The organism is Vibrio sp. 10N.261.55.C5, assembly GCF_041470505.1.
In the GTDB taxonomy this organism is placed as follows: Bacteria; Pseudomonadota; Gammaproteobacteria; order Enterobacterales; family Vibrionaceae; genus Vibrio; species Vibrio crassostreae_C.
Window position 1 is genome coordinate 1 of sequence record NZ_JBFRMS010000056.1, and the last position, 46,726, is coordinate 46,726.

40 protein-coding genes and 1 pseudogene are annotated in these 46,726 nt (G+C 44.3%); 31 read left to right on the top strand and 10 right to left on the bottom strand.

Annotated elements, in window-relative coordinates:
* Positions 1-632: 632 nt before the first annotated feature.
* On the bottom strand, positions 633-1,811 hold the full coding sequence (queG, locus tag AB4263_RS19855) for a tRNA epoxyqueuosine(34) reductase QueG (RefSeq protein ID WP_372098762.1): 1,179 nt from the start codon (positions 1,809-1,811) through the stop codon (positions 633-635).
* A gap of 240 nt (positions 1,812-2,051) precedes the next feature.
* On the opposite strand from queG, the gene tsaE reads away from it, so the two are divergent.
* The 8 genes from tsaE (at position 2,052) to hflC (ending at position 11,590) form a co-directional block, all read left to right on the top strand.
* Entirely contained in the window at positions 2,052-2,516 is a 465-nt protein-coding gene (gene tsaE / locus AB4263_RS19860) for a tRNA (adenosine(37)-N6)-threonylcarbamoyltransferase complex ATPase subunit type 1 TsaE (RefSeq protein ID WP_017059923.1), read from the top strand.
* Positions 2,510-4,225: an N-acetylmuramoyl-L-alanine amidase gene (locus AB4263_RS19865; RefSeq protein WP_017067933.1), complete on the top strand. Its 1,716-nt coding sequence runs from the start codon at positions 2,510-2,512 to the stop codon at positions 4,223-4,225. The genes tsaE and AB4263_RS19865 overlap by 7 nt, the downstream gene beginning before the upstream one ends.
* Positions 4,226-4,327: 102 nt before the next feature.
* Complete coding sequence (gene mutL / locus AB4263_RS19870) at positions 4,328-6,541, top strand: DNA mismatch repair endonuclease MutL (protein WP_372098763.1); 2,214 nt, start codon at positions 4,328-4,330, stop codon at positions 6,539-6,541.
* A 97-nt stretch (positions 6,542-6,638) separates the two neighbouring features.
* Positions 6,639-7,571, top strand: coding sequence for a tRNA (adenosine(37)-N6)-dimethylallyltransferase MiaA (miaA, locus tag AB4263_RS19875; protein ID WP_017059926.1), 933 nt, complete (start codon positions 6,639-6,641; stop codon positions 7,569-7,571).
* 193 nt (positions 7,572-7,764) lie between these two features.
* On the top strand, positions 7,765-8,028 hold the full coding sequence (gene hfq / locus AB4263_RS19880; RefSeq protein WP_017059927.1) for an RNA chaperone Hfq: 264 nt from the start codon (positions 7,765-7,767) through the stop codon (positions 8,026-8,028).
* A gap of 44 nt (positions 8,029-8,072) precedes the next feature.
* Positions 8,073-9,380 (top strand): ribosome rescue GTPase HflX, encoded by a 1,308-nt coding sequence (hflX, locus tag AB4263_RS19885; RefSeq protein WP_017059928.1) that lies wholly within the window; start codon positions 8,073-8,075, stop codon positions 9,378-9,380.
* 27 nt (positions 9,381-9,407) lie between these two features.
* Positions 9,408-10,610: an FtsH protease activity modulator HflK gene (gene hflK, locus AB4263_RS19890; protein ID WP_017063176.1), complete on the top strand. Its 1,203-nt coding sequence runs from the start codon at positions 9,408-9,410 to the stop codon at positions 10,608-10,610.
* Positions 10,611-10,612: 2 nt separating this feature from the next.
* Complete coding sequence (gene hflC, locus AB4263_RS19895; RefSeq protein WP_017059930.1) at positions 10,613-11,590, top strand: protease modulator HflC; 978 nt, start codon at positions 10,613-10,615, stop codon at positions 11,588-11,590.
* Between the two features lie 172 nt (positions 11,591-11,762).
* Here the strand turns inward: hflC and AB4263_RS19900 are convergent, their stop codons facing one another.
* Positions 11,763-11,951: a DUF2065 domain-containing protein gene (locus tag AB4263_RS19900; RefSeq protein ID WP_010434105.1), complete on the bottom strand. Its 189-nt coding sequence runs from the start codon at positions 11,949-11,951 to the stop codon at positions 11,763-11,765.
* 172 nt (positions 11,952-12,123) lie between these two features.
* On the opposite strand from AB4263_RS19900, the gene AB4263_RS19905 reads away from it, so the two are divergent.
* Both AB4263_RS19905 and motX read left to right on the top strand, forming a co-directional pair.
* Positions 12,124-13,440 carry an adenylosuccinate synthase gene (locus AB4263_RS19905; RefSeq protein ID WP_010434108.1) on the top strand — a complete coding sequence of 439 codons (1,317 nt, stop codon included), beginning with the start codon at positions 12,124-12,126 and terminating at the stop codon, positions 13,438-13,440.
* Positions 13,441-13,738: 298 nt separating this feature from the next.
* Positions 13,739-14,374, top strand: a complete 636-nt coding sequence (gene motX, locus AB4263_RS19910; protein ID WP_017063177.1) for a flagellar protein MotX — start codon at positions 13,739-13,741, stop codon at positions 14,372-14,374.
* A gap of 143 nt (positions 14,375-14,517) precedes the next feature.
* Here motX and AB4263_RS19915 read toward each other — a convergent pair whose 3' ends face one another.
* On the bottom strand, positions 14,518-15,927 hold the full coding sequence (locus AB4263_RS19915) for an amidohydrolase (RefSeq protein WP_017063178.1): 1,410 nt from the start codon (positions 15,925-15,927) through the stop codon (positions 14,518-14,520).
* Between the two features lie 247 nt (positions 15,928-16,174).
* On the opposite strand from AB4263_RS19915, the gene rnr reads away from it, so the two are divergent.
* The 5 genes from rnr (at position 16,175) to rplI (ending at position 21,091) form a co-directional block, all read left to right on the top strand.
* Positions 16,175-18,676 (top strand): ribonuclease R, encoded by a 2,502-nt coding sequence (gene rnr, locus AB4263_RS19920; RefSeq protein ID WP_229648341.1) that lies wholly within the window; start codon positions 16,175-16,177, stop codon positions 18,674-18,676.
* Positions 18,677-18,852: 176 nt separating this feature from the next.
* Positions 18,853-19,593 carry a 23S rRNA (guanosine(2251)-2'-O)-methyltransferase RlmB gene (rlmB, locus tag AB4263_RS19925; RefSeq protein ID WP_017063180.1) on the top strand — a complete coding sequence of 247 codons (741 nt, stop codon included), beginning with the start codon at positions 18,853-18,855 and terminating at the stop codon, positions 19,591-19,593.
* Positions 19,594-19,870: 277 nt separating this feature from the next.
* Positions 19,871-20,260 carry a 30S ribosomal protein S6 gene (gene rpsF / locus AB4263_RS19930; protein ID WP_004741278.1) on the top strand — a complete coding sequence of 130 codons (390 nt, stop codon included), beginning with the start codon at positions 19,871-19,873 and terminating at the stop codon, positions 20,258-20,260.
* Between the two features lie 112 nt (positions 20,261-20,372).
* Complete coding sequence (gene rpsR / locus AB4263_RS19935; RefSeq protein ID WP_000090472.1) at positions 20,373-20,600, top strand: 30S ribosomal protein S18; 228 nt, start codon at positions 20,373-20,375, stop codon at positions 20,598-20,600.
* Between the two features lie 38 nt (positions 20,601-20,638).
* On the top strand, positions 20,639-21,091 hold the full coding sequence (gene rplI / locus AB4263_RS19940; protein WP_010434182.1) for a 50S ribosomal protein L9: 453 nt from the start codon (positions 20,639-20,641) through the stop codon (positions 21,089-21,091).
* Between the two features lie 180 nt (positions 21,092-21,271).
* Here the strand turns inward: rplI and AB4263_RS19945 are convergent, their stop codons facing one another.
* Positions 21,272-22,156 carry a DUF481 domain-containing protein gene (locus AB4263_RS19945; RefSeq protein ID WP_017071573.1) on the bottom strand — a complete coding sequence of 295 codons (885 nt, stop codon included), beginning with the start codon at positions 22,154-22,156 and terminating at the stop codon, positions 21,272-21,274.
* A 176-nt stretch (positions 22,157-22,332) separates the two neighbouring features.
* Here AB4263_RS19945 and AB4263_RS19950 point away from each other — a divergent pair, with 176 nt between their 5' ends.
* From AB4263_RS19950 to AB4263_RS19960, 3 genes are read left to right on the top strand one after another with little or no spacing between them, the layout of a single operon-like run.
* The gene (locus AB4263_RS19950) at positions 22,333-23,724 is read left to right on the top strand and encodes a replicative DNA helicase (RefSeq protein ID WP_016767560.1); all 1,392 of its coding nucleotides are present in this window, start codon (positions 22,333-22,335) and stop codon (positions 23,722-23,724) included.
* A 6-nt stretch (positions 23,725-23,730) separates the two neighbouring features.
* Entirely contained in the window at positions 23,731-24,816 is a 1,086-nt protein-coding gene (gene alr / locus AB4263_RS19955) for an alanine racemase (protein WP_017059936.1), read from the top strand.
* 23 nt (positions 24,817-24,839) lie between these two features.
* Positions 24,840-26,045 carry a BamA/TamA family outer membrane protein gene (locus AB4263_RS19960; RefSeq protein WP_372098764.1) on the top strand — a complete coding sequence of 402 codons (1,206 nt, stop codon included), beginning with the start codon at positions 24,840-24,842 and terminating at the stop codon, positions 26,043-26,045.
* Between the two features lie 118 nt (positions 26,046-26,163).
* On the opposite strand, the gene AB4263_RS19965 is transcribed toward AB4263_RS19960, so the two are convergent.
* Positions 26,164-26,583 (bottom strand): secondary thiamine-phosphate synthase enzyme YjbQ, encoded by a 420-nt coding sequence (locus AB4263_RS19965; protein ID WP_372098765.1) that lies wholly within the window; start codon positions 26,581-26,583, stop codon positions 26,164-26,166.
* A 326-nt stretch (positions 26,584-26,909) separates the two neighbouring features.
* Between AB4263_RS19965 and pgi the strand changes: the two genes are divergently transcribed.
* A complete protein-coding gene (gene pgi, locus AB4263_RS19970; protein ID WP_372098766.1) occupies positions 26,910-28,562 on the top strand; it encodes a glucose-6-phosphate isomerase in 1,653 nt (550 codons plus the stop codon).
* A gap of 138 nt (positions 28,563-28,700) precedes the next feature.
* On the opposite strand, the gene AB4263_RS19975 is transcribed toward pgi, so the two are convergent.
* Both AB4263_RS19975 and zur read right to left on the bottom strand, forming a co-directional pair.
* Positions 28,701-29,162 carry a chemotaxis protein CheX gene (locus AB4263_RS19975; protein ID WP_136979327.1) on the bottom strand — a complete coding sequence of 154 codons (462 nt, stop codon included), beginning with the start codon at positions 29,160-29,162 and terminating at the stop codon, positions 28,701-28,703.
* A gap of 17 nt (positions 29,163-29,179) precedes the next feature.
* On the bottom strand, positions 29,180-29,638 hold the full coding sequence (gene zur / locus AB4263_RS19980) for a zinc uptake transcriptional repressor Zur (protein ID WP_136979325.1): 459 nt from the start codon (positions 29,636-29,638) through the stop codon (positions 29,180-29,182).
* Between the two features lie 541 nt (positions 29,639-30,179).
* Between zur and AB4263_RS19985 the strand changes: the two genes are divergently transcribed.
* From AB4263_RS19985 to AB4263_RS20005, 5 genes are all read left to right on the top strand, one after another.
* Entirely contained in the window at positions 30,180-31,775 is a 1,596-nt protein-coding gene (locus tag AB4263_RS19985) for a hypothetical protein (RefSeq protein WP_136979323.1), read from the top strand.
* A 184-nt stretch (positions 31,776-31,959) separates the two neighbouring features.
* Positions 31,960-33,432, top strand: coding sequence for a glycerophosphodiester phosphodiesterase (locus AB4263_RS19990; protein ID WP_372098767.1), 1,473 nt, complete (start codon positions 31,960-31,962; stop codon positions 33,430-33,432).
* Positions 33,433-33,475: 43 nt separating this feature from the next.
* Positions 33,476-35,839 (top strand): hypothetical protein, encoded by a 2,364-nt coding sequence (locus AB4263_RS19995; protein WP_017059945.1) that lies wholly within the window; start codon positions 33,476-33,478, stop codon positions 35,837-35,839.
* A gap of 85 nt (positions 35,840-35,924) precedes the next feature.
* Entirely contained in the window at positions 35,925-36,056 is a 132-nt protein-coding gene (locus AB4263_RS20000) for a hypothetical protein (protein WP_372098768.1), read from the top strand.
* Positions 36,057-36,215, top strand: coding sequence for a hypothetical protein (locus AB4263_RS20005; protein ID WP_372098769.1), 159 nt, complete (start codon positions 36,057-36,059; stop codon positions 36,213-36,215). It abuts the gene before it with no gap.
* A 23-nt stretch (positions 36,216-36,238) separates the two neighbouring features.
* On the opposite strand, the gene AB4263_RS20010 is transcribed toward AB4263_RS20005, so the two are convergent.
* From AB4263_RS20010 to AB4263_RS20020, 3 genes and pseudogenes are all read right to left on the bottom strand, one after another.
* Positions 36,239-36,721, bottom strand: a complete 483-nt coding sequence (locus tag AB4263_RS20010; RefSeq protein ID WP_371722245.1) for a hypothetical protein — start codon at positions 36,719-36,721, stop codon at positions 36,239-36,241.
* Complete coding sequence (locus AB4263_RS20015; RefSeq protein ID WP_371722244.1) at positions 36,714-37,691, bottom strand: endonuclease/exonuclease/phosphatase; 978 nt, start codon at positions 37,689-37,691, stop codon at positions 36,714-36,716. Before AB4263_RS20015 ends, AB4263_RS20010 begins: the two co-directional genes overlap by 8 nt.
* Positions 37,692-37,727: 36 nt before the next feature.
* Positions 37,728-38,794 (bottom strand): annotated as a pseudogene (locus tag AB4263_RS20020) (tyrosine-type recombinase/integrase).
* Between the two features lie 104 nt (positions 38,795-38,898).
* Between AB4263_RS20020 and dusA the strand changes: the two are divergent.
* The 7 genes from dusA to AB4263_RS20055 all read left to right on the top strand — a co-directional run bounded on the left by dusA (position 38,899) and on the right by AB4263_RS20055 (position 46,040).
* The gene (dusA, locus tag AB4263_RS20025; protein ID WP_019822275.1) at positions 38,899-39,903 is read left to right on the top strand and encodes a tRNA dihydrouridine(20/20a) synthase DusA; all 1,005 of its coding nucleotides are present in this window, start codon (positions 38,899-38,901) and stop codon (positions 39,901-39,903) included.
* Positions 39,904-40,109: 206 nt separating this feature from the next.
* Complete coding sequence (pspG, locus tag AB4263_RS20030) at positions 40,110-40,331, top strand: envelope stress response protein PspG (protein WP_017059950.1); 222 nt, start codon at positions 40,110-40,112, stop codon at positions 40,329-40,331.
* Between the two features lie 135 nt (positions 40,332-40,466).
* Positions 40,467-41,132 carry a TIGR04219 family outer membrane beta-barrel protein gene (locus tag AB4263_RS20035; protein ID WP_017063187.1) on the top strand — a complete coding sequence of 222 codons (666 nt, stop codon included), beginning with the start codon at positions 40,467-40,469 and terminating at the stop codon, positions 41,130-41,132.
* A gap of 192 nt (positions 41,133-41,324) precedes the next feature.
* On the top strand, positions 41,325-41,555 hold the full coding sequence (locus AB4263_RS20040; RefSeq protein ID WP_004735813.1) for a hypothetical protein: 231 nt from the start codon (positions 41,325-41,327) through the stop codon (positions 41,553-41,555).
* Positions 41,556-41,678: 123 nt separating this feature from the next.
* Positions 41,679-43,544, top strand: coding sequence for an assimilatory sulfite reductase (NADPH) flavoprotein subunit (locus tag AB4263_RS20045; protein ID WP_065584778.1), 1,866 nt, complete (start codon positions 41,679-41,681; stop codon positions 43,542-43,544).
* Positions 43,544-45,271, top strand: a complete 1,728-nt coding sequence (cysI, locus tag AB4263_RS20050; RefSeq protein WP_372098770.1) for an assimilatory sulfite reductase (NADPH) hemoprotein subunit — start codon at positions 43,544-43,546, stop codon at positions 45,269-45,271. Before AB4263_RS20045 ends, cysI begins: the two co-directional genes overlap by 1 nt.
* Entirely contained in the window at positions 45,264-46,040 is a 777-nt protein-coding gene (locus AB4263_RS20055) for a phosphoadenylyl-sulfate reductase (RefSeq protein WP_017059954.1), read from the top strand. Before cysI ends, AB4263_RS20055 begins: the two co-directional genes overlap by 8 nt.
* Positions 46,041-46,726 lie beyond the last annotated feature (686 nt).

Genomic DNA, 46,726 nt, shown 5'->3' on the forward strand with positions numbered 1-46,726 from the left:
GAACCCGATGTATCGCTCCAGCTTTCTTCTAAAAAAGCTAATAAGTACTTTAAACCTCTGTGTTTAAAGGCGACCACAAAGGTCACGCTCTTTCTTTAATGCTGCGAAGCATAATCCCCCCAAAAAGCAAATAATCCTCCATCATGGTGGATATTTTTTTGTCTTAAATTTTTCTTAGCAACTGGAATGCTAGTAAACATCAGGTCTCTGAAGTAGATACTTGAGGTTTTTCACATCTATAAACAGACTTATCCACAAAATGTTAGGTGTGGATAACTTGGTTGATAAAGTTATTTCAGTCTTAATTCTTTACATATCCCTAAAAGATCTTTCTTGTTTTCAATATATTAGATGAATTGCAGCGATCGTAACTTGTTGTTTTTTATCAAGTTGGATGCCTATCTTGGATTTAATAAAAGATCGTTAACTTGTTGTTTTTTGATCTTAATCATTTATCGGTACTGTGTTTAACTTTGCTCGGGTGTCGGAAGTTTACGAGAGTTCTGAATTTTTTCCACATTGTTAGAATTGAGAACAAGGTCAAACATTGTTCTAAAATTATGTGCAACGAGTTGTCTTAAATATTGGACTATCGTTGTGGGTGTCGCTGTCAATCGTTGATACCAAAAGGGCTAGGCGTCTCTTGGTAGTCCTTTCTCAACGATGCGTATCAGCCGGTGCTTTTTGGTGGAGATTTTGCTGTTACTTTTTTGCACACAGCTATTTTTCTGCGTAGAGCTATCTTCTTGCACACTGCTAGCGTTGGGTAACTGCTGTAGTTGTTTATTCAAAGCCCACTCAATATGCACATCAAGCATTTCGTTTTTGCCTTGATGAGACTCCAGGGTTTCAATAATGCGTTGTTGAAATGGTGCATTGCCCATCGCAACAAAGATATTGCGTAACCACTGGGTGTGGCCGATACGTCTGATTGCTGAGCCTTCCATTTTCTTTAGGAAGGTTGCTTCGTCCCAACTTGAAAGTGAAACCAGATCGGCTTCTTGGAAATCTTCTCTGCGGTGAAAGTCTGTTTGCTCTGTGAGTTCGGCATGACGATTCCACGGGCAAACTAACTGACAATCATCGCAACCGTAGATACGGTTACCAATGGCATCTCTATACTCTTCAGGGATCACACCATCATATTCAATGGTTAAGTACGAGATACATTTGCGAGCATCCACTACGCCATCAGCAATAATGGCACCCGTTGGGCAAGAAGTGATACATGCGGTGCATTTGCCGCACTCATCAACACTGGGTTCATCCGTGGGAAGAGGGATGTTAACTAACAGCTCCCCTAGAAAGAACCAAGAGCCAGCGTCTTTATCAAGAATTAATGAGTGTTTACCTGTCCAGCCCAACCCTGCTTTTTGAGCGAGTGGTCTTTCCAAAATGGGCGCTGAATCGACGAAAGGGCGTGAGTCTAAACCCTCGACCTCTTTTTCAATTCTTTGTCCTAGCTTTTTCAACTGGTTACGGAACAATTTGTGATAGTCGCGGCCTAAAGAATAGCGGCTGATGTAGCCTTGAGTGGTATCGCTTAGGTTAGAGGCGAACTGAGCTTCTGGTGGTAGGTAGTTCATTCGAGCGCTGATCACTCGAATTGTGCCTGGGTGAAGTTCATCAGGACGTGCACGCATCATCCCATGTCGAGCCATCCAATCCATTTCGCCGTGGTTGCCTGCATCTAGCCATGCTTGAAGAGGGTCTTCGTGTTCACTTAAATCAACATCGCAGATGCCAACTTTTTGAAAGCCCAGCTCTTTTCCCCAGATTTTAATTTTTTCAGCAAGATGGTCTAGATTCATGGCTTATTTCTTATTTTCTCTGTTTTACAATTAGAGATAAGGCTAATTAAAATTAGGTTCGGCAAAAATGGGGGCGGATCTTAACGGATCTTAGTGGTGTTGACCAGAACAGACGCGTTTTGATCAGTATTTTTCATAGAACTTACACTTGAGTGCTTGTCTCCCAAAAGCATCACGGTTTACTATTCTTGTTCTTTTGATTTTTATATAGTCAACGATCGATTTTTAGAGAACGTATTCATGAGCACGAAACAATTTACTTTGAAAGATGAACAAGCAACGATTCAATTAGGAACGGAGCTTTCTAATCTTTGCTCACAGCAGACGACTATTTATCTGCATGGTGATCTTGGCGCAGGTAAAACGACTTTCAGTCGTGGCTTTGTAAAAGCACTTGGCCATCAAGGAAATGTAAAAAGCCCAACGTATACTCTAGTTGAACCTTATCAACTTGCAGATTGGCAGGTGTACCACTTTGACCTTTATCGCCTAGCAGATCCTGAAGAGTTAGAGTTTATGGGAATTCGTGACTATTTTACGCCGGATGCTATCTGTTTGGTTGAGTGGCCTGAGAAAGGTTATGGGATGCTACCAGAAGCCGATTTGGATATTGATATTCGTTACCAAGACGATCACCGTGTTGTTTCTTTAACCGCTAATAGTGAATACGGACAGCGCTTACTTAGTCAGTTGGAGTTATGTTGATTTCTAAACGCCTTATTTCAACAGTGGCCATGATGGCTGCTGTTTTTTCTATACTGTTTTCTTCACTTGTTTCTGCAAACTCACTGAAAAGTTTAAGGGTTTGGCCTTCTCCAGAAGAAACTCGTGTGGTTATCGACTTAAAATCAGAAGCGGACTTTAGCTATTTCACCCTGAGTAGCCCGAGTCGCTTAGTGGTTGATTTAAAAAATACCAGTCTTGCGACTAAGTTACCGGTCGAGGTGAAAGACAGCCCTGTTCTATCTAAGATTCGTAAGAGCTCACCGCCAGACAAAAACACCTATCGCTTGGTTTTTGAGTTAAAGAAGTCGTCTAAAGCAGAATTATTCAAACTGAGCCCGACTCCAGGTGGTCAGTATGGACACCGTTTGGTGATCGACTTACCTCATGGTGCGGCAAGTAAAGCGACATCGACACCGAGTAAGCCAACGGTAAGTAAGAACATTAATCAGGTTAAGCGCCAGAAAGACATTCTAATTGTGATTGATCCTGGCCACGGTGGTGAAGACCCAGGTTCGATTGGTCCTACGCGTAAATACGAAAAAGACGCGACTCTGAGTATTTCTAAGAAGTTAGCAGCTCAACTGAATGCGGTCCCGGGGATCAAAACTCGTATGACTCGTAATGCTGATTACTTTGTGAACCTGAATCGACGTGTTGCGATTGCTCGAGAGAATGAAGCTCACCTGTTGATCTCTATTCACGCCGACGCCTTTACGACGCCTCAACCAAGAGGTGGTTCAGTGTTTGTATTGAACACTCGACGCGCAAATACAGAGATCTCTCGTTGGATTGAGAATAAAGAGAAACAGTCTGAATTGCTTGGTGGTAGCGGTGCAGCGTTCACAAGCAATATTGATGATAAGAACGTAAACCAAACCCTGCTTGATTTGCAGTTTAGCCACTCTCAAAAAGAGGGCTACAAACTGGCAACGGCAATTCTGTCTGAAATGGGTAAGGTTGCGAAACTGCACAATAGCAAGCCGATTAACACCAGCTTAGCAGTATTACGTTCACCACAGATCCCATCAGTACTGGTAGAGACAGGTTTTATTTCGAATCCGACGGAAGAGAAGCTTCTTTTCCAACGTTCGCACCAAGATAAATTGGCACGAGCAGTGACTAAAGCGGTGGTTAAGTATTTGAAGGCTAACCCGCCTGAAGGGATTATCTTGTCTAACGCAACGTCATCAACGGGCAGCGTGAGCCAACATAAAGTCTCTCGTGGTGAGTCTTTGTCTGTGATTGCGAGCAAGTATGGTACGTCGACACAGACGTTGATGAAGTTCAACAATCTGAAATCGAGCAGCCTAGCAATTGGTCAAGTACTTAAGATTCCAGGCAGTGCTTCAACTTCATCATCAAGCAGTGCGGTTAAAACTAAGACCATCACTCACACGGTTAAGTCTGGAGAGTACCTAGGTAAGATCGCCAGCCGCTATAAAGTGTCGGTGGCTGATATTAAACGTGAGAACCGTTTGAAATCAGAGACGGTGAGAGTAGGCCAAAAGTTACGTATTACGGTTGAAGTTAAAGATGTTCCTCTGCGCAAACACAAAGTTGCAAGAGGTGATTACCTTGGCAAGATAGCTTCGAAATACGGCGTGAGCGTCAACAGCATTCGCCAAGCGAATAAGCTAAGATCTGACAGTCTAGCTATCGGCCAAGTGTTGATTATTCCTCACAAGTAGTCTTGGGAATGCTAAACAGCTTCAGGTATATCAATGATAAAAAATAAGAACTAGTGCAAACGTAGCAGCGTTTCCATCAATGGCAGTAAGGTAGCTATAAATATGACGATCAAAATACTGCCAGCTCGGTTAGCTAACCAAATCGCAGCGGGTGAGGTGGTAGAAAGACCCGCTTCTGTTGTAAAAGAGTTGGTTGAGAACAGTTTGGATTCTGGTGCGACACGTATCGATATTGATATCGAGAAAGGTGGCGCCAAGATGATCCGCGTTCGTGACAATGGTAAAGGCATCGTAAAAGATGAGCTTGCCTTGGCACTGAGTCGTCATGCTACCTCCAAAATCCACACTCTTGATGACCTAGAGGCGATCGTCAGCCTCGGTTTCCGTGGTGAAGCGCTGGCGAGTATTAGCTCGGTTGCGCGCTTAACCATGACGTCACGCCCTGCCACTCAAGATCAAGCTTGGGCAGCACACAGTGAAGGCCGTGATATGCAGGTGAAACTGCAGCCTGCGGCGCATCCTATTGGCACTTCGGTTGAGGTGTTGGACCTGTTCTTTAATACGCCAGCACGCCGCAAATTCTTACGCACCGAGAAAACTGAATTCACCCATATTGATGAGTTGCTTAAACGCATCGCATTGAGTCGTTTTGATGTGACGATCAACCTTCGTCATAACGGCAAGATGATTCGTCAGTACCGCGCTGCCAAGACAGAAGTTCAAGCAGAAAAGCGCATCGCTGCGGTATGTGGCAATCCTTTTGTTCGCCATATGCTTAAGATTGAACTTGAGCACCAAGGCTTAAAACTTCATGGCTGGATCACCACACCTGAAGGGGCCAGACAGCAAAGCGACCTGCAATACTGCTATGTGAATGGTCGTATGATGCGTGACAAGCTGATCAACCATGCGATTCGTCAAAGCTACGAAACCAGCCTGCGTCCAGACCAATTCGCGACGTATGTGTTGTTCATTGAACTCGACCCACATCAGGTGGACGTGAATGTCCACCCTGCAAAACATGAAGTGCGTTTTCATCAAGCGCGCCTTGTGCATGACTTTATTTACCAAGCATTGAGCGATGGTTTAGCGCAGAGCAAGCAGATCGATGCTGCACCAATCAATCAGTCGGCTTTTCATCAGTCAGAAGTGATTCATCATCAGCAAGATAGTACGAGCTCTGCAGTTGATGGTGTTGCAAGTTTCGCTGAGCCAGAAAGCGTAATGCCTAGCAGTTCGGATCAAACCCAAGTTTCGGATAGGGTGCGACACGCTATTGAGCAAACGCCTGCCTACCCGAGAAAAGCAGAATCAGAGCACGCTTTTGATAAGCCTCAACACAGCGTTAATGATGGTGGGCGACACTATGTTTCATCAATTAGCCCAAGCTCATCAACCAGCTCAAGTTCATCTGCTGGCCGAAGCTCGGCTACTAGTGACAGCAGTTTTACCGGTTCCTCTCGCCAAGAGTGGATAGAGTCTCGACCTGAACCTAAAAAAGAGAAAGAGCCACACCAACATCATGGTGAACCCGCGCCCTCTAAGCGAGAAGTGAAAGCCTATAAAGAGCTTTTGAAAACGCCTGATTTTGATGATCAAGTTGTACAGCCTTCATCTTCTCAAGAGCATGTGGCACCAGTAGAAACCAGAGACAACTTAGAAAATAAAGAAAATAAAGAAAATAAAGAAGCTAAGCCTGCTCAACAGAATCCTGTTCATTTAAAGCCAAGAGCACCTGTAACGGACTTGGGCAAAGCGGTCTCGATTGTGGAACGTCAGTATCTGGTAATGGGCAATAAGAACGGCAGTGTGCTGGTTTCCTTGGCTAAGGCTGAGTTATTGCGTGTTGTTGGTCAGCTTGATACTCGAGGTGGTGCGTTAAAAAGCCAACCACTATTGGTGCCTTTATCGATTAAGCTGGGTAGTGAACTTGTCGAAGTTGCTAAGGCGCTGAGTCAAACTCTGGCATTACTGGGGATTGAGCTTAAGGCGCGAAACAGCGAGGCGGTAATGGTGATGGGCGTGCCTTCTCCTTTAAGGCAGCAAAACTTACAAATTTTGATCCCAGATCTGTTATCTTACGCGGCTTCAATAAATGCCCAGGGTGCAGTGAAGCAACCTAATGACATGTTGTCAGCTTTGGTTAACTGGATCGGGATTCAAACCGCACAAGTAAAAAGCGACTACACTTTATCTGAAGCGGTTCAACTAGTTGGGGAACTAGAACAACTTTGGCATGGTCTACTTCCATTAGATGATCCAGAGTTTGTTAATCCTATCGACTTTTCAGCGACTATAGCCGCGTTTACGGTTTAATTTTTTCGCGACGACCTTTGTCTTTTTAGCTGAATACGTCGCGACACAAAGCCCTTTGCTAAAAAGCGCTAAAACAGAGAAGCAAATACAAAATATCATGACTGAAAAATTACCTTTAGCGTTGTTTTTAATGGGCCCAACGGCGTCAGGAAAAACAGATTTAGCTATCCGCTTACGTCAGAAATACCCTGTAGAGATCATCAGCGTCGATTCGGCATTGATCTACAAAGACATGGATATTGGTACCGCTAAACCGGATGCGGAAGAGCTTGAGCTCGCGCCTCATCGCTTGATTGATATTTTGGATCCAAGCGAAGCGTATTCTGCGGCAGATTTTCGTCGTGATGCGATCAATGAAATGAATAAGATTGTAGCGGAAGGCAAAATCCCGTTACTTGTTGGTGGCACAATGCTGTACTACAAAGCATTGTTGGAAGGTTTATCGCCATTACCAGCCGCGGATCAAGAGATTCGTAAGCAGATTGAAGCGGAATCTATCGAACAAGGTTGGCAGGCATTGCACGATCAATTAAGAGAGATAGATCCCGTATCCGCTGAAAGAATACACCCAAATGATCCACAAAGGCTTTCAAGGGCATTGGAAGTTTACCGAATTTCGGGTAAAACATTAACAGAGCTAACTCAAACGAAAGGCGATAGCCTGCCATTTCGTGTAAAACAATTTGCAATAGCTCCCAAGGAAAGGACTGAACTCCATCGCCGCATTGAGCTGCGTTTCGAGAAGATGATAGAAGCTGGGTTTGAAGATGAAATGAAGGCGTTGTACGCCAGAGAAGATCTTCACCCTGAACTGCCATCGATCCGATGCGTTGGTTATAGGCAGATGTGGGATTATTTAGACGGTAATTGTGATTTAGACGAAGCGGTTTTCCGTGGTGTCTGTGCAACCCGTCAGTTGGCCAAGCGACAAATCACCTGGTTGCGCAGTTGGGATGATTTAACTTGGTTAGATAGCGAAAACATTGATCAAGCGTTAGAAACTCTTTCAGATGCAATAGCATCTGATTAGTATTGCTGTGTATAATGTGATCGCTTTTGCGTGAATATACTCTGGAAAGGATCCGTTATTGAGGCTTTTAAAAAATCACAGCCTTTCAATAACAACGGAGTTTTTTTATTCATTTAGCTCAGATGCAAAGGCCGCACCTTTTTGTGCACCACTAGCTAAATAATTACAACAAAATACAAATAAGGAAAATAAAATGGCTAAGGGGCAATCGCTACAAGACCCATTCCTAAATGCACTCCGTCGTGAGCGCATTCCAGTCTCTATCTATCTTGTTAACGGCATTAAGCTGCAAGGTCAGATCGAGTCTTTCGATCAATTCGTGATCTTATTGAAGAACACAGTAAACCAAATGGTTTACAAGCATGCGATTTCTACTGTGGTACCTGCTCGCGCAGTTAGTCACCACAGCGGCGAGCAACGCACGCCATCTGATCGTCCAGAGAAGACTGAAGATTAATCGTTCAATTTGTACAGCTTGCGCTGTAATAAGGAGTTGGTTGCTTGTTTGACCGTTATGAATCCGGCGAGCGAGCCGTACTTGTTCATATCAACTTCACGCAAGAGGGAGAATGGGAAGATCTAAGCGAATGTGAAATGCTGGTCTCCTCAGCGGGGGTAGAAACGCTACAAGTGATTACTGGTAGCCGACAATCCCCACTCCCTAAATACTACGTTGGAGAAGGTAAAGCCCTAGAAATCGCACAAGCTGTTCAGCTAACCGGTGCTGAAATTGTGATTTTTAACCACTCCCTCTCTCCTGCCCAAGAGCGCAACCTCGAGCAATTGTGTAAATGTCGTGTGATTGATCGCACGGGTTTGATCTTAGATATTTTTGCACAACGTGCGCGAACTCATGAAGGTAAGCTACAAGTTGAGCTCGCTCAGCTTCGTCATATCTCTACCCGATTGATTCGTGGTTGGACTCACCTTGAAAGGCAGAAAGGTGGTATTGGTCTTCGTGGTCCAGGTGAAACTCAACTGGAAACCGATCGACGTTTGTTGCGTGACCGTATAAAGGCAATACTACGTCGTTTAGCGAAAGTTGCTAAGCAGCGTGAACAAGGACGACGTGCTCGTAATCGAGCTGAAATCCCAACAATTTCTTTGGTTGGTTATACCAACGCAGGGAAATCAACACTTTTCAATCGCATCACAAGTGCTGGTGTTTATGCGGCAGACCAACTGTTTGCAACCCTAGACCCAACACTACGTAAGATTGATTTGGCAGATGTCGGGCCTGCAATTCTCGCAGATACCGTAGGTTTTATCCGTCATCTACCACACGACTTGGTCGCTGCGTTCAAGGCAACATTACAAGAGACGCAGGAAGCTGACATTTTGTTACATGTTGTTGATGCCAGTGATGACCGTTTTCGTGAGAACATTCAGGCTGTTCATGAAGTATTAGAAGAAATCGATGCTCATGAAGTGCCAACCCTTGTAGTCATGAACAAAATTGACTGCATGGAAGACCAAAAACCTCGAATTGAAAGAGACGAAGAGGGCGCACCTCGCGCTGTTTGGGTTTCTGCAATGGAAGGAGAAGGTATTGAGCTACTGTTTGAAGCTTTAACTGAGCGTTTAGCTAGCCAGATGGTTCAATTCCGGTTGTGTATTCCACATCAACATCAGGGTCGCATTCGCAGCTTATTCTTCGAGATGAAATGTATTCAACAGGAAGAGTATGATGAAAATGGTAACTTGTTGATAGATATCCGAATGCAACAAATAGATTGGTCTAAACTTGAAAAAAGAGAAGGGGCGCTCTTAGGTGACTTTATCGTTACCAAAGAGACTGCTACAGTATAACGTCATATCAAATGATGGAGCTTTCTAATGGCGTGGAATGAGCCTGGAAATAACAACAACGGCGATAATAACGGCCGCGATAATGACCCTTGGGGTAATAAAAATAATCGCGGCGGCCGAGATCAAGGACCGCCAGATCTAGACGAAGTGTTTAATAAACTAAGTCAAAAGTTAGGTGGCAAGTTTGGTAAAAAGGGTGGCAACGGTAACGGGCCATCTATTGGTGGTGGCGGTGCAATTGGCTTTGGTGTCATTGCCGTTATTGCTATTGCTATCTGGTTCTTCGCTGGTTTCTACACCGTTGGCGAAGCAGAAAGAGCAGTAGTACTTCGACTGGGTCAGTTCGACCGTATCGAAGAACCTGGTCTTAACTGGCACCCACGCTTCATCGATGAAATCAGTGATGAGCAACTAGTAAACGTTCAAGCGATTCGTTCTCTACGTGCTGCTGGCACGATGCTAACGAAAGATGAAAACGTTGTGACCGTTGAAATGGGTGTTCAATACCGTGTTTCTGACCCATACAAGTACTTGTATCGTGTAACGAATGCAGACGACAGTTTACGCCAAGCAACCGATTCCGCGCTTCGTGCGGTAATTGGTGACTCACTAATGGATAGTATCCTGACAAGTGGTCGTCAGCAGATTCGTCAAAGCACTCAAGAAACGTTGAACCGTATTATTGATAGCTACGATATGGGTATTCTGATTGTTGATGTGAACTTCCAGTCAGCACGTCCACCTGAGCAAGTGAAAGATGCATTTGATGATGCTATCGCGGCTCGTGAGGATGAAGAGCGTTTCGAGCGTGAAGCTGAAGCTTACCGAAATGACATTCTTCCAAAAGCAACAGGTCGTGCTGAGCGTTTGAAGAAAGAAGCGGTGGGTTACTCAGAGCGCACAGTTAATGGTGCTCTAGGTCAAGTTGCTCAATTCGAGAAACTGCTACCTGAATACCAAGCTGCTCCTGAAGTAACACGTAACCGTATGTACCTAGATACAATGGAAAAAGTGTACTCAAGCACATCGAAAGTCCTGATTGATTCTGAATCAAGCGGTAACTTGCTATACCTACCAATTGATAAGCTAGGCGCACAAGGTGGTTCTCAGTCGGGCTCTCGCCCTGCAAAAGCATCATCAACTTACGATCAAATTGAGTTAGAAACTCAAGCGGATCCAAAGCCTAGCACTCAAACTCGTTCAGACAGTTCACGCCAAGGGAGATACTAATAATGCGTAAATTAATGATCCCTGTATTAGTTGTGACGATTGCCCTTCTATTGATGTCAGTGTTTGTGATTCAAGAAGGTGAGCGTGGCATGGTAATTCGTTTTGGTCGAGTTCTCGATGACAACGGCGTATCACGAATCTATGAACCAGGTCTGCACTTTAAACTACCGATGTTTGATCGCGTAAAAGTACTTGATGCTCGTATTCAAACGATGGATGGCCGTTCTGACCGTTTCGTAACATCAGAGAAAAAAGACGTTCTAATTGATACTTACGCAAAATGGCGTATTGCTGATTTTGGACGTTTCTATCTGAGTACCGGTGGCGGTAATATCATGACGGCAGAAGCACTTCTTGAGCGTAAAGTGACAGATGTTCTTCGTTCTGAAATTGGTTCTCGTGAAATTAAGCAGATCGTGTCAGGCCCTCGCAACAAGGACATCCTGCCAGACTCTGCTGATAGCGAAGTCGTCACAACGGTAGCGGCTGCAGAAGCACTAGAAGTTGATGGCGAACGCGATAAGATCATGGAAAACGTTTTGTCTGGAACGGCAGAAAGTGCGATGGCTGATTTAGGTGTTGAAGTTGTTGATTTCCGTATGAAGAAGATTAACCTTCCTGACGAAATCAGTGAATCTATCTACCGCCGTATGCGTGCAGAACGTGAATCGGTTGCTCGTAGACACCGTTCTCAAGGTCGTGAGAAAGCGGAAGTTATCCGTGCTCAAGCTGAGCTAGAAGTGGCAACAGTTCTTGCTGAAGCTGACCGTACAGCTCGAATCACTCGTGGTGATGCGGATGCAGAAGCAGCGAAGATCTACTCTGATGCGTTCAGCAAAGATCCTGAGTTCTACGGCTTCATGCGTTCATTGCAAGCTTATGAGACATCATTTAGCGATAAGAGCGACATTCTAGTACTGGATCCGAAGACTGACTTCTTCCAATACATGAATCAAGCAAGCGGCGCTCCAGCAAAATAAGCTGATGCGTTAGCGAATGCTTAGCTTAATAAGCAAAATACGTTAAAACTTAAAAGGCTCCCATTGTGGGAGCCTTTTTGTTTTCTATGACTTCTTTCAGGAGGAGACATGTTTGTGGATTCACTATTGGGGCGCGAGGGAAGGCGCTTAACAGCGTTCTACTTATAGAAACCTAGCGGTAGGTCATGAAAGCGATAACCGCTCCAGCCACCACAAGACAGCCTCCAATGCGGCGCAGTTGCGTGTCTGGTTGCTCGCTCAGTTGCGCGACCATGTTTCTCCAGCCATTGGGTGCAATCAAGGGGCCGAGCCCTTCCACAATAAGTACGAGCCCAATAGCGAGCCAAATTGATTGAGACATGGTTCTGCCTTTTGTCTGTAAAAAAGCAATGATATCAGTATCTTTACACATCTGCCCCCAGTTATGGCTGGTTTATTTTTGTACAGCGTTAACGTTTATGAACAAAAAGTGACTGCAAGAAGTGTGATTCAGTGCTAGAATCCATTTTTAATTAGCAACAGAAATTGGAAAGATGGGAAATAACGTAGTCGTTCTAGGCACCCAATGGGGTGATGAAGGTAAAGGTAAAATCGTTGACCTTTTAACTGAAGATGCAAAATACGTGGTTCGCTACCAAGGCGGTCACAATGCAGGTCACACACTTGTAATTGACGGTGAAAAAACCGTTCTTCACTTAATTCCATCAGGCATCCTACGTAATAACGTTAAATGTGTTATTGGTAACGGTGTAGTATTATCGCCTGACGCACTTCTAAAAGAAATGAAGCCTCTTGAAGATCGCGGTATTCCAGTACGTGAACGTCTTTTCATCTCTGAAGCTTGTCCTCTAATTCTTCCGTACCACATTGCAATCGACAACGCGCGTGAAATCGCTCGTGGCGCTAAAGCTATCGGTACAACGGGTCGTGGTATCGGTCCTGCTTACGAAGATAAAGTTGCTCGTCGCGGTCTACGCGTTGGCGACCTTTTCGATAAAGAAGCATTTGCTGAGAAGCTAAAAGAAGTGATGGAATTCCACAACTTCCAACTAGAGCACTTCTACAAAGCTGAAACAGTAAGCTACGAAGAAGTTCTTGAGCAAGCGATGAGCTACGCAGATATGTTAACTGCGATGGTTATCGACGTAACTGACGAACTAGACGCAGCACGTAAGCGCGGCGACAAGATCATGTTCGAAGGTGCTCAAGGTACGCTACTAGATATCGACCACGGTACTTACCCATACGTAACGTCTTCTAACACGACTGCTGGTGGTGTTGCTGCAGGTTCTGGTTTCGGTCCTCGTCACATCGGTTACATCCTTGGTATTACTAAGGCTTACTGTACTCGTGTTGGTTCAGGTCCATTCCCTACTGAGCTATACGATGGCCTTGAGAAGCAAGACCCAGTTGGTAAACACCTAGGCGATGTTGGTCACGAGTTTGGCGCAACAACTGGTCGTCTACGTCGTACTGGTTGGTTCGATGCTGTTGCTATGCGTCGTGCAATCCAAATCAACTCTCTATCTGGTATGTGTCTAACTAAACTAGACGTTCTAGATGGCCTAGAAGAACTAAAAATCTGTACTGGTTACAAGATGAAAGATGGTTCTATCTTAGAAGTTTCTCCAATGGCTGCTGAGTCATTCGAAGAAGCGACGCCAATCTACGAAACAATGCCTGGTTGGTCTGAAAACACATTTGGTGCTAAATCTATCGACGCGCTTCCACAAGCTGCTCTAGATTACATCAAGCGTATCGAAGACCTAACTGGCGTTCCAATTGATATCGTATCAACTGGCCCAGATCGTAACGAAACTATCATCAAGGTTCACCCATACGGCGCATAATGCCTGCTGAGTGATTACCAGGCACGAACAGTGCTTTGATAATAAAATAGTTTTCTAAAAGCCGACTTTATTAAGTCGGCTTTTTAATACCTGCAATTTAGCCGTTCACTCTTTGATGGTGATCTTTTAAGCGTCATCAGGCAAAATATTGCCCATTAGCGGCAAGTTTTGTCTAAAGCCGTCGGGGTTATTGCCGATACAGATATCATGGAAAGTGAAGTTCACCCTGTTTTGTGCGTGTAGAAATCCTCTGCATTCCTCAATAGATAACTTTAGCGACAGATAATAGAGTGCAGGTATGAAGCTACGAATTGTGGCAGCTTCATTAATAATGGCGCTGAGCTCACCCTTGAGTCATGCTAATTTGGCTGATGTGGGAGAGCCCGTTCCAATATATACAGAAGCTGAACTGATTAATTTAATCGAAAATAATCAACATCTAGAGCGAGTGAAAGCTGATAAGTGCCAGTTAGTTGAAGATATCGTTGCTCGTGCAACGCGTATTAGCTTGCCTTCTTATGAGTTTTTATACGGTGATATGTTGGCTTGGGGTGTGTGTGTTCCACAAGATGTAGAGCTTGGCCTTTACTATATGGAAAACGCGGCACATCAAGGTTTACCCGCTGCATTAGAGCAGTTAGGTCGTTATTACTCTCGTGGTACTTTGGTACAACAAGATCAAGAGCGTGCGATTCCGTATCTACGTGAAGCGGCCTCTATGGGCAACTTAAGTGCGAGCATTCACTTAGCGGAACTCTTGTTACGTGACTACGGTAGCCCATTGGATTATGAAGATGCTTACCGTTGGTTGTATAACTCGGTAACCGCAGATCAAAGACAACACAGACGTATCACTGTGCTTCGTAGCGGTCTGGAACAGAGAATGCCAGACAATATTATTGCTCGAGCAAAGCGTCGAGACGTGTTCTGGTAAGACAGATTATTGAATGAGCAATGATGATTAATGACTGCACTCGTTAATCATCTAAAAAACTCGTATTAAAAAGGCCTCGCTGAGATTCATCAGCGAGGCCTTTTTTGATCTGAACGGAAAACCGTTTATCTAATTCGGTAGCGTTATTGAACCACCTCACCAGACTCAATCACCGTTTCACGAACAACCTTGGTGAAATCGAGTGCTTCTTGACGAATCTTATCTTCGTCTACCGTTAGCATGTCGCGATCTTGCATGATGATCTTGCCATCAACGATGGAGTGACGAACATTGCCTGAGTTAGCTGAGTACACCAGTGCTGAGTATGGGTTGTAGACTGGAACCATATTTGGCGCCTTAGTATCGATCACTATGATGTCAGCCAGTTTGCCTGCTTCAAGAGAGCCGATCTTATCTTCCATGTGCAGCGCTTTTGCTGCGCCCATGGTCGCCATGTCGATCACTTTGATCGGCGGCATCGCAGCACGATCTTTGTTAACTAACTTGTGAACCTTAGCGACTTGGTTGAATTCATCAATGGTGCTCAGTGTATTACCAGACATTGGGCCATCAGTACCTAAACCGATACGCACGTTTTCGTCATACATCTTAAGCGCAGGTGATACGCCTTTTGCTGACTTGATGTTAGCACTCATGTTATGAGCCACGCCCATATCCGATTTCTTCACCAGTTCGATATCATGATCGTCAACAAGGATCATGTGTGCACCCACCAAGTTCTTGTTGAGTGCGCCAATGCTGTCCATGTATTGAACCGGGGACAATCCATCAGAACGCTCTGCGATTTTCTCTTCTTCACGGTGTGATTCTGCAAGGTGAATCATTACTGGAACATCTAACTCTAGGGAGAGCTTAGATATTTTCTGCAGGATCTCTGTGGTGTTGGTGTAAGGCGCATGCGGGGCAAACGCTGGTGTGATTCGCGGGTGATCTTTGTATTCTTCAATGAAGTTCAACGCGTACTTAATGCCTTCTTCGGCGTTGGCCGCATCGGCTACAGGGAACTTAATCACCGTTTCACCTAGGATGGCACGCATACCGATCTTATCGACGGTTTTTGCGACTTCATCTTCGAAGTAGTACATGTCGGCGTAAGTGGTCACACCGCCTTTCACCATTTCAACGTTACCTAGGTTCGCACCAATGCGTACCATGTCTCGCGATACTAGCTTCTTCTCTAGCGGAAAGATGTAACGGTGCAGGCGATCTGGCACATCATCGGCTAACGAACGGAAAACTGTCATTGATACATGAGTATGGGTATTGATGAGACCTGGCATAACGATATCGCCATCCACGTCTAACACTTGCTTAGCTTGGTACTGCTTCTCTAGTGAAGCATCTCCAACCGCAATGATTTTGTTGTCTTTGACGACAACAGTACCGCTTTCATAAACCGTTTTGTCTTGGTTCATGGTTAGAACCATCGCATCGGTAATCATCAGGTCAGCCTTTTCCATTGCCGAACTTGCGAATGGGAACAGCGCTAGGCTCGCCATAGCTGAAGCCAATAAAGTGCGTTTTAGTTTCATATCATACCCAGAACAGGAGTTGGTAAAGTGCGTGGATAATAGTGTATTTCATTCATGGCGCAAACGTTTGTTTTATCGTTTGCTTGAAATTTTGATGATAATCCACGTCTATGAAGCGATGTTTCACAAAGTGAAGATATGTATCAATCTGAGGTTATTTGAGTGTTTTCTAAAGCATATCTGTAGCTTACCCCTAGCATCAGATATACTAGGGGTATATACCTTCCTTGCTTAAGCAGGCCCGCCTATGTCAAAAAACACACCAACGTCAGAAAATACGACAGCGACAACCACTGTTGATCCTTTTGCCGACCGAGAGTCGAAAAATTACGATAACCCAGTACCAAGCCGAGAGTTCATTATTTCGTTTTTAACAGACGCGAATATTCCGATGAACCGCAACGATCTATTCGAAGCTTTGGGTCTTGCTGGAGAGGAACAATATGAAGGGCTGCGTCGTCGTTTACGTGCAATGGAGCGTGATGGACAGCTTATCTTTACTCGTCGTCAGTGCTACGCATTGCCTGAGAAGATGGAACTGATCAAAGGCTATGTGATTGGTCATAAAGACGGTCATGGTTGGGTTCGCCCAGACGGCAGTGTGGGTAAAGACAATGATATCGTGCTGCCGCATCATCAGATGAAAACCATCATGCACGGTGATTACGTATTGGTTCAGCCTACTGACAACAGTAAGCGTGGCCGTCGTGAAGGTCGCTTGGTTCGTGTGCTTGAAGAGCGTAAAACGCCACTTGTTGGTCGCTTCTTCCTAGAGTACGGCCATTCTTACGTTGTTGCTGATGATTCGCGTATTAGTCACGACATCCAGATCCCTACTGAGCATAAAGGCGGTGCTCGAATGGGTAATGTGGTTGTGATTGAAATTACGGATCGCGGTGGTCGTTCTCGTAACATGATGGGGAAAGTAACCGAAGTTCTTGGTGAAAACATGGCGCCGGGTATGGAAACGCAGATTGCGATCCGTACTCACCAGATCCCACAAGAGTGGCCTGAAGCGGTAGATAAGCAAATCGAAAACCTAGGTGAGCATGTTCCTGAAGAAGCAAAAGAAGGACGTGTAGACCTGCGTAAACTGCCATTGGTTACCATTGATGGTGAAGATGCGCGTGACTTCGATGATGCGGTTTACTGTGAAGCGAAGAAAGGCGGCGGCTGGCGTCTATGGGTAGCGATTGCTGACGTAAGTTACTACGTTCGCCCAGATACAGCGCTAGACAAAGAAGCGATTAACCGTGGTAACTCGGTATACTTCCCGTCACAAGTCGTGCCAATGCTGCCAGAAGTGCTTTCAAATGGTTTGTGTTCATTGAACCCTCAGGTAGACCGTTTATGTATGGTGTGTGAGATGACTATCTCAGACAAAGGTAAACTGTCAGGCTACAAGCACTACGAAGCGGTAATGAATTCTCATGCTCGTCTTACTTATAACAAAGTAGGCGCGATCTTAGATGGCAATGAAGAATTACGTGAGCGTTACGAACCTGAAGTACCACATCTTGAAGAGCTTCATAAGATGTATAAGGTGCTTAAGAAAACGCGTGACGAACGTGGTGCGATTGAATTTGAAACGGTAGAAACTAAGTTTATCTTCAATGCTGATCGTAAGATTGACCGTATTGAGCCAGTAATTCGTAACGATGCACACAAGATCATCGAAGAATGTATGATTCTTGCGAATATCGCATCGGCATCTTACGTAGAAAAAGCGAAAGAGCCTGCGCTGTACCGTGTTCACGAAACTCCGGGCGAAGAGCGCTTAATGGGCTTCAAGAGCTTTTTAAGTGAATTAGGTTTAACACTGGAAGGTGGTCTGTCGCCATCACCAGTAGACTATGCACAACTGATGCAACAGATTAATGAACGTGAAGATCGTGAATTAATCCAAACTATGCTGCTACGCTCAATGAAGCAAGCGGTATACAACGCGGATAACGCGGGTCACTTTGGTTTAGCTCTTAAACGCTATGCTCACTTTACCTCGCCAATTCGTCGTTACCCAGATTTGCTATTGCACCGTGCGATTAAGTACCTTATTGCGAAAGAAGAAGGTCGTAACAGCGAACGTTGGACGCCAACTGGTGGTTATCACTACACTTTCGATGATATGGACTTCTACGGCGAGCAGTGTTCAATGACTGAACGTCGTGCTGATGACGCAACGCGTGAAGTAAACGATTGGTTGAAGTGTGAATACATGCAAGACCATGTCGGTGAGGTGATGGATGGTGTGATTGCCAACGTGACTGGTTTTGGCTTCTTTGTTCGTCTAACTGAACTGCACATTGATGGCTTGGTACACATCTCAGCGCTAGCGAATGATTACTACCAATTTGATGCTGTTGGTCAGCGTCTAGTGGGTGAAAGCTCAGGTAATATCTACCGCTTGGGTGATTCGGTTAAAGTGAAGGTTTCTGCGGTTAATTTAGAAACTCGCCAAATCGACTTTGACTTAGAAGACACTGATCGTCAGCCGCGTGGCAAAGGCAAAACAGCCAAGAAGCGTGCAGCAGAAGCGATGAAAAAGGCGAAAAGCAAGAAGCGCTCAGCAGTGAAGAGTAATAAGCCAGGTGTATCAGCGAAGCCTATGGTTGAGCCAACTAAGCGACCTGACGGAAGCAGCGAAGGCCCTGCTAAGAAGAAAAAGCCAGCGAATAAAACCGGTGCTGCTAAAGCTCGCGCTAAGAAAAAGCGTGCTGCAAGCCGTAAGCCAAAGGCCGATAAGTCTTAAGGCTGATAAATCTTAAGGTCAATAAGGCGCTCTGCTAATCAGGTTTAGCGCCTAACTGATTTAATTTAATGCGAGAGTATCAGGCGTAAGACGCTACTCTCGAAATGAACAACACAGAGAGGGATGCATCGGCATTGATGTCATTCTTCTCTGAGCAATAAGAGTAACTTGAGACAATGAGTAACGAATTTATTTACGGTATTCACGCGGTGAAAGCCGTACTAGAAAAAGATCCTGCACGTTTTATCGAAGCGTATGTACTGAAAGGTCGCCAAGACGAGCGTCTTCTTCCATTACTGAACCAACTGCAACAGTTTGGTGTGTCGATTCAACAGATGGGTCGTAAGCCGCTGGATGAAAAAGCACAAGGTGCGAATCACCAAGGCCTTATTGCTAAGGTGAAGCCTGCTAAGCAGCTTAATGAAACTCACCTAGACGATATTCTAGCGCAGCATGAACAGCCTTTGCTGTTGGTTCTAGACGGCGTAACCGATCCTCACAACCTAGGCGCTTGTCTACGTAACGCGGATGCCGCAGGTGTCGCTGCGGTTATCGTACCGAAAGATCGCTCTTCACCGTTAACAGCAACGGTAAGCAAGGTAGCGTGTGGTGCGGCTGAAACAGTTCCTCTCGTGCGTGTAACCAACCTAGCTCGCACAATGCGTGCACTGCAAGAGCAGGGCGTATGGTTTGTGGGTACGGCAGGTGAAGCAACGCATGATATCTATCAAGCGAAGCTAACGGGTCCTCTTGCGGTAGTTATGGGTGCAGAAGGTGACGGTATGCGTCGTTTAACTCGTGAAACTTGCGATGATCTGATTAAGATTCCAATGGCAGGTAGCGTATCGAGCTTAAATGTTTCTGTGGCGTCGGGTATTTGCCTGTTCGAAGCGGTAAGACAGCGTTTAGCTCAGTAATGCGTTAACGCTGCTTTAAGTCTATGAATTTATTAGCGCTCACCACTTGCTGGTGGGCGTTTCTTTTTAGGCTGTTATAGCAAAATCCATCGGTTTGTCGGATGGCTAGATGGCGACAGAAAAACTGTTTCATTATTCACCAAATAGCGCTTGCCAATACCGGGTTCTTTCTATAACATTTGCCGTCCTTAAAACTCGGTCATTTATCTTTAGTTCCTTGCTTCCTCTGGACGACCGGGCCACTCGTGGAAGCTAATAATCCGTAAGGAGCAACCAAATGCGTCATTACGAAATCGTATTCATGGTTCACCCTGATCAAAGCGAGCAAGTTGCTGGCATGATCGAGCGTTACACTGGTTCTATCACTGAAGCTGGCGGTACTATCCACCGTCTAGAAGACTGGGGTCGTCGTCAAATGGCTTACCCAATCAACAAGCTTCACAAAGCTCACTACGTTCTTATGAACGTTGAAGCTGGTCAAGAAGTGATTGACGAGCTAGAAACTGCTTTCCGTTTCAACGATGCAGTTCTACGTAACATGATCATGCGCACTAAAGGCGCTGTGACTGAGCAATCTATTATGCTTAAGCAAAAAGAAGAGCGTGCAGAGCGTGCTCCTCGTCGCGAAGAGCGTACAGAAGCTAAACCAGAAGCAGCTGCTGAGTAATTCTTTTTTGGCTTAACGCCTTAAAAAATTCTCAACTTGTTTTAGGTCATTGATAGTTATTTCGATAATTTTGAAAGACCGCTTTACTAAATTTAAGATCAGGAGATAGCCCATGGCTCGTTTCTTCCGTCGTCGTAAATTCTGCCGTTTCACTGCAGAAGGCGTACAAGAGATTGACTACAAAGACGTAGCAACTCTTAAAAACTACATCACTGAAGCTGGTAAAATCGTACCTAGCCGTATCACTGGTACAAGCGCTAAGTACCAGCGTCAACTAGCTCGCGCTATCAAGCGTTCTCGTTACCTAGCTCTACTACCGTACACTGACAAGCATCAGTAATCGGTAATAGTTAATAATAGTTTAAGAGGACTAAGATAATGCAAGTTATTCTACTTGATAAGATCGGTAACCTAGGTGGCCTTGGCGACCAAGTAAACGTTAAATCTGGTTACGCTCGTAACTTCCTTATCCCACAGGGTAAAGCAGTTATGGCAACTAAAGACAACGTTGCTATGTTCGAAACTCGTCGTGCTGAACTAGAAGCTAAAGTTGCTGAGCAACTAGCTGCTGCTGAAGCTCGTGCAGAGAGCGTTAACACTCTAGAAGGCGTTACAATCGCTTCTAAAGCTGGTGACGAAGGTAAACTATTCGGTTCTATCGGTACTCGTGACATCGCTGACGCTATTACAGCGGCAGGTGTTGCAGTAGCTAAGAGCGAAGTACGCCTACCTGAAGGCGCTCTACGTAACATCGGCGAATTCGAAGTAAGCATCCAACTTCACTCTGAAGTTTTTGCTACTGCGAAAATCGCTATCGTTGCAGCTGAGTAATTTCAGTACCAAGACGAATTCTTTCTTTTGAAAGTTTTAAACACCAGCTTCGGCTGGTGTTTTTTTATGTCTGGAATATAGGAAAGTACAAGGAAGGGCTACAGTAGGTAAAAAGCTTACGGTGATCCATAAGCTGTTATTGCTGAACAAGTTGTTCTCAAGGTTAGAGGTGGCCTAAGATTAGAACTGGAAGAGCAAGTTGATCGATAGAACAGAGTCTTGTTTGCTTAAGCCTTCAGGCACTTTATCGTGGTACTGGCGAGAGTGAGCGATCTTCAGCGCGATATTGTCAGTAATATCGTTGATGGCTTCTAACTCAGTATCAAACTTTAGGTTACTGTGACCAGAGACAAGCGTCACGTCTGCCTTGAGCTGCAAATTCTTCAACACCTGCCATGACGTATTCACGTTGCCACGGAAAATTGCCTCTTCAACAATCTCTGGGAAGATGATGTCATCATCATCAATCTCATCAAGGTTCGGTTCTTGGTAACGAAAACCTGGTCCCACTTCGACTTCCAACACAAACTCTTCGGTATTCGAAAACTGGTAACCCAAACCACTCGAAATTGTGTAGTCCTTAAAGTAAGCACTGTATCTCGAGTCGACTCCTTTGAAACTGCCGTAAAGGTAGGTTTTAGGGCTTAACTTGTAGTCACTCTGAGCTGAGTAAGTCGATTGCCTTTTATCTTCTTCGCCATCTTTGTAGAGGTTGTAGTATTTCCATTCACCACTGGTTCTATGACGGCCAGCCGTGTACTCACCGTTAAGGCGTGCGTTAAGCGCTCGTGAATCAGAGTTACCAGTATGCGACTGATATCCAAATTCGACTTCCGTTTTTAGCGGGCTCGGTAGTTCTGTATCACTTGTATCACTCGGTGCGATATCCATATCTTTTTCTTCAGGTGTCGGTGCAACGACGATCGGCTCAGAAGTAGGTTCTGAAACTACTATAGAGTCGAGGATTGCATCAACAGAGTCTTTAGCATCATCAGCTAAGGCCATCGGAGCGCTCAGGAGACCAGTGCTTAGAAGACCAGTGCTCAGAGCCAATAATTTGGACACGCATACCTCTAGTTATACAGTGAGTGAATGGCAGGATCGTAATGCTACCCTTGGTTAATTCCGTCAGCAATAGGTAAATTCTTCCTGAAGAATAAAACAAACTCATAGGATCGGATTACAAACGGATGTTCTTGGGTATAATGAACGATCATTATTAGTTATTGAGTGTAGTCATAGTGGATACCAAAAGTCAGAAATCAGCCAACGATCAGGTGGACGCCATCAAGGTCCCGCCACATTCATTAGAAGCTGAGCAATCTGTTATTGGCGGTTTGTTATTAGATAACGAACGCTGGGATACAGTTGCCGAAAAGGTTGTGGCCAAAGACTTTTATAGCCGTCCTCACCGTCTGATCTTTGAAGCGGTAAAGGATATCCTTGAAGAAAGTTCTCCTCTGGATCTTATTACACTCTCTGAACATTTAGAGCTGCGTGAGCAACTTGAAGAAGTGGGTGGCTTTGCTTACCTTGCTGACTTAGCGAAAAACACACCAAGTGCCGCAAACATCAATGCGTATGCGGATATCGTAGCGCAACGTGCACTTGTTCGTAGCCTGATTGGTGTCGCGAATGAGATTGCTGATTCTGGTTATGACCCTCAAGGTCGTACTTCGGAAGAGCTGGTTGATCTTGCTGAAAGTAAAGTCTTCGCGATTGCCGAAGGCCGTGCAAGTGAAAACGAAGGTCCACAAAACGTTGATAGCATTCTAGAGAAGACGCTAGAACGTATCGAGATCCTATACAAAACGCCGCAAGATGGTGTGACAGGTGTCGATACTGGCTTCAACGACCTCAACAAGAAAACAGCAGGTCTACAAGGCTCTGACTTAATTATTGTTGCTGCTCGTCCATCGATGGGTAAAACCACATTTGCGATGAACTTGTGTGAAAACGCGGCGATGAAGCAAGACAAACCGGTTTTAATCTTCTCGCTAGAGATGCCAGCCGAACAGCTGATGATGCGTATGCTTGCGTCACTTTCTCGCGTAGACCAAACCAAGATTCGTACTGGTCAGTTAGACGATGAAGATTGGGCTCGTATCTCGTCGAGTATGGGTATTCTGATGGATAAGAAGAATATGTATATCGATGACAGCTCGGGTCTAACGCCAACAGAAGTGCGTTCTCGTGCTCGACGTATCGCTCGTGAACACGATGGTATCTCTATGATCATGATAGATTACCTTCAATTAATGCGTGTACCTTCGTTATCTGATAACCGTACTCTTGAAATCGCCGAGATTTCTCGCTCATTGAAAGCGTTAGCAAAAGAGCTCAACGTTCCGGTTGTGGCACTTTCTCAGCTTAACCGTTCCCTAGAGCAACGTGCTGATAAGCGCCCAGTAAACTCGGATTTGCGTGAATCAGGTTCGATTGAGCAAGATGCCGATTTGATCATGTTCATCTATCGTGATGAGGTTTATAACCCAGATAGTTCCTTGAAAGGCATTGCTGAGATCATCCTTGGTAAGCAGCGTAACGGTCCGATCGGTTCGGTTCGTCTTACGTTCCAAGGCCAACACTCCCGATTTGATAACTATGCAGGCCCTGCATTTGATGATGAGTAATCGCTAATGACTTACATGAAAGCGGCGACGGCGAGCATTGACTTAAACGCGCTCGAACATAACCTGAACCAGATAAAGTCGAAGGCTCCTCAGTGCAAGGTCATGTCTGTGGTGAAAGCCAATGGCTACGGACACGGCTTACTGCATATCGCCAAGCATTCAAAAAGCTCTGATGCTTTTGGTGTGGCGCGTATTGAAGAAGCGCTACAACTTCGTGCTGGTGGCATTGTTAAACCTATTTTGTTGCTGGAAGGGTTTTACTCTTCGGGCGATTTACCAATCTTGGTGACCAATAACATTCAAACGGTGGTGCATTGTGAAGAGCAATTAAGCGCGCTGGAGAATGCGGATTTGGAAACCCCCGTTGTGGTATGGCTAAAAGTCGACAGTGGTATGCACCGATTAGGTGTTCGCCCTGAGCAATACCAGAACTTTGTTGAGCGTTTGCATCAATGTGCGAATGTTGCCAAACCTCTACGTTACATGAGCCACTTCGGTTGTGCTGATGAACTGGATAGAGCAACCACTGTTGAACAGACAGAGCTTTTCTTGTCTCTTACCGAAGGTTGTGAAGGGGAGCGTTCACTTGCTGCCTCTGCGGGTTTACTCGCTTGGCCAGACAGTCATCTTGATTGGGTTCGCCCCGGAATCATCTCTTATGGTGTCTCTCCGTTTGTTGATAAATCGGCGCAAGAGCTTGGCTTTTTGCCTGTGATGACCCTGACCTCACACCTGATAGCGGTTCGCGATGTGAAAGCCGGTGAAAGTGTGGGTTATGGCGGAAACTGGACCAGCGAACGTGATACCAAGGTTGGTGTTATCGCGATTGGTTATGGTGATGGTTATCCTCGTACTGCACCTAACGGCACTCCAGTGTTCGTTAACGGTCGAAAAGTACCAATCGCAGGGCGTGTGTCCATGGACATGCTAACAGTTGACCTTGGTCCTGATGCTACGGATAAAGTGAGTGACGAGGCGACGCTTTGGGGTAAAGACTTACCCTCAGAAGAAGTGGCTGAACATATCGGCACTATCGCTTACGAGTTAGTCACTAAGCTGACTTCGCGTGTTGCGATGGAATATGTGAAGTAATCATGGATCTTGATAAGTAAATTATGTTCAAGCGAACGACTCGAAGCTGGCTAATGTCTGCAATGACATTACTCGGTGTCAGCTTTTCTTCTTCCGCTGTGAGTGAAGAAAAAGATTCAGCCTTTGTTCCTTTCTACTTCAGCACCGAAACCATGGGTAACACCTTTGGGGTTGCGGGTGTCGCAAAGGGTGTTTGGCAACCTCAAGCCGCTCTGTTTGGTATGGCACTCTATTCAGACAAAGACAGTTACGTCGGTTTTCTATCGGCTTTTAACTATGCCTTGTCTGAGAACGTATTGTTTAGCACTCAGATGTATCAAGCGCGCTTCAACGACAACCCGTATTACATTGGTTCTCAAGGCGATAATGATTCATCTATCGATGACAAAACCATTGCTGATGGCTTAGAGCAAAACTATCAGTTTGAGTTTAAGTATTTGCTACCTTGGGGCAACGTTGCAGAACACGGTTTACTCGGTGCTTTTCAGCCAATCAAAGATGTGAGCTTTGCTTCGCCAATCGAATCGGGTGTCAGTTCGATTCTATTTACGCCTTTTTATACTGCTCGCGAGTTGGAAGGTTTAAATAATACCGAGGAGGCAACAGGCTTTAGTTTGGCGTTTGATTGGGAGAACCGTGATAGCACACGCAACCCGACCAGAGGTTCTCACACTAACCTTGAGTTCACCACTGGCGCAGAGAGTTGGTCTAACGATGACTTGTGGCTTAAGTGGACCTTCCAAAATAGCCAGTACTTTGCTTTAGGTCCTTTAGGGGACTTATTCGATCAACAAGTTTTAGCATTTGATTTCTATACCGCTGACACGCCAACGTGGGATAACTGCTCTGGGCAAGATTGTGCTCGCCCACCAGAAACGGAGCAAGCTCGATTGGGTGGCTTGTATCGTTTACGAGGTTATACCGGAGGTCGTTATCACGGTCGCTCTGCAGTTCATTATTCTGCTGAGTACCGAGTACTTCCTGACTGGCAACCACTTGGCGATATCCCACTGATAAACTACTACGATTTGCCTTGGTGGCAATGGGTAGCGTTTGCTGAATTAGGGCGCGTTGCCGATGAGTACGACATCAAAACACTGCACTCGGACATGAAATGGAGCTTAGGTGGCGCGGTGCGTTTCCAAGTGGAAGGTATTGTTGTACGTGCTGAGTTGGCGCGAGGTGGTGACGAAGGGGCCTTTAGGGTTATGATAAACCAGCCCTTCTAAACCTTTCGGCCTACAGTAGGCCAAATACTATCTTGATAAGAGTGGTCGTGGAAACACACCACTCTTTTTGTATTAAAAAGGCACTGTTTTTATTAATAAAATCTTGCTTTCAAATAGTCTACTCACCTTGAATAGTCGCAATCACTGTGCGGCTGCCACCACAATCACGGTGTTCACTCAAGTATATTCCCTGCCATGTTCCTAAAGCTAAACGACCATTGCTAATTGGTATTGTCACACTGGTGCCAAGTGTCGATGCTTTAATGTGGGCAGGCATGTCATCATCACCTTCATAGGTGTGTCTGTAGTAGGGCGCTCGCTCTGGGACAAACTTATTAAAGTGCGACTCCATATCGGTACGGACGGTAGGATCAGCGTTCTCGTTTAGCGTGAGGCTGGCAGAGGTATGTTGGATAAAAAGATGTAATAAACCAACAGATAGAGAATTGATATCGTGTATCTGTTGTTCAATTTCATCAGTAATGAGATGAAATCCACGCTTTCGTGCATTTAGGTGTATAGTCTTCTGAATCCACATACGCCATCCTTTATAATGTATTTGGAAAAAAAGTGGTTTAACGCTATCTTTTGAACTTGAATTTATCAGGTATCGCTCACACTTAATTATGTTAGAGCTAGAGTCTGTACCGATTCTTCTGTCAGGAAATCTAATCCTGATTTATCTCAAGGTACAGCTCTTCATATGCGGCATAATACGTCGTGAAAAAAAATTACAAAGAATCTTTCAGTGGTGATGCGGTCTGGTCATCATAGAAAAATATAAACTTTCGCCTAATCGGGGGTTCTATTCATCACCCAGGTGACGTTTAGAATAAAACCTACAGTAACATCGGGATAGATACCATGTTGAAAAATATCAACCCAACGCATACACAGGCGTGGAAAGCGCTAACGGCACATTTTGAGTCCGCTCAAGATATGGATATGAAAGAGCTATTTGCTCAAGATACAACGCGTTTCGAGCAATTTTCGACTCGTTTCGGCTCAGACATCTTAGTCGATTACTCTAAGAACCTTATCGATGCTGAAACCATGCAGCACCTATTTGCTTTGGCAAACGAGACTGAAGTTAAATCTGCAATCGAAGCCATGTTCAGCGGTGATGCAATCAACAAGACGGAAGGCCGTTCTGTTTTGCACACAGCGCTACGTAACCGCAGTGACAAGCCGGTCATCGTAGATGGCAAAGACGTGATGCCAGCCGTTAACGCTGTACTAGCAAAAATGGAACTGTTCACCCACCGCATCGTGTCGGGTGAGTGGAAAGGCTACACAGGCAAAGAGATCACGGATGTTGTTAACATCGGTATCGGCGGTTCGGACCTGGGTCCATACATGGTGACAGAAGCGCTAACGCCATACAAAACTCGTCTAAACATGCACTTCGTTTCTAACGTAGATGGCACTCACATCGTTGAGACACTTAAGCCTCTGAACCCAGAAACAACGCTATTCTTAGTCGCATCTAAAACATTCACCACTCAAGAAACAATGACTAACGCGCACTCTGCACGTGATTGGTTCTTGGCTGAAGCGGGTGATAACGCACATGTTGCTAAACACTTCGCAGCACTATCAACTAACGCAACTGCGGTCGCTGAGTTTGGTATTGATACCGACAACATGTTCGAATTTTGGGATTGGGTAGGCGGTCGTTACTCACTATGGTCTGCAATCGGTCTTTCTATTTCGCTTGCTATCGGTTTCGACAACTTCGTTGAGCTGCTTGATGGCGCACACGAGATGGATAACCACTTTGCATCGACTGAGTTTGAAAGCAACATTCCGGTGATCCTTGCGCTTATCGGTATTTGGTACAACAACTTCCACGGCGCTGAGACAGAAGCCATTCTGCCTTACGACCAGTACATGCACCGTTTCCCAGCTTACTTCCAGCAAGGCAACATGGAATCTAACGGTAAGTTCGTTGACCGTGAAGGCAATGCAGTTGAATACCAAACCGGTCCAATCATCTGGGGTGAACCGGGTACTAATGGTCAACACGCTTTCTACCAGTTGATTCACCAAGGTACTAAGCTGATCCCATCAGACTTTATTGCACCAGCAGTCAGCCACAACCCTGCCTCTGATCACCACCAGAAGCTAATGTCTAACTTCTTTGCTCAAACGGAAGCGTTGGCATTCGGTAAGAGTAAAGAGACAGTCGAAGCCGAATTCCTAGCGGCGGGCAAAACGGCACAAGAAGCGGCTGAACTGGCGCCTTTCAAAGTGTTTGAAGGCAACCGCCCAACCAACTCAATTCTTGTTAAGCAAATTACACCGCGCTCTTTGGGTAATCTCATCGCGATGTACGAGCACAAGATTTTCGTTCAAGGGGTTATCTGGAATATCTTCAGCTTTGACCAATGGGGTGTAGAGCTTGGTAAGCAACTCGCTAACCAAATCCTGCCAGAGCTTACTGACGATGCGCAAGTAACGTCTCATGACAGCTCAACCAACGGTCTTATCAATGCATTTAAAGCGCTGAAAGCTTAAGACTGTTTAAGTAACACCAAGTAATAACTGTAAACGCCAGCCTTTCGGTTGGCGTTTTTTATGTCCGTTGATTTTACGGCAATAAAAAAGGCTGACGTATGTACGTCAGCCTTTCGTTTTATATTTACTCGATTGTCTCTATTCGAAACAGATCTCGATGAAGGCATTACCCCATTGAGAGGTGAAAGGCATGATGATGATCGCACCTTCACACTTGTGACGAATGGTGTGACCTTTACCTGAAACCACGATAGGCGTGGCCATATCGAAGTCAAAGCCGCTTTCAGCCAGAATACGTTTGGCACCACCGGTGACCATGTTGGTGATTTCACCGACCATGTCGGTCACATCTTCATTCAAGCCATTTGGTCGCTCACCGAGCATGTTTTCCATAATTTCTAGGGCAAGAGCTTCATCAAAGGTGATCGACATTGAGCCACGAGATTGTGTGCCAACCATGCCGATCAGGCCTGATACATCACCACGAGCAATTTCGTCTTTTTTTACTCTTGGTTTTTGTGGCTTCAATTCAAGGGAAGCCATCGTTTTTAGAACGTTCATCAAAGATGCTAAAAACGGGTTTACAAATTCAGCGCGCATAATGTTCTTCTATAATCTTATTCTTTCGTCTCAGAGGAGCAAGCTTGGCAAATGCCATGTGACTCAATGACATGGTTCGTCAACTGAAAGCCATGCTTCTCGGCGTTACTCGCAAGTAGTGTCACCAGCGCATCGTCTTGTAGCTCTATCACAGTGCCACACTTATCGCAGATCAGTAGCTGAGAAAAATGTTTGTTGGCATTGCAAGAGCAGCAGCATATAAAGCTATTGGTTGACTCAACTCGGTGAATGAACCCTTGTGCTAATAAGAAATCCAAAGCACGATAAACGGTAGGAGGCTTAGCTTGCGGTTCACTGACCTTGAGTTGCTCTAACAATTCATAAGCACTGGAGGCTTTTTTGTTAGAGAGGATGAGTTCAAACACACGCTTTCTCTGCGGGGTGAGTCTCACGCCTCGCGATGCGCATATGCCTTCAACTTGCTCTATTAATGTGTGATCCAAATTTTTCACCATTCAATCGGATATCCCTATTCAAACGCTATGTCTTAGAGACTTGGTCTTGGGAACCGTTGATTCTATTAAAGTCAGTACTGGGCGTATTGTGACCCACGACTTTGAATAAGACAAGGTAACTCAAAATGACAGTGTGACTCAAGGCATAACTAAATAGATAACTATCAATTAGAGTTTGAGTGAATGGGTTTAAGCAGAAAGTGTGAGGTAACGTTGATAGAGCACGTTGTTAGAACACTAACCGCGCATAGCGATAAACAAAGCCTTGTTGGGGCCTTCGAGCGTTTTGTTGTAGGGAATAAAGAGTAAAAGCGTTTCTGTTCTCCTGAGCTAAATGGCTTGTGAGCTTTGAAGTTCACCTGTTGATAATGTAACTGAATATTATTGCTGTCCCATTTAAGTTCAAGTTGTGTTAGATTTTATCGGTTTATATTATTGCTTTATAAGGGAATTTTCTGGTATGCATTGTCATGGATGTAGCGCTGAACGGTATTTTAAAGATCAATATTGTCCACATTGTGGGCATCACCATCAAGAAAGCATGAAAATCCTTCAGTGTGATGAGGTGAACAGTGATTTCGTTAATCTAAAGGAAGACTTGCCTAGCTCTGAGGTGTTTACAGGGTTTGTGGTTGATACGCTTAGATATAAGCGGGAAAAACGAACTCAGAAAGAAATCACTGAAATAGGCTTGTGGTGGATAACATTAGACAATGGTGTCGAGCAGAAACAGGTCAGCATTTACTCAGAAGATGCAATACATGACAACATCAACCGAGGTGATGTCATTACGGTATTTCGCTCTAGTGCTTGGGTTAGTACATACGACGTACAAAAAGGTAGTGCACAGACGGAAGTGACTAATGATCACCTTGCTCCAGCTCTTGTTGCGCACGGAGAGCAAGGGCAGCAGTACAGTGAATGCCCATACAGCCCCCCTTCGCCTAAAGTCGGTTTTGTTGAATCGATGATTGATGGCTTATTTGGCAGTGCCGTTCTTGTCGGGATTGGTTGGGGAGTGGCGACCTATTTTGACTTTTCGGTGATGTGGCAAGTTTGGGCTGCTATTGCCGCTCTTATTTGTTTTTATCATGCTTTTTCTAGTGTGCGTCACGATGCGAAACGCCATCAGAGTGAGATGTCATTTTATCGTCATGAGGTTGATTATTTTGATCGAATTTTGCAATGTGACCGAGTTCAGCTGAACGCCACCAATTTACGACGTCCTCATCATCCTGACGATCATTTCTGTGACCAATGTCAGTCCCGCCACAACGCGGGTCTCATTTACTGTCCACAATGTGGTAGCGCCACCAGAGTGGAGCATATCGAAGCAAGTGACTCTTCCAATCTCAGTTTAGAAGCCCCCCTCTCTGAACATGTTGTGATAACACCGAAAGCATCGCCTTCTGGTCAGGTAAAAGATCTAGTGGAACAACATGTCTCACCTCACTTAGTTGTTGAGAATCAAGACTATACTCATGAGTTTGGTGTCGGCCCTAAAAAACAAGGTCAACTAAAAGGTGATTACTACATTGGTATCGTTGTGGTTCGTGAGCTTGAATCGAATGTAAAAGAGTGGGTCGATCGACAGTATGAGACAACAACGTATACCAATGCGTATGGGAAAAGCTACAAAGAAAGTCGGCTTGTATCTGAAACACAACATCGCCGTTCAGAGATCAATGGTTTCCTGCTTTTAAGAAATTCAGATGGTGAGGAGTTCCCTTACGTACCGACTCAAAACCAATTGAGTGAAACCGATGTGGGTGACGTTGTGCTAATAGGGATAACTCAAGTCGACCTTGGAAAGGAGCAAAAAGAATTCCAACAGCTTTATTACAATCTAACTAAAGATCGCATTTGGGATAACGAATGTATTAGTCGTTACTCTCGTACTGGTATTACGGCAGGTCTATCCATTTGGTCATTATTAGCTGCTGGTGGAATTGCATTAAGCAGTTTGCCAGGGGCTGTTGTCGCAGCTCCTGTGGTATTTAGTTTGTTCCTATGGGGACGAGGGTATGAAGCGCAAAAAGCCAACCAAGAGCAGCGTCAAAGGTTTGTTGATAATGTGAAAAATGTCCGCTTCAAAGCCATCGAGCAGAAAGACCAGTGGCTTGGTTGGCTAAGTTAGTTAATTAGTTTAGTTAGTTCTCACTTCCATTCAGACGCATAAAGAGAAGCCTTGTCTTCTCTTTATGCGTCGATATCTTTCTTTCACTCGGTCTCTTGGATTCCTGCAATGACATGCAATGTTCTGAAAACATGCAGAGCCCTTAGCACCGATGCATTTATATTTAATTAAGGAGCGATATACCATGCTTCGCTTGTCTCAAATTAGTCACGGAGCGATAGTCGTTAGCCTTATTGCTCTTATTCAGGGATGTTCATCTACCGATAAAGTGACATCAGCACAATCGCAACCAACCTTGGAGCGAGGGCTTGGATTACCTGCAGATGCAAAACTAATCTCGAATCATAACTCGGCAGAGGGGCGAGAAATGTTTCGTGATATGCAGTTGGCGTTAAAATCGCGCAATCTTTATCAAACCATGGGAGGGGATATCTCTTACATCAAAGGACAGTGCCCTATTGATGTTATCGCCCACCGTGGCAGCTCTAATTATGCTGAAAACTCTCGTAATGCGATTCAAATGGCGGCGGTAAGTGGTTTTGATGGAGCAGAAATTGATGTGATGCTGACGCGTGATAAAGATTGGGTTGTACATCACGACATAGAAACAGGAAGAGCAACCGCTCGTAGCGATGGTAAGCGATATCGCGTGAGTCGTATGAAGAGTAGTGAGTGGAACTCTCTGAGTGGAAGGAGCCCTGACGGAACATTAGATGGGTATCGTCCCGCTTATTTCAATGAAGCCGTGAATGATTGGTACCATTACGCAACGATTGAACAACCCCTTAATATTGAAATAAAAACATCAGATGGCTCCATGGAAGATTTGTTTAAACTCGACGAAATGGCCAGACAAAGTCTCCCCTATAGAAACTATTTTTATTCATCAATGGATATGGACGTTCTGAAAAAAATGCGGGAAATCAATCCAAGTGTTTATCTTGGGTATGTGTGGGAAGCGCATTCAACGTCGGTTGCTAAATTTAAAAAAGATGCAAAGCGAGGGATGAAATCTGATGATTATTATCAGGAAAATAAAAAGAATATCGATCGCGCCTTTGCTATGGAGGGGCGTTATCGTAAGCATAAGCCCAAACATTCCGCTAAAACGGTAAAACGAATACTTGGTCCCAATAGTGGATTACATGTTGATATAAGAAGTTACCGACAATACGCGACAATTTATAGCCGTGCGAAAGCGCAAGGCATGAAGGTGGTGACTTATACGATTAACGGAACGGATTACCACCAAGAGCAATTGGTCTCGTTAGCTAAGGCAGGTCGACCTCTGCCAGATGAGGCGATCATGGATACCAGTAAGTTCTCTATTTGTCAGCAGCTTGCTCCACAGCTTGTCGTTCAATCAAATGGCTACCAACCCACAACGTTAGCAGGCGAAACCGTTGCTGGCCTACCCAATGACGCTGATTTTCACCGACTCTATGAACAAATAGATTACCTCAAAGATGGCCATTACATCACTAACCGAGGTCTCATTAGGAGTGTGTCATATTCCAAGCCTGCTAGCGTGAAAGGTGTGAAAAAAAGAACGCAAACAACGCAGAGCGCGAAGCCAGCAGTGCTGTTTGATATTCAAGATGAAGATTTAAATTTAAGTAACGATGCGATCAGCATTTCGATGCCGACAGAAAAATGATGTTTGATGAGAACAGGGATAGACAAATTATGGAAGCGTTAAGATGAAACCAGTTCCTAGCCAGGACGTAATAACCACAAATAATAAGAAGCCGAAATGGTTGGCTGTTTTGTTGTTTTTTTGTTCACTTCTTTATCTTTTTCCTGAAGTCGCTTTCAACGCCAAGTTGGTTGAAATTGCGGGTGGAATCGATGTTAGTGATGCTCAATTACATAAAACGGAGCTATTTGGCCGAACCATCTCAGGGATCGGGGTGACTTTAATTGTTGCGGATTTTCTACTTAAAGGATGGCTGACCACGACGAAGTTTCGCGCTATTTCATCGTTGGTCGTGATTACAGCTTTGGTTTGGCCAACGGTTTTTTTTGGTCAAAAGGCGGTAATAGATAAATGGTTGATTGAACCGAGTAGTGCAAAGCAGAGACAGGAGGCTTTCTTTTCCTCTGTACTGCGATCTAGTTTAGCGATGAATGCGATTAATATCGAAGGGATCCCTTATAACTCAGAGGCGAGTACCGAGTCGTCAGAAATGACTTTTCTCGCTTTGATCGGTGGGTTGGTTTACAGCAATGATGCATTCTTAAGTCATATTGATGATAAGAAAGTTCAAATTTTGGATCGTTATATTCAAAATCGAGCAAACGCCAATTTCGATGAGCACTATGCGAACTATAAAGTATTACGGAGTGAAGTTCAGCAATCGTGGCATCAATATCAAAAACATGTTGGGGCGTATAATCAGACGGTAGAGTCTCGCCATCAAAAGGCCAATCAAGCGTGGGAAGAGGTCGAGTCGACCGTCGCGACGGGGTATCGTGATTATCAACAGGCGAGTAAGGCCTATTTAACGAGAGCAGAGGCGAGAGCACAAAGAGTTGCACAACCTATTTTTGACCTATTTGATGATAAAGAACGCTGTTATAAACGCAAAGGAAGCTCAAGAGCCAATTGTATCAGCCGCATTGAAGATCGCTATGAACGCTTATTAAAAGATAACTCGATTCCCCACCAACCGATGGATTATTGGTTAGAGAAAACCTTTCGACGAACGAAAGGTGAAACATCTTGGGGGGAAGCATTCGGTTCTCTAGGCTTATCAGTTATCCAAGCCGGTATTGAGCAAGCGACAGGGCAAGCTGGAGAAGCCATTCAAGATAAAACGTATACCAATAGTGTCGCTCATTACACACCACGAATACTGGCAGTGTGGCAAAAACAGTTCTTAAAAGAGACCGGTTATCCTATGGGAATCGACTCTATGTCGGAGTTTCGCTCCCACTCTACAACAGCAAGTAAGGTTCGTACTCAAGTTCATCGAAAGGGGATCCATTTAGACTCCAATTGGCAAATAAACCAAATTAGCGTGTTTAAAAATGCAGTCAGAAACAAAGTTATGAAGGACACCAAAGCTCGTTGGCATGCCGAGGCAAAGCAGCGGGGTTACGACATTGAACCGAACTTATCTTGGAATGATTTTCAAAAAGTAGCCGAAGTTCAGCAACAAATAAAGAATCGTATGGGCGAACGTTATTACGTCGAGCCCATGATGGCGACGTGGAATAATAAGCAATTTTACCAACAGGTTATTGTTCCAAATGTGAGGCGTGAGAGAGATTATTGGCTAGGTTATATTGAGGCGTCACGCGCTCAGTTTGCTGATGATGGCCCTTATGCTGAACAAGGCAAAGCGGCATTGCGTTCTATCATTGTGCCGCCAATATCAATGGGACTATCGCTATTTCTCGTTGTCCTAACGGTGTTTAAGCTGCCAGGAAAATTTATCGTGTTGATGAATTACCATAAACCACGGCCAGCACCGAACTTGAAGAGCAAGGCTCTGAATATAGGCAGCTCGTTTATCGTCATATTCGTTATTCTTGTTGTGCCTGTGAATGTATTTTCATCCAAGTACACTCAAACGGACTCAACGATTGGCTTTTTCTTAGAGCAAGTCAGTGACACACTATCTCCGTCGGCTTCTTATGCCGTTCGTTGGGTGATACATACTCAACCGTTGATTCATCCACTTGGCGCTCAAATAGACAAAAGTATGCGTATTACTGATGGGTTTTCTACCTCTTTGGAGCATTCGGTAGCGGAGTTGGATGGTGTTTTTGCTCGTTATTTAACTCAGCGTGCTGAGAGCGAACCGGTGAGTTCAGCTAAAAACAATAATGAAGCCCAAACGGAGTTTCCTATGTACATCAATTCAAATGCACAGAACCAACCGGGTTTTAAGGTTCGAATAATGAATATTAAGCCTAGGTACCAAGCCGGTATGCGATTGCCAGAGGGTAATTATGATGTTGAGGTCCGTGCCAATGGATACCAACCAAAGCGTTTATGGGTAAAGCACAGTAAAGGAAAAGCCTCTCACCGAATCGAACTTGAAAAGTTGGTTATTTAAGTCCGCGTCATAGAAAGTGAACAGAAGAAAATGATCTGCTCCTTCCACTAAAAAGGGTTTAGCGTTACTTGGCGCGGGAGCTGCTTTGGTAGCTGGTCATCCTGAACTGATCACCGCGAGCATATCGGCAGACGGTGTTCAATTCGGTGGCATTATTGGCGCAAGTGCTCCAATAGTATTTGGCCTATGGGAAACCCTACGCAACGAGTTCAAGTAAATGGCGGAGTATCAAACACTTATCATCGCAGTTGTCAGCGCTTTATCTAGCGGGGTAGGTGTAGGCATTACACTCAAAACAGATGTTAAGTGGCTGCGCTTGATGATGGAAAATATGGACGAGCGTTTGAGTCGATTGGAAAACAAAAGCCCTCTCTAGGGAGGGCAAAAAAGATCTAAGGACTAGTCCTTTTTCTTTAGTTTCTGTAATTCGTCATGAAAAAATACAGTCGATACCAGATCGCTTAACGCTTCAACTAATTCGCTTTGGTTGTAGCAGAAACGCTCTGATTTCTTATGGGTGATGGTTATAGGATACCCACTATCTGGTTCTATCGTTTTAAACAAAGTGCCAGTTTTAAGCTCTCGGTTTTCGGTAGATAGTGATACTAGTTTATACCCCGTTTTCTTTCGGTTGCTTAGCCCTAAGTTACTCATAGACAATGTGGCAGCAGTTATTCCAGCGGCCATTGAAGCATACTTAGCACCAGGTCCACCTCCATCAGACTCGTATTCATCACCCTCATAAAAATGGACATCAAAGCCTAGAAAGTCACTTATGTTTGCAGCTAGTTCAATATATACATCAGAAACTTGTTTTTTATATTCAATTGCCTGCTTTCGGGCTTGTGCGCCTTCAAGTAACTTGTCATTGAAATTAAACATTATTTACCTCTGGTTTAGTAATTTCACAGATAACGGGTAAATGATCGTGTATGGAGCCGTTATCTAAAATATTCGTTAAGTATTGGCCGTTGTCAATAACACCAGTTTCACTTTCTTGCAGATGCCATTTCGTGCTACCTAAGAAACCACCAGATACCATAATTTGATCAAACATATGCCAATTTGATTGCGAAGCACTTACATAGTAGTGAGAACCAGAGTGGAACTTATTTTGTTTTCCTGATAGGTGGTTGTAGTTCGATTTAGAAACGAGCTTTCGCCAAAATGGATTGTAAAAAATCTCCATTGGATATTTTCTGGTTGCATCATGACATCGAAGTGCACAAAGGTTGTTCTGTATACTTACGTCATATGGATTGTCATTGAAGTCACCCATTATTATCGCTAGTTTACCATTGCTCATTTCTTCCGAAGAATCCAAATAGAGAATGTCGGCAGCTCTTAGTCGTTTGGCTTCTCCATCTCCTCTTAGCCTGCTTGGCCAATGGCAGAGGTATAGTACAAATTCATCACCGTCTTTCAACTCGATTACTTTTATCTTTTGAGCTGCTTTTATGGTTCGCCCTTGTATTTTGCTAGTCAAATCTTTTAAATGACTGACATTTATCTTTTTTGAGTCGTAAATGATCGCAGTATCAAAGCGTGTACGACCAGTTTTAAAAGTAAGGTCTAAGATCTTGTATGGGGATGACAATCTTTGTGCTATCTCTTTAACATCAGAGCAGCTTACTTCGCATATAGCTAATAGTGATGCACGATGAACAGTAAATAGCGCTAAAAGTTCGGTTGTTAAATTATCAAAATCCACCATGTCAGATTTACTTGCGGCCGCAGGTGATATACCAATGTTCCACCAAGCAAATCTTAAATTGTAGAGGCGAATTAGGTCGCTATTTTGCATAATATGAAAGTACATGATGTGAAAGTCAGATGGCTTTTGATTATACATGGCAATCTTACTAATACGTCAAATGCTTAGTTGAAACTAGTTCTTTCTATGCAACTTATGTGGAAATAATTGTGTATACACCTGCCACAAGATGTTCAAGTTTCGGTGACCAGTTACTTGGGCTACTTCTTCAATTGAGTAGCCCTTTTCAAACAACCGACTCGCCCCTTCCCTTCTCAAGTCGTGGTACCTCAAATCTTCAATACCTAACTCATTTCTTACTCGCTGAAAGCCTGCGCTAACACTTCGTGAGTTGTACGGGAAAATAAGCTCACCTTTGTTAGGCTGTTTCAGTGCGATCTCAAATGACTCACCAAGTAGCGGGACAATCATGTGATTACCTTCTTTCTTTCTTGGGTCTTTTCTATCTCTAACGAGCATCGTCTTATGCTCTTGGTTTAGGTCTTCCCAACGCAGCTTGCAGACTTCACCTATTCGCATACAAGTAAGAATGCTGAACTCAAGAATGTCGGTGAATGGGATTCGAGTTGTGCCGTTTGGCCGGAAAGATTCACGTTGTTCTAATCCAAGCTTTAAGAGTTTTAGTTCTTCAGACGTTGGGCGACGTGTTCGTTTCTGACTCTTGCCGACTAATCCCATATCAATCAGGACGGGTACGGCCTCATCAAATATCTGGTGATTGGTGTCGATGTTGAAGACAGGCTTAGACTTTTTCATTACAGAACGTAGGTAAGCAACATCATGATAAATCGTTGCGGGTTTGGCTCCTGCGCCTTTTCTATTTTTACAGTGCTCGATTAAGTCGCTAGTTCGTAGCTGATTACTCTCAATTTGGGCTATGTCGCAATCCCTAAGCATTTTAATAACGTAGCGTTTTGTTCGGCCTGTATTGTCCCAGAGATCACGCTCAGCCATGAATAAATCGAGGAGTACCAAAAGGGGGACTGTTTTTGGCTGATTGAGTACCCCTTGAGCTTCTAGTTCAGCTACCCTTTTTTACCGAAAACTTTAGCGAGTGCTTTCTTTTTTAGAGTTTTGCTTTCCCTGTGTATAATGCGCGAATTCTTTTTAACGATGATTGTTACCTTGAACCTTGGTTCACCGCTTTTTAGCTTTCTGGTCTCGATGGTATAACTTGCCATTGTCCAACTCCTAAAGGGGTACTTGAGGGGTACTACAGGAAGTAATTCCGTTTAATTCTAGGTAATTCACTGTATGTTTGTACAGTATTAATTGAGACTGAATCATGACAAACACTAATAAAACCAGTAAATACGCTAGTAACCGACTTTCTGTTGCACCCATGCTCGATTGGACTGACCGCCACTGTCGTTACTTTCACCGTTTGCTTTCTCAGCAGACTCTTCTGTACACGGAAATGGTAACAACGGGCGCGATCTTACATGGTAAGGGCGACTTCCTAGAATATAACGAGCAAGAACATCCTCTTGCACTTCAACTCGGTGGTTCAAACCCGGTTGATCTTGCTGCTTGTGCCAAGCTTGCTGGTGAACGCGGTTATGATGAAGTGAATCTTAACGTAGGTTGCCCTTCAGACCGAGTTCAGAATGGTCGATTTGGTGCATGCTTGATGGCTGAGCCCGAGTTGGTGGCAGATTGTGTTTCAGCGATGAAAGAAGTCACTGATATTCCAATTACCGTGAAAACGCGTATCGGTATCGATGACCAAGACTCTTATGAGTTTCTAACTAAGTTTGTTTCGACGGTTTCTGAAAAAGGTGGCTGTGAGCAATTTACTATTCACGCGCGTAAAGCGTGGTTGAGTGGCCTTAGCCCGAAAGAGAACCGTGAGATCCCACCGCTAGATTACGATCGTGCATACCAAATCAAGAAAGATTTCTCTGATCTGGTGATTGCCGTGAATGGTGGCATTACGACTCTTGAGCAAACTAAGGAGCACTTGCAACACCTTGATGGTGTGATGATTGGTCGTGAGGCTTACCATAGCCCATTTATTTTGGCTGAAGTTGATCAACAGATCTTTGGTTTAGACACACCAATTAAGAAGCGCTCACAGGTTGTCGAAGAGATGTACCCGTACATCGAGCGTGAACTTTCAAATGGCGCAAGTTTAGGTCACATCTCTCGTCACATGCTTGGTTTGTTTCAAAGCATGCCTGGTGCAAGACAATGGCGTCGCTACATCAGTGAAAACGCACATAAGAAAGGTGCAGGTATTGAAGTGATGCAAACAGCATTGGCTAAGATCCCTAAAGAGCTAAATGTTTAAGCTCCCTCTAAGTTAAAAACTTAAGGTTAAATTCGCCACTAGAGGCTAAATTTACCACTGTAAGTTTCTGAAAAGCCACGCATGAAGATGTGTGGCTTTTTATTTATCTGATAAATAAGGGTTTTATTGGTTTGGCACACTTGGTATGGAAGCTGCAATGTTAGAAAGTAGGAAAGATAGGTCATTAACTCATTAGGGAGACCATTATGTTTGAATTAATCTTTGTTCTTATTTTCGTTGCGACTCTACTTGTCACTGGTATCACGTTTATGACGGTATTGGCTGCAACCGGAGTAGCGTTATTAGTCATGTTGGTCTTAGGTATGATGGGCGTCGTGTTTAAGTTACTGCCTTGGTTGATCGTGATTGCAATCGGTGTGTGGTTTTTCAAAAATTTTGTACACAGTTCTAACCAGAGACGTTACTAAGGTCATCGTGCCGTCAAATCTTTACTCGTCAGCGGTTTATCGTTTTGGAATTTAAGATGTGTGGTAGAATTTTCCCCAATAATCTATGAATGTGCATACAATTAGCACAACGATATGGAATTGGAGCTATCTCAAATGAATAAAATGCCATTAATTGCTTTAGTGGGAATGCTATCTTTAAGCTCGGCAGTGTCTGCTGAAGAAGAGTTTTCTTACACGGCTAAAGTCGGTGCCGATATGTGGTGGGGAAGTACAAAGCTAAACGAAGTTAGACAAGATGATGACTCTAACTCACCTTCGTTGTATTTCGCATTTGAGCATAATGCCCCGATGCTACCAAACGCTAGCTTTCGCTATACTTCTGTCGATGCGGATTCATTGGCCTTCGATAAGTACGACTACACCTTCTATTACACATTGTTAGATCACAAGTTGATGAACTTTGATGCAGGTGTGACGTTCACTCAGTACTCAAACTCTAACTACATTGAGCCTAAAACGAGTACTCAAGCAACCTTTGATGAATTTACTTGGAGCTTCTACGGTAACGCAGAGATCAACGTTCCTGACACCAACTTCGATATCATTGGTACGATGGAGTTTGGTGATAGCAGTGGTATTAAGAGCACTGACTTGATGGCGGGTGTTCAGTACCGAATTCCAGTATCAGAATCTGAAATTGCCCTGCGTGGTGGTTACCGTGTTATCGATTTAGATTCGGATGAGTTCTTTAGCTCAGAACTAGGCAAGAGCTTTGTCATGGTCGATGGTTGGTTTGCTGGTGCTGAAGTGCGCTTCTAGTCCATATAAAGCAAATTTAGAACGAATTTTAAGAACGCCACTTTATTAAGTGGCGTTTTTTTATATCTATTGATTATATCTTTCTGGAATTAGTTAGCACATTCATCACTTTCGACCATCCTTAATACAGAGAGCCAATTTGCGTCTATTCTTATAAGGTCTATGTAGTGAGGTCAAAGCAAGGGATGGAATATGACACTCAATGAATTGAGAAATTTATATAGAGAAAACCTGTTAGTTGAAGCTATCATAGAGCCCTCAATTCAAGAAGGGTCTTGGGTTGTGGAGTTTCGCCATATGGGAGGTGGCTTTGTTCTGCTTACTGATGTTCATGGTGAAGAGTGCCATTACGCGGATTTAGACTTGGCATCTAAATCGGCAATGGCGGTTGGCTTTCAGCAAGTACGCATTGAAAACCAGTAAGACAATTTACGTTTCAATCGGTTTTTACTTCCAAAAAGTTATAAAACATACTTTTCTATTCTTTCTTGTTATTAAAAGGAGTGGTTAATCTATCGTCACGCAATGATTAGGGATGTCGTGACCATGTCTTTAAATAAGAAAGAGTCTTCACAAAATAATAATGCACAGTCTGGGGCTAATGAGTTACCTGGGCTAGCAGCACCACTTAATGACCAACAATTGGGTCATCTTCAGCAAACTGTTTCTGAACTGTCTTCACAGCAACTGGCATGGGTCAGTGGTTACCTTTGGGGAGTGAGCCAAGCTCAGCCTGTCGGTGCTGCTGCGCCAATCGCTCAAGCGGCCGCTGCAGTAGCGGCTAAGCCAGCGGGTAAGCTCAGCATTATCTTCGCTTCTCAAACCGGTAATGCTAAAGGCGTCGCTGAATCGCTAGAGGCAGAAGCAAAAGCCTTAGGTATCGCCGTCGAGCTTTTCGATGCGAGTGATTATAAAGGTAAGAACCTAGCCAAAGAGACACACGTCATTTTCGTCGCTTCAACCAATGGTGAGGGCGAAGCCCCTGATAACGCGATTGAGTTGCATGAATTCCTTCAATCGAAGAAAGCGCCAAAATTATCAAACCTACAATACGGTGTGATTGGTTTAGGTGACTCAAGCTATGAGTTCTTCTGCCAAACGGCTAAAGACTTCGATAACTTCCTCGCTAAGCTTGGTGCTAAATCGTTTGTCGACCGTCTTGATTGTGATGTTGATTACGAAGAATCAGCAACGGAATGGCGCGCTAAAGCATTAGAGCAAGTAAAAGAGACGCTATCGACAGGTGCCGAGGCTGATATCGTTCAGTTACCAGTAGGCCAAGCAGCTGCCGGTCATTCGCAATACACCAAACAAAATCCATATACAGCGACACTATTAACCAGTCAAAAGATCACGGGTCGTGACTCGGGTAAAGATGTTCGTCATATCGAGATTGATCTTGATGAGTCGGGCATTACCTACCAACCCGGCGATGCGCTAGGCGTATGGTATGAAAACAGTTCAGAACTCGCAAATCAGATTCTTTCTAAGGTTGGGTTATCGGGTATCGAAAGTGTCGATGTCGATGGTGAGAATCTATCTATCCATAGTGCGCTAGTGAGTAAATTTGAGATTACCACTTCAAACCCTCAACTTGTGACTAAGTTTGCTGAGTTATCGGGCAGCAAGAAGTTAATCAAGCTGGTGGAAGATAAAGACAAGCTTCGTGAATACGCGGGTAATACTCAAGTTGTCGATGTTTTAGCTGAGAAGAAAACTAAGCTATCGGCTGATGAGTTAATTGGCCTGTTACGTAAGCTGACACCGCGTCTCTATTCTATTGCATCAAGCCAAGCAGAAGTAGATGAAGAAGTTCACTTGACGGTTGGTTTGGTTGAATACCAAAAAGGCGAAGAGTCTCGTTTAGGCGGAGCTTCTAGCTTCTTAGCTCAACGTCTTGAAGAGGGTGGTGAAGTGAAGGTGTTTGTTGAGAACAACAATAACTTCAAATTACCACAAGACGACAATACACCAATCATCATGGTCGGCCCGGGTACCGGTATCGCACCGTTCCGCAGTTTTGTTCAAGAGCGTGAAAACAATGATGCTGAAGGAAAAAGCTGGTTGTTCTTTGGTGACCGTACCTTTACTCAAGATTTCTTATACCAAGTTGAATGGCAAAAGTACCTCAAGTCTGGCGCGCTAACTAAGCTCGATGTTGCCTTTAGCCGTGACCAAAAAGAAAAGGTTTATGTTCAGGACCGTTTAATCGAACAAGCAGAGCAGGTGTGGCAATGGCTGCAAGAGGGCGCGTACCTCTATGTCTGTGGCGATGCGACTCGAATGGCTAAAGATGTTCATGAAGCGTTAGTTTCGATAGCGGAAAAGCATGGCAACCAGAGCCGCGAGCAAGCTGAACAATATATTAATGATTTACGTAAAGCGAAACGTTACCAAAGGGATGTGTACTAATGAGCAAGCAAGTAATAGAGCAAGAAGTGCTAGGTCAAGTACTGGGACCTTTGGCTGATAACGAACGTCTGAAGCGTGAAAGTAAAAACCTTCGCGGTACGATTGAACAAGATCTTCAAGACCGTATCACTGGTGGTTTTACCGCAGATAACTTTCAACTGATCCGTTTCCACGGTATGTACCAGCAAGATGACCGTGATATTCGTAACGAACGTACCAAGCAAAAGTTAGAACCTTTACATAATGTAATGCTTCGTGCTCGTATGCCAGGCGGCATCATCACTCCTAAGCAATGGTTAGCGATTGATAAATTCGCAGATGAAAGCACCTCTTATGGTTCTATTCGTCTTACAACTCGTCAAACTTTCCAGTTCCACGGTGTGTTGAAGCCGAACATTAAGTTAATGCACCAAACACTAAACAGTATTGGTATTGATTCCATTGCGACTGCGGGTGACGTAAACCGAAATGTTTTGTGTACCACAAACCCGGTTGAGTCTGAACTTCATCAAGAAGCTTACGAGTGGGCGAAAAAGATCAGTGAACATCTATTACCGAAGACTCGTGCTTATGCAGAAATCTGGTTAGATGGTGAAAAACTAGAAACAACGGATGAAGAACCTATCCTTGGTAGCAACTACCTACCGCGTAAGTTCAAGACGACGGTTGTCATTCCTCCGCAAAATGATGTGGACGTCCATGCTAACGATCTTAACTTTGTTGCTATTGCTGAAGACGGAAAGCTGGTGGGCTTTAATGTGTTAGTCGGTGGCGGTCTTGCTATGACACATGGTGATACCTCTACTTATGCACGTAAAGCTGACGACTTTGGTTTTGTGCCATTAGATAAAACGTTAGATGTAGCAGCGGCGGTGGTAACGACTCAGCGTGACTGGGGTAACCGTTCAAACCGTAAGAATGCAAAAACCAAATACACACTAGACCGTGTTGGTATTGATGTATTCAAAGCAGAAGTAGAAAAGCGTGCAGGCGTAGAATTTTCTGAAAGCCGTTCTTATGAGTTTACTGGCCGTGGTGATCGCATTGGTTGGGCGGAAGGCATTGATGGTAAGCACCACTTGGCGTTATTCATCGAGAATGGTCGTTTACTTGATTTTCCGGGTAAAGCTCTGAAAACAGGTGTTGCTGAAATAGCGAAGATCCACAAAGGTGACTTCCGCATGACTGCAAACCAAAACCTAATTGTTGCGGGTGTGTCGACGAGTCAAAAGGCCAAGATTGAAAAGCTGGCACGTCAATACGGTCTGATGGATGATGCCGTTTCCGAGCAGCGTAAAAACTCAATGGCTTGTGTGGCATTCCCAACATGTCCTTTAGCAATGGCTGAAGCTGAGCGCTTTCTTCCTGAGTTTGTAACGGATGTTGAAGACATTCTGAAAAAACATGGATTACCAGAAGAAGATAACATCATCCTTCGTATTACGGGTTGTCCAAACGGTTGTGGTCGTGCAATGTTGGCTGAGCTTGGTTTAGTCGGCAAGGCTCCGGGGCGTTACAACATGCACTTAGGTGGCAACAAAGCCGGAACTCGTATCCCTAAGATGTATAAAGAGAACATCACTTCAGCTCAGATCTTAGAAGAGATTGATTCGCTGGTGGGACGTTGGGCTACGGAACGTAACGACAATGAAGGGTTCGGTGATTTTACAATCCGAGCTGGCATCATCGAAGAGGTGATAATTTCAAAGAGGGATCTGCATGCATAATTCTGTCGCTTCAAAACTGAAGTTAGCAGAGCTACTCGCATTGACTAAGACGGAGCAAATACTTCGTCTTGGACAAATCAACGCAGAGTTAGAGCAGCTAACCGCATTAGAAAGAGTTAAGTGGGCTTTAGATAATTTAGAAGGGACACATGTTGTGTCTTCTAGTTTCGGAATCCAAGCAGCATTGATGTTGCACCTAGTGACCCAAGCAAAACCAGATATTCCGGTTATTTTGACTGACACAGGGTATCTATTTCCGGAGACCTATCGCTTTATTGATGAGTTAAGTCAGAAGTTGACTCTAAACCTTCAAGTCTTTCGCGCCCAACAGAGCCCTAATTGGCAAGAAGCGCAATATGGAAAACTTTGGGATCAAGGTATAGAAGGGATAGAGAAGTACAACAAGCTTAATAAAGTTGAACCGATGAGAAGAGCGTTGGATGAGCTCGAGGCTGGGACATGGTTTTCCGGTTTAAGAAGAGAGCAATCTCAATCGCGTGCAAATTTGCCAATCTTATCTATCCAAAATGGTGTGTTTAAATTTTTGCCGGTAATCGATTGGACGAATAAAGATGTTCACTATTACCTAGAAGAGCATGGTCTCGGTTATCACCCGCTTCGAGAGCAGGGTTACCTTTCTGTTGGAGATACACATACAACTAAGAAGTGGGAACCGGGTATGACTGAAGAGGAAACTCGTTTTAATGGGTTGAAACGCGAATGTGGTCTCCATGAAGATGATGGAGAGCAATATGGTTCTGGGATTTAGACTCGTTGCCATTTAAAAAGCTGCCATGAGGCAGCTTTTTTGTTTTCTAGGATGAAAATTAGATCAATTGTGGATAAGTCTGTGGTTATTTTGTAAGTACTCTGTAGTTAAACTTGCACAAATAAGGCTTTGAGTGTTTATTCGCCATGTGATCGTTATTTTTGCATATTTCTTTAATAAACACTTGCCAATGTGATGAACATCTCTATAATGCCGCCTCACTGACACGGCAGACGCCACAAGGCTTCAGCGCAGAATGTTAGTAAGGCAACTAGCTTTAAGCGATGATTCGCTTCTACTTTTAGAAAGTAGGAATTAATTCCAAATAAGTGTTTGACACTGAGAATTAAATCGCTAGAATGGCCGCCTCTTCCGAAGTGATGTAAGTCACAACGAAGAGAAGCTCTTTAATAATTTAAACCTATCAATCTGTGTGGGCACTCGTTGATGAATGTCAAAACGTTTTATCTTCCCTTTTTTAAAGAGAAGTAAAACAGATTCCTCGGAATCAAATTTGGTTTCAATGAACTGAGTGACCAATACGAATAACTACTTTCTCTTGTAGAAAGAAGGTATTTGGCACAGTCAATTCATTATCTTTCTGTTGGAAAGATAATAGCTTTAGAATTACTTTTTGTAGTTTTGAAGTCAGTATTCATTGAGCCGACAAAATCTTAAATTGAAGA

Bases quoted from the DNA above. Each gene is read 5' to 3' on its own strand.
- AB4263_RS19990 (WP_372098767.1), top strand. From the start codon at position 31,960: ATGCTTCGCTTGTCTCAAATTAGTCACGGAGCGATAGTCGTTAGCCTT.
- AB4263_RS20015 (WP_371722244.1), bottom strand. From the start codon at position 37,691: ATGTATAATCAAAAGCCATCTGACTTTCACATCATGTACTTTCATATT.
- AB4263_RS20040 (WP_004735813.1), top strand. From the start codon at position 41,325: ATGACACTCAATGAATTGAGAAATTTATATAGAGAAAACCTGTTAGTT.
- AB4263_RS20005 (WP_372098769.1), top strand. From the start codon at position 36,057: ATGGCGGAGTATCAAACACTTATCATCGCAGTTGTCAGCGCTTTATCT.
- AB4263_RS19975 (WP_136979327.1), bottom strand. From the start codon at position 29,162: ATGCGCGCTGAATTTGTAAACCCGTTTTTAGCATCTTTGATGAACGTT.
- queG (WP_372098762.1), bottom strand. From the start codon at position 1,811: ATGAATCTAGACCATCTTGCTGAAAAAATTAAAATCTGGGGAAAAGAG.
- AB4263_RS20035 (WP_017063187.1), top strand. From the start codon at position 40,467: ATGAATAAAATGCCATTAATTGCTTTAGTGGGAATGCTATCTTTAAGC.
- AB4263_RS19905 (WP_010434108.1), top strand. From the start codon at position 12,124: ATGGGAAATAACGTAGTCGTTCTAGGCACCCAATGGGGTGATGAAGGT.
- AB4263_RS19900 (WP_010434105.1), bottom strand. From the start codon at position 11,951: ATGTCTCAATCAATTTGGCTCGCTATTGGGCTCGTACTTATTGTGGAA.
- pspG (WP_017059950.1), top strand. From the start codon at position 40,110: ATGTTTGAATTAATCTTTGTTCTTATTTTCGTTGCGACTCTACTTGTC.
- dusA (WP_019822275.1), top strand. From the start codon at position 38,899: ATGACAAACACTAATAAAACCAGTAAATACGCTAGTAACCGACTTTCT.
- cysI (WP_372098770.1), top strand. From the start codon at position 43,544: ATGAGCAAGCAAGTAATAGAGCAAGAAGTGCTAGGTCAAGTACTGGGA.
- AB4263_RS20055 (WP_017059954.1), top strand. From the start codon at position 45,264: ATGCATAATTCTGTCGCTTCAAAACTGAAGTTAGCAGAGCTACTCGCA.
- rpsR (WP_000090472.1), top strand. From the start codon at position 20,373: ATGGCTCGTTTCTTCCGTCGTCGTAAATTCTGCCGTTTCACTGCAGAA.
- AB4263_RS19960 (WP_372098764.1), top strand. From the start codon at position 24,840: ATGTTCAAGCGAACGACTCGAAGCTGGCTAATGTCTGCAATGACATTA.
- alr (WP_017059936.1), top strand. From the start codon at position 23,731: ATGACTTACATGAAAGCGGCGACGGCGAGCATTGACTTAAACGCGCTC.
- miaA (WP_017059926.1), top strand. From the start codon at position 6,639: ATGACTGAAAAATTACCTTTAGCGTTGTTTTTAATGGGCCCAACGGCG.
- rplI (WP_010434182.1), top strand. From the start codon at position 20,639: ATGCAAGTTATTCTACTTGATAAGATCGGTAACCTAGGTGGCCTTGGC.
- tsaE (WP_017059923.1), top strand. From the start codon at position 2,052: ATGAGCACGAAACAATTTACTTTGAAAGATGAACAAGCAACGATTCAA.
- pgi (WP_372098766.1), top strand. From the start codon at position 26,910: ATGTTGAAAAATATCAACCCAACGCATACACAGGCGTGGAAAGCGCTA.
- AB4263_RS20010 (WP_371722245.1), bottom strand. From the start codon at position 36,721: ATGTTTAATTTCAATGACAAGTTACTTGAAGGCGCACAAGCCCGAAAG.
- hflK (WP_017063176.1), top strand. From the start codon at position 9,408: ATGGCGTGGAATGAGCCTGGAAATAACAACAACGGCGATAATAACGGC.
- mutL (WP_372098763.1), top strand. From the start codon at position 4,328: ATGACGATCAAAATACTGCCAGCTCGGTTAGCTAACCAAATCGCAGCG.
- AB4263_RS19965 (WP_372098765.1), bottom strand. From the start codon at position 26,583: ATGTGGATTCAGAAGACTATACACCTAAATGCACGAAAGCGTGGATTT.
- rlmB (WP_017063180.1), top strand. From the start codon at position 18,853: ATGAGTAACGAATTTATTTACGGTATTCACGCGGTGAAAGCCGTACTA.
- AB4263_RS19915 (WP_017063178.1), bottom strand. From the start codon at position 15,927: ATGAAACTAAAACGCACTTTATTGGCTTCAGCTATGGCGAGCCTAGCG.
- rnr (WP_229648341.1), top strand. From the start codon at position 16,175: ATGTCAAAAAACACACCAACGTCAGAAAATACGACAGCGACAACCACT.
- hfq (WP_017059927.1), top strand. From the start codon at position 7,765: ATGGCTAAGGGGCAATCGCTACAAGACCCATTCCTAAATGCACTCCGT.
- zur (WP_136979325.1), bottom strand. From the start codon at position 29,638: ATGGTGAAAAATTTGGATCACACATTAATAGAGCAAGTTGAAGGCATA.
- AB4263_RS20045 (WP_065584778.1), top strand. From the start codon at position 41,679: ATGTCTTTAAATAAGAAAGAGTCTTCACAAAATAATAATGCACAGTCT.
- rpsF (WP_004741278.1), top strand. From the start codon at position 19,871: ATGCGTCATTACGAAATCGTATTCATGGTTCACCCTGATCAAAGCGAG.
- AB4263_RS19865 (WP_017067933.1), top strand. From the start codon at position 2,510: ATGTTGATTTCTAAACGCCTTATTTCAACAGTGGCCATGATGGCTGCT.
- AB4263_RS19985 (WP_136979323.1), top strand. From the start codon at position 30,180: ATGAAAATCCTTCAGTGTGATGAGGTGAACAGTGATTTCGTTAATCTA.
- AB4263_RS19995 (WP_017059945.1), top strand. From the start codon at position 33,476: ATGAAACCAGTTCCTAGCCAGGACGTAATAACCACAAATAATAAGAAG.
- hflC (WP_017059930.1), top strand. From the start codon at position 10,613: ATGCGTAAATTAATGATCCCTGTATTAGTTGTGACGATTGCCCTTCTA.
- motX (WP_017063177.1), top strand. From the start codon at position 13,739: ATGAAGCTACGAATTGTGGCAGCTTCATTAATAATGGCGCTGAGCTCA.